The sequence below is a fragment of the Hyalangium ruber genome, assembly GCF_034259325.1.
GTDB classification, from domain to species: domain Bacteria; phylum Myxococcota; class Myxococcia; order Myxococcales; family Myxococcaceae; genus Hyalangium_A; species Hyalangium_A rubrum.
This window is the reverse complement of sequence record NZ_JAXIVS010000009.1, coordinates 1-57132: the sequence shown is the minus strand read 5'-3', so window position 1 is coordinate 57132 and position 57132 is coordinate 1. Positions and strand designations below refer to the sequence as shown.

48 protein-coding genes, 1 tRNA gene and 1 pseudogene (1 of these 50 only partly in view) are annotated in these 57132 nt (G+C 67.7%); 21 read left to right on the top strand and 29 right to left on the bottom strand.

The window, feature by feature from the left end; all coding sequences use genetic code 11:
* Window positions 1-362, top strand: the 3' portion of a protein-coding gene (locus tag SYV04_RS25095; protein WP_321548416.1) for a hypothetical protein. Its footprint begins 202 nt before the window's first position; 362 of the gene's 564 nt are visible here — the last part of the coding sequence; its start codon lies off the left edge, out of view; its stop codon occupies window positions 360-362.
* Window positions 363-370: 8 nt separating this feature from the next.
* On the opposite strand, the gene SYV04_RS25090 is transcribed toward SYV04_RS25095, so the two are convergent.
* Genes SYV04_RS25090 through SYV04_RS25075 form a run of 4 tightly spaced genes read right to left on the bottom strand, consistent with a single transcriptional unit; the run spans window position 371 to window position 4018 of the window.
* Entirely contained in the window at window positions 371-1975 is a 1605-nt protein-coding gene (locus SYV04_RS25090) for a sensor histidine kinase (RefSeq protein WP_321548415.1), read from the bottom strand.
* A 31-nt stretch (window positions 1976-2006) separates the two neighbouring features.
* Window positions 2007-2657: a hypothetical protein gene (locus tag SYV04_RS25085; protein WP_321548414.1), complete on the bottom strand. Its 651-nt coding sequence runs from the start codon at window positions 2655-2657 to the stop codon at window positions 2007-2009.
* Window positions 2658-2674: 17 nt separating this feature from the next.
* A complete protein-coding gene (locus SYV04_RS25080) occupies window positions 2675-3394 on the bottom strand; it encodes a hypothetical protein (RefSeq protein ID WP_321548413.1) in 720 nt (239 codons plus the stop codon).
* Window positions 3395-3409: 15 nt separating this feature from the next.
* Window positions 3410-4018, bottom strand: coding sequence for a hypothetical protein (locus SYV04_RS25075; protein ID WP_321548412.1), 609 nt, complete (start codon window positions 4016-4018; stop codon window positions 3410-3412).
* A gap of 252 nt (window positions 4019-4270) precedes the next feature.
* Here SYV04_RS25075 and SYV04_RS25070 point away from each other — a divergent pair, with 252 nt between their 5' ends.
* From SYV04_RS25070 to SYV04_RS25060, 3 genes are read left to right on the top strand one after another with little or no spacing between them, the layout of a single operon-like run.
* Entirely contained in the window at window positions 4271-5137 is an 867-nt protein-coding gene (locus tag SYV04_RS25070) for a DMT family transporter (RefSeq protein WP_321548411.1), read from the top strand.
* Between the two features lie 59 nt (window positions 5138-5196).
* Window positions 5197-5754, top strand: coding sequence for a hypothetical protein (locus SYV04_RS25065; protein ID WP_321548410.1), 558 nt, complete (start codon window positions 5197-5199; stop codon window positions 5752-5754).
* Window positions 5751-6335: a tRNA-uridine aminocarboxypropyltransferase gene (locus tag SYV04_RS25060; protein ID WP_321548409.1), complete on the top strand. Its 585-nt coding sequence runs from the start codon at window positions 5751-5753 to the stop codon at window positions 6333-6335. The genes SYV04_RS25065 and SYV04_RS25060 overlap by 4 nt, the downstream gene beginning before the upstream one ends.
* Before the next feature lie 33 nt (window positions 6336-6368).
* On the opposite strand, the gene SYV04_RS25055 is transcribed toward SYV04_RS25060, so the two are convergent.
* Genes SYV04_RS25055 through SYV04_RS25040 form a run of 4 tightly spaced genes read right to left on the bottom strand, consistent with a single transcriptional unit; the run spans window position 6369 to window position 10971 of the window.
* The gene (locus SYV04_RS25055; RefSeq protein WP_321548408.1) at window positions 6369-6749 is read right to left on the bottom strand and encodes a J domain-containing protein; all 381 of its coding nucleotides are present in this window, start codon (window positions 6747-6749) and stop codon (window positions 6369-6371) included.
* Complete coding sequence (locus SYV04_RS25050) at window positions 6746-8731, bottom strand: DUF6109 family natural product biosynthesis protein (protein ID WP_321548407.1); 1986 nt, start codon at window positions 8729-8731, stop codon at window positions 6746-6748. The genes SYV04_RS25055 and SYV04_RS25050 overlap by 4 nt, the downstream gene beginning before the upstream one ends.
* Before the next feature lie 3 nt (window positions 8732-8734).
* Window positions 8735-10408 (bottom strand): Hsp70 family protein, encoded by a 1674-nt coding sequence (locus SYV04_RS25045; RefSeq protein WP_321548406.1) that lies wholly within the window; start codon window positions 10406-10408, stop codon window positions 8735-8737.
* The gene (locus tag SYV04_RS25040) at window positions 10405-10971 is read right to left on the bottom strand and encodes a hypothetical protein (RefSeq protein WP_321548405.1); all 567 of its coding nucleotides are present in this window, start codon (window positions 10969-10971) and stop codon (window positions 10405-10407) included. The genes SYV04_RS25045 and SYV04_RS25040 overlap by 4 nt, the downstream gene beginning before the upstream one ends.
* Window positions 10972-11243: 272 nt before the next feature.
* Here SYV04_RS25040 and SYV04_RS25035 point away from each other — a divergent pair, with 272 nt between their 5' ends.
* Window positions 11244-12653 (top strand): pilus assembly protein, encoded by a 1410-nt coding sequence (locus tag SYV04_RS25035; RefSeq protein ID WP_321548404.1) that lies wholly within the window; start codon window positions 11244-11246, stop codon window positions 12651-12653.
* 49 nt (window positions 12654-12702) lie between these two features.
* Here SYV04_RS25035 and SYV04_RS25030 read toward each other — a convergent pair whose 3' ends face one another.
* Window positions 12703-14112: a protein-disulfide reductase DsbD family protein gene (locus SYV04_RS25030; RefSeq protein WP_321548403.1), complete on the bottom strand. Its 1410-nt coding sequence runs from the start codon at window positions 14110-14112 to the stop codon at window positions 12703-12705.
* Window positions 14113-14169: 57 nt separating this feature from the next.
* Complete coding sequence (locus SYV04_RS25025) at window positions 14170-15921, bottom strand: SPFH domain-containing protein (protein WP_321548402.1); 1752 nt, start codon at window positions 15919-15921, stop codon at window positions 14170-14172.
* Between the two features lie 341 nt (window positions 15922-16262).
* Between SYV04_RS25025 and SYV04_RS25020 the strand changes: the two genes are divergently transcribed.
* The 8 genes from SYV04_RS25020 (at window position 16263) to adhP (ending at window position 22862) form a co-directional block, all read left to right on the top strand.
* A complete protein-coding gene (locus tag SYV04_RS25020) occupies window positions 16263-17624 on the top strand; it encodes an IscS subfamily cysteine desulfurase (protein ID WP_321548401.1) in 1362 nt (453 codons plus the stop codon).
* 53 nt (window positions 17625-17677) lie between these two features.
* Window positions 17678-18085 (top strand): Fe-S cluster assembly scaffold IscU, encoded by a 408-nt coding sequence (iscU, locus tag SYV04_RS25015; protein WP_321548400.1) that lies wholly within the window; start codon window positions 17678-17680, stop codon window positions 18083-18085.
* Window positions 18086-18123: 38 nt separating this feature from the next.
* Window positions 18124-18531 (top strand): HesB/IscA family protein, encoded by a 408-nt coding sequence (locus SYV04_RS25010; RefSeq protein WP_321548399.1) that lies wholly within the window; start codon window positions 18124-18126, stop codon window positions 18529-18531.
* 192 nt (window positions 18532-18723) lie between these two features.
* Complete coding sequence (hscB, locus tag SYV04_RS25005; RefSeq protein WP_321548712.1) at window positions 18724-19254, top strand: Fe-S protein assembly co-chaperone HscB; 531 nt, start codon at window positions 18724-18726, stop codon at window positions 19252-19254.
* On the top strand, window positions 19251-21098 hold the full coding sequence (gene hscA / locus SYV04_RS25000; protein WP_321548398.1) for a Fe-S protein assembly chaperone HscA: 1848 nt from the start codon (window positions 19251-19253) through the stop codon (window positions 21096-21098). Before hscB ends, hscA begins: the two co-directional genes overlap by 4 nt.
* A 1-nt stretch (window position 21099) precedes the next feature.
* The gene (locus SYV04_RS24995) at window positions 21100-21477 is read left to right on the top strand and encodes a 2Fe-2S iron-sulfur cluster-binding protein (RefSeq protein WP_321548397.1); all 378 of its coding nucleotides are present in this window, start codon (window positions 21100-21102) and stop codon (window positions 21475-21477) included.
* A 76-nt stretch (window positions 21478-21553) separates the two neighbouring features.
* Window positions 21554-21637: transfer RNA gene (locus tag SYV04_RS24990), tRNA-Leu, on the top strand.
* Window positions 21638-21836: 199 nt separating this feature from the next.
* A complete protein-coding gene (gene adhP, locus SYV04_RS24985; protein WP_321548396.1) occupies window positions 21837-22862 on the top strand; it encodes an alcohol dehydrogenase AdhP in 1026 nt (341 codons plus the stop codon).
* 10 nt (window positions 22863-22872) lie between these two features.
* Here adhP and SYV04_RS24980 read toward each other — a convergent pair whose 3' ends face one another.
* From SYV04_RS24980 to SYV04_RS24965, 4 genes are all read right to left on the bottom strand, one after another.
* A complete protein-coding gene (locus SYV04_RS24980) occupies window positions 22873-23631 on the bottom strand; it encodes a hypothetical protein (RefSeq protein WP_321548395.1) in 759 nt (252 codons plus the stop codon).
* Between the two features lie 73 nt (window positions 23632-23704).
* Window positions 23705-24466, bottom strand: coding sequence for an SDR family oxidoreductase (locus SYV04_RS24975; RefSeq protein ID WP_321548394.1), 762 nt, complete (start codon window positions 24464-24466; stop codon window positions 23705-23707).
* Between the two features lie 38 nt (window positions 24467-24504).
* Entirely contained in the window at window positions 24505-25548 is a 1044-nt protein-coding gene (locus tag SYV04_RS24970) for a lysylphosphatidylglycerol synthase transmembrane domain-containing protein (protein WP_321548711.1), read from the bottom strand.
* 43 nt (window positions 25549-25591) lie between these two features.
* Window positions 25592-27043 (bottom strand): alkaline phosphatase family protein, encoded by a 1452-nt coding sequence (locus SYV04_RS24965; protein ID WP_321548393.1) that lies wholly within the window; start codon window positions 27041-27043, stop codon window positions 25592-25594.
* Between the two features lie 259 nt (window positions 27044-27302).
* Between SYV04_RS24965 and omp85 the strand changes: the two genes are divergently transcribed.
* The 3 genes from omp85 (at window position 27303) to SYV04_RS24950 (ending at window position 32497) form a co-directional block, all read left to right on the top strand.
* Window positions 27303-28475 carry an Omp85 family outer membrane protein gene (gene omp85, locus SYV04_RS24960; RefSeq protein WP_321548392.1) on the top strand — a complete coding sequence of 391 codons (1173 nt, stop codon included), beginning with the start codon at window positions 27303-27305 and terminating at the stop codon, window positions 28473-28475.
* Window positions 28476-28725: 250 nt separating this feature from the next.
* Window positions 28726-31191 (top strand): discoidin domain-containing protein, encoded by a 2466-nt coding sequence (locus tag SYV04_RS24955; protein WP_422723970.1) that lies wholly within the window; start codon window positions 28726-28728, stop codon window positions 31189-31191.
* Between the two features lie 88 nt (window positions 31192-31279).
* Complete coding sequence (locus SYV04_RS24950) at window positions 31280-32497, top strand: glycosyl hydrolase (RefSeq protein ID WP_321548390.1); 1218 nt, start codon at window positions 31280-31282, stop codon at window positions 32495-32497.
* A 3-nt stretch (window positions 32498-32500) separates the two neighbouring features.
* Here SYV04_RS24950 and SYV04_RS24945 read toward each other — a convergent pair whose 3' ends face one another.
* The 12 genes from SYV04_RS24945 to fni all read right to left on the bottom strand — a co-directional run bounded on the left by SYV04_RS24945 (window position 32501) and on the right by fni (window position 47534).
* Window positions 32501-34810: a glycoside hydrolase family 3 C-terminal domain-containing protein gene (locus SYV04_RS24945; protein ID WP_321548389.1), complete on the bottom strand. Its 2310-nt coding sequence runs from the start codon at window positions 34808-34810 to the stop codon at window positions 32501-32503.
* 34 nt (window positions 34811-34844) lie between these two features.
* Window positions 34845-36218, bottom strand: coding sequence for a GH1 family beta-glucosidase (locus SYV04_RS24940; RefSeq protein ID WP_321548388.1), 1374 nt, complete (start codon window positions 36216-36218; stop codon window positions 34845-34847).
* A 16-nt stretch (window positions 36219-36234) separates the two neighbouring features.
* Entirely contained in the window at window positions 36235-37308 is a 1074-nt protein-coding gene (locus SYV04_RS24935) for an ABC transporter ATP-binding protein (protein WP_321548387.1), read from the bottom strand.
* Window positions 37305-38276 carry an ABC transporter ATP-binding protein gene (locus SYV04_RS24930; protein ID WP_321548386.1) on the bottom strand — a complete coding sequence of 324 codons (972 nt, stop codon included), beginning with the start codon at window positions 38274-38276 and terminating at the stop codon, window positions 37305-37307. Before SYV04_RS24930 ends, SYV04_RS24935 begins: the two co-directional genes overlap by 4 nt.
* Complete coding sequence (locus SYV04_RS24925) at window positions 38266-39210, bottom strand: ABC transporter permease (protein ID WP_321548385.1); 945 nt, start codon at window positions 39208-39210, stop codon at window positions 38266-38268. The genes SYV04_RS24930 and SYV04_RS24925 overlap by 11 nt, the downstream gene beginning before the upstream one ends.
* Window positions 39211-39230: 20 nt before the next feature.
* Window positions 39231-40208: an ABC transporter permease gene (locus tag SYV04_RS24920; RefSeq protein ID WP_321548384.1), complete on the bottom strand. Its 978-nt coding sequence runs from the start codon at window positions 40206-40208 to the stop codon at window positions 39231-39233.
* Between the two features lie 32 nt (window positions 40209-40240).
* Window positions 40241-41941: an ABC transporter substrate-binding protein gene (locus SYV04_RS24915; protein ID WP_321548383.1), complete on the bottom strand. Its 1701-nt coding sequence runs from the start codon at window positions 41939-41941 to the stop codon at window positions 40241-40243.
* Between the two features lie 131 nt (window positions 41942-42072).
* On the bottom strand, window positions 42073-43152 hold the full coding sequence (locus SYV04_RS24910) for a mevalonate kinase family protein (protein ID WP_321548382.1): 1080 nt from the start codon (window positions 43150-43152) through the stop codon (window positions 42073-42075).
* Entirely contained in the window at window positions 43152-44138 is a 987-nt protein-coding gene (mvaD, locus tag SYV04_RS24905; protein WP_321548381.1) for a diphosphomevalonate decarboxylase, read from the bottom strand. Before mvaD ends, SYV04_RS24910 begins: the two co-directional genes overlap by 1 nt.
* 8 nt (window positions 44139-44146) lie before the next feature.
* A complete protein-coding gene (gene mvk / locus SYV04_RS24900) occupies window positions 44147-45079 on the bottom strand; it encodes a mevalonate kinase (protein WP_321548380.1) in 933 nt (310 codons plus the stop codon).
* A gap of 25 nt (window positions 45080-45104) precedes the next feature.
* Complete coding sequence (locus SYV04_RS24895; protein WP_321548379.1) at window positions 45105-46433, bottom strand: hydroxymethylglutaryl-CoA reductase, degradative; 1329 nt, start codon at window positions 46431-46433, stop codon at window positions 45105-45107.
* A gap of 42 nt (window positions 46434-46475) precedes the next feature.
* Window positions 46476-47534 carry a type 2 isopentenyl-diphosphate Delta-isomerase gene (fni, locus tag SYV04_RS24890; RefSeq protein ID WP_321548378.1) on the bottom strand — a complete coding sequence of 353 codons (1059 nt, stop codon included), beginning with the start codon at window positions 47532-47534 and terminating at the stop codon, window positions 46476-46478.
* A 166-nt stretch (window positions 47535-47700) separates the two neighbouring features.
* Here fni and SYV04_RS24885 point away from each other — a divergent pair, with 166 nt between their 5' ends.
* Both SYV04_RS24885 and SYV04_RS24880 read left to right on the top strand, forming a co-directional pair.
* Window positions 47701-48111: a hypothetical protein gene (locus tag SYV04_RS24885; RefSeq protein WP_321548377.1), complete on the top strand. Its 411-nt coding sequence runs from the start codon at window positions 47701-47703 to the stop codon at window positions 48109-48111.
* A gap of 80 nt (window positions 48112-48191) precedes the next feature.
* On the top strand, window positions 48192-49133 hold the full coding sequence (locus tag SYV04_RS24880) for a zinc metalloprotease HtpX (protein WP_321548376.1): 942 nt from the start codon (window positions 48192-48194) through the stop codon (window positions 49131-49133).
* A gap of 14 nt (window positions 49134-49147) precedes the next feature.
* On the opposite strand, the gene SYV04_RS24875 is transcribed toward SYV04_RS24880, so the two are convergent.
* Window positions 49148-50029: a 2-oxo acid dehydrogenase subunit E2 gene (locus SYV04_RS24875; RefSeq protein WP_321548375.1), complete on the bottom strand. Its 882-nt coding sequence runs from the start codon at window positions 50027-50029 to the stop codon at window positions 49148-49150.
* Between the two features lie 198 nt (window positions 50030-50227).
* Here SYV04_RS24875 and SYV04_RS24870 point away from each other — a divergent pair, with 198 nt between their 5' ends.
* Complete coding sequence (locus SYV04_RS24870) at window positions 50228-51349, top strand: coiled-coil domain-containing protein (RefSeq protein ID WP_321548710.1); 1122 nt, start codon at window positions 50228-50230, stop codon at window positions 51347-51349.
* 134 nt (window positions 51350-51483) lie between these two features.
* Window positions 51484-52617, top strand: a complete 1134-nt coding sequence (locus SYV04_RS24865; RefSeq protein WP_321548374.1) for a patatin-like phospholipase family protein — start codon at window positions 51484-51486, stop codon at window positions 52615-52617.
* A 400-nt stretch (window positions 52618-53017) separates the two neighbouring features.
* Here the strand turns inward: SYV04_RS24865 and SYV04_RS24860 are convergent, their stop codons facing one another.
* Window positions 53018-54904, bottom strand: coding sequence for a hypothetical protein (locus SYV04_RS24860; protein ID WP_321548373.1), 1887 nt, complete (start codon window positions 54902-54904; stop codon window positions 53018-53020).
* A gap of 838 nt (window positions 54905-55742) precedes the next feature.
* On the opposite strand from SYV04_RS24860, the gene SYV04_RS24855 reads away from it, so the two are divergent.
* Window positions 55743-56708, top strand: coding sequence for a hypothetical protein (locus tag SYV04_RS24855; RefSeq protein WP_321548372.1), 966 nt, complete (start codon window positions 55743-55745; stop codon window positions 56706-56708).
* A 1-nt stretch (window position 56709) separates the two neighbouring features.
* Here SYV04_RS24855 and SYV04_RS43785 read toward each other — a convergent pair.
* A pseudogene (locus SYV04_RS43785) lies at window positions 56710-56829 on the bottom strand (head morphogenesis protein); the annotation flags it as partial.
* Window positions 56830-57132 lie beyond the last annotated feature (303 nt).

Here is a 57132-nt window from a genome sequence, read left to right as displayed (position 1 = left end):
AGTCCCTCGTCTGGGAAAAAGCCGAAGTGGTCCTCCTGGGGGGTGGAGCCACGTTCTTCGCGCTGGATCTGGTCCGTGGCGTCGAACGTCTCCACCGGCAGGTGGATATGTACTTCGGCCACTTCGAACTCGATCCAGAGTGGAACTCTCTGTACGTGCTGGGCGGAGAGAACATCCAGAAGTTCGACCCAGGACTGAATTGGATGTGGACGAGCGAGCGCATCGCTGTCGATGGCATCGTCGCCACAGGCTTCTCGGGACAGCACCTGCACGTGTCGGCGGAGATGGATCCGCCAGGCGGTTGGATGCCTGTCACGCTCGATGTGCTCACCGGTCAACGGGTCACAGGCACCGCCCCCTGACTCCGATCTCAGCCTCCCGTCGCCGCGGCCATTACCGTCTGGCCCTTCGGGAGCTCCACGTCGAAGCGCGCCCCGCCCAGTTCCGAGCGCCCCGCGGTGATTCGCCCGCCATGCCGCTCCACGATGCCTCGCGCGATCGCTAGCCCCAACCCTGTCCCCGGCCTCCGTCCCTCGCGCTTTCGCCCCGTGACGAAGGGCTGGAACAGGCGCGGCAGCAACTCGGGTGGAATCCCTGGCCCTGTGTCCTCCACCACCACGCGCACCTGCTCACTCTCCCCCGTACACGTCACTCGCAGCTTCGGAGCCTGTGCCTCCCTCAACGCCAACAGCCCGTTCTCGAAGAGCACCACGAAGATCTGCGAGAGCTGGGCCTGATCCGCCTCCAACTCCAGGCCCTCCCCTTCTGTCTCCTCGAACGTCACCTCCGGTGCCAGCGCGCCCAGTCCCTGTTTCGCCGTGGAGTACGCCAGCGCCACCGTGGCCCGTAGATCCACCCGCCGCAGCTCCAGCGGTCTCGGGCGCCCGTAGCGGAGCAGCTCGTCCACGAAGTGGCCCGCTCGGTCGATCTGCTCTCGCATCGCCGCCAGCAGCTCCGGGTCGGTCCCCTTGCGCTCCAGGAGCTTCAGGTGCGCTCCGAGCACTCCCAGCGGATTGCGCACCTCGTGGGCCACCGCCGACGTGAACTGGCCCAGCTCCGCCAGCCGCGCCGCCTGGTCCGCCCGCGCCTCCTGCTTCACCAGCTCCTCGGCCAGCTCGCTTGCCGCCGCGCGTCCCTTCAACAGCCGTCGGCCCAGCCACTCCTGGAACCCCTGACGCACCGGCTCGAACGCCAGCGCCGCCAGTGCCAGCAGGAAGAACGCTCCCACCCGGTACTCCAGCAGGTACGGCTGCCCGCTGCCCGCCATCAGTGACAGCACCCCGAACAGGAACCCCGCCGACAGCACCGCCGCCAGCGCCGAGTACAACAGGCTGCGCTCCAACAACCGGCGATCGCTCTCCGCCTGAAGCCCGCCGATGACCTGCGAGAGCACCAGCAGCCCGCCCAGCACCAGGTACATGCCGAACGGCAGCGCGTACCCGCCCGAGAGCAGCAGCGCGTTCCCGATACCGCCCGAGTAGGTCAACACCCCGGCGATGCCCACACCTCTCAAGAGTGGCCGCCGCTCGGCCGGCGCCAGCCGGTACGCGCGCACCAGATGCACCAGCGGCACCGTCGCCGCCACCACCGCCAGCACCATCGCCGGCCAGAAGAGGGGGCCCCGGGTCATCCCGAGCGGTCCATAGAGGACGTTGGGCTCCACCACCCCGAGTCCCGTCAGCCCCAGCGCCACGAGGTAGGCGAACACCACCAGCCCATACGAGCGCTGCCCCGTCACGTTGTAGGCCGCGTGGAGGAAGCCCGCGGCGGTGAAGGTCCCTATCGACACGAGACGCTCTCCCAGCCACACCGTGCGAGGCAGGCACAACATGAGCAACGCACCGCTCCACATCGCCACCGTCAGGCAGTAGAGCGCCAAGCCCCGTGCGTCCCGGGCGCGCAGGGTGGCGGTGAAGCACAGCAGCAGTGCCACCGAGAGCACCGGCACGAGGCTATAGGCGAAGAGAGGCCCCATGGCCGGCCACTTTGGCAGAAACCTGAGCCGTTCAGCTCGCCGCCAGCAATCCCTCCGTCACCTCCTCCACGCTGGAGGCCACCGACTGGAGCAGCTCCACCAGCTCCGCGTCCGGCCGACCCGCGAACTTCAGCAGTTGCAGCCGTGAGCCCATCTCCTCCAGTTGCAGCACCACCCGCTCCAGGTCCGCCGCCGTGCGCTCGCGCATCGCGCCCAGCCGCTCCATGTTGCGCAGTCGCGCGTGGACGCTCTGTACCCGGGGGTCCTCCGGCAACAGTCCGCGTTGAGACAGCGCCTCCAGCTGCGCGCTCGCGGCGGTCCGGTTGAACTCGGGCGTGGCCAACAGCGCGTCCATCTCCGCCACACGCGCCTCCATCTTGCCTACCGCGTCCACCAATCCCCGCAGCCGCGCTACCTCGGGGCGGAGCACGTCCGCCGCGAGCCCCTCCACCTGCCCCAGCGCCGCCCTCAGCCGAGCCTGTGCCGCCTGGGCCGGCTGTGACGTGGGCGCATCCTTTATAGGGGACAGCAGAAACGGGGCGAACACCGGCCAGAAGAAGAGGCCCGCCACGAAGGTGACCACCCGTGCGCCCCGCCCCCGTCCTTCCGCGCGGAGCACCAGCGCCACCGCGATGACACCGCCCAACAACAGATAGAGGATGCAGGTCTCGACGACGCCCATGGAAAGCTCCTCCTCGGTTACAGGCGGGGACCGAGCGCCTCGCCCAGGCGGTAGAGCGCCACGGGCGCGATGACGGTGTAGACAGCGCCCCAGCACAGCACCAGCCGCCGCAGGAAGTTGCCCCGGCGCTGGTGGGTGATGGGCAGGTGCTCGGCCAGATCACAGAAGCCGCGATACACCGCCCGGATGCCCAGCAAGCCCACCGCGAAGGGCAGGCACATGCCCGCGAAGAGCGCCGTCCCCGGCGCGTCGAACACCCCCACCACCGTCCCCAGCAACCACGCCGTGTAGAACGGGAGCACGCCCAACAGCAGCACGGACATGGTCGCCTGTGCGCGCAGCGCCTGCGCCGTCACCAGCCGGAACGAGGCGTCCAGCCCCGACAGCTGCGTGTAGAAGTAGAAGGACGGCAGGCAGATGCAGAGCGCCCCGAGGAAGGCCGCGATGAAGGCCAGCGGCATCCACACCACCGGATGGCCCGTCTGGTACCAGCCCAGCGCATGGCTCGGCGCGAACAGCTCCGCGGCCAGCCCCAGCACCACCCCGTGGATGGTGAGCCCCAGCACCGAGAGCGCGAGGAACTTCTGGATGACCTCCGGCAGGCCCGCCTCATCCCGCAGCAGGCGGTGCAGGCGCATCTCTCCGCGCAGGATGAGGTCGAACATGCCCGGCACCGGGCTCGGCGGGGCCTCGGGAGTTGGCAGAACGGGAGAGTCGAGAGTCGGAGCAGCGTCCATGGCAGCCTCCAAGGGTCACGCGTCGAAGCGGAAGAGGGAGAACAGCGTCATCAACTCCGCGCCGATGACGCCCACCAGCGCCAGCCACAGCAGGGCGTAGGCGCGGCTGCGCTCGGGCTCCAGCGCCTTCATGGTCCGCAGGAACACGTCCACCATGCACACGCCCACCCCCGCGAAGACGGTGAGGTTCACCGCCAGCCGCACGAAGCCGTACGGCAGCGCCAGCCCGAAGAACCAGGTGATGGGAACGCTCGCCAGCAGCGCCAGCGAGCCGAAGCTCACCGTGGTGAGCGCCGCCAGCAGCGTCGTGGAGGCGTCCAGCTTCGAGCCCAACGCCGAGTTGAGGATGTAGAGCGCCGGCAGCGCGATGGTCCACGCCAACCCCGCCGCCACCGGCGCCTTGAGCAGTCCGCCCAACATGCCTCCCCAGCCCTCGTGCAGCCGCATCACCAGGCCGTACGCGGCGATGCCCAGCACCGCGTTCGCCAGGAGCACGGGGAAGATGAGCGGGCGCGGACCGGCGGTGAGCCGGCGGTCCCTCCAGCGGGTGGTGAACTCCTCGGGGCGTCTCAGCGCCACGCCGACATCGACGATGGCGGAGCGCAGGTCACGGGTCAGGTTCATCGGGTGTGTCCCTCCTCTGCCCCAACCCTGGAGCACCCTCCGTGCCATCGTTCTTCGCGCCTCTTCTCGCGGGGTTGGCACGGGCGCTGTCACCGGCGTTGACGGTCACTGACGACGCCCTTGGCGCCTGCCCGCCCTCCCACCGACAGAGAGGCGACACCCTGCCCCCAAGGGCATCCCCGTTCACATCTCCCCGCGCTGATCTACGCTGCGCGCCTCCGGGGCGGAGTGCCCCGGCCTTCAGGAGTTCACGTGCGGTACTTCGCCATGGTCGCGGCTGGAGCCACCCTTTGGGGCTGCTGGCCGCTCTTCCTTCGGCAAGCGGGACTCACGGGCGCGCAGAACGCCCTGCTCGCCCTGCTCATCATGTCTCTGCCCGCGCCCTTCCTGCTTCGGCGCGAGGCCCTGCGGGATCGCCGCGCCCTGATAGCACTCGTGGCCATGGGGGTGGCCGACGCCATCAACGTGGCCCTCTTCTTCGCGGCCGTGAGGCGGGGCCCCGTCGCCGTGGCCGTCCTCACCCACTACCTCGCGCCCCTGCTGGTGGCCCTGGCCGCGCCGTGGGTCATGCGGGAGCGGCGCTCGATGCGAGCCCTGCTCGGCACTCCCCTCACCCTGATCGGCCTGGGACTGCTCATCTGGAAGCCCGGAGAGGACTTCTCCGGGTGGACGGCGGCGCTCGGTGGCGCGAGCGCCATCTTCTTCGCCATCACCGTCTTCGGCGCCAAGGAGGCCGCGCGCGTCTGGTCTCCCCTGGGCGTCACCTCGGTTCACGCCGCCATCGCCGTCGCCACGCTGCTGCTCTTCTTCGGCCGCAGCGCTCTGCCGCCGCTCGAATTGCCCGTGCTCTGGGTCGTCGCCGGTGGCGTGCTGTCCGGCCTGATCGGCAACATCCTCTTCAACTCCGGCCTGCGACGAATCCCCACCGCCGCCGCCAGCGCGCTCACCTACCTGGAGCCACTCACCGCCTCCCTCGTCGGCTGGGTATTCTTCAGCGAGGCGCTCGGCTCATGGGGCCTGCTCGGAGGCGCCCTCGTGCTCGGCGTCGGTGTCTGGGTCGCCGCGGAATCTCGCGTCCCAGAAGATTCCCCTCTAGCCCCAATTTCCAGTACTTCTTGAATAACTCATGTATCATGATTAAATCGCTATTCAAGGAGCCCCTCTCTCCGCCCCGCCGTATGGAACCCTCTGTCGACAGCCGCGACTACCGCGTCATCTTCTTCTGCCCGGCCTCGCATGCGCGCGCGGAGCGCCTCGAGTCCCCGGTGCGTCGACTGCTCAGTCGCATCCAGGCGCCTCCCGCGGAGCTCACCCCGCTGGAGGAGGCAGGGCCCTTGAGCCAGGCGGGGTGGAAGATCTTCATGGTGCGCTCGCTCTCGGAGCGCTCGGCCGCGCACGCCCTGGCCGCGTACGTGAGCGAGGCCACCTGCTCGCTGGCGGCGGAGCTGAACGCCGAGGTGCTCGGGCTCTACGTGGATGTGACGGGGGACTCGGCGCGCATCTGCCGGTGCGGCCCAGAGGATGGGCCAGAGACGTTCGCCGGCCGCCGCCAGGTGGCGCTGAGCCGCACCGCCGAGTGGCTCGAGGTGACTCCGGGCAGCCTCGCGGCCCTCTTCCAGCTCGACACGCAAGAGGACTACGAGCCGGATGCGGATGATCGCTTCGTCGAGGAGAAGCTGCGCGAGGCCCGGACGTTGATGGAGCAGTACCGGCGCCAGAACAAGCTCGGCACATGAGGTCTCGCACCCCGGAGGACCTCGCCGGCCGCTGTCCGCGGTGCTACCTCCCCACGCGCTTGTGCTTGTGCGCGGAGGTGCCCCGCATCGACACGCGCACTGAGTTCCTCGTCATCCGCCATAACAAGGAGAAGGAGAAGTCCACCAACACGGCTCGCATGGCCGCGCTCGCCCTATCTCGCTGCCAGGTGCTCACGTATGGCGCTCCGGGCGAGCGGTTCGATGCCTCGGTGCTGGAGCAGCCCGACACCTGGCTGTTGTTCCCAGGTGCTCCGGCCCCGGCGCCGGATGCGTCACTGCCGAAGCGGCTGGTGGTGCTCGATGGGAACTGGGGGCAGGCCCGCCGCATGGTCCAGCGCGTGCCTGCCTTACGAAGGTTGCCAGGGCTCACACTGCCTCCACCAGCCCCCGACACACGCCGGCTGCGCCGCCCGCCCCACCCCGAGGGCATGTCGACGTTGGAGGCCATGGCCGGCGCGCTGGCATTCCTCGAGGGCGAGGAGAAAGCCCAGCAGCTCTACGCGCTGCACGAGCTGATGATCGACAGAGTCCTCGAAAGTCGAGGGCGGCTCGGCACGTAGGCACCACGGAAGCGAGCTGACAGCGCGAGCTTCTCAGTGCCGTGGCTCCGCGCCGCAGACTCGCAGCGCCTCCTCCCACCCCATCCGGGAGCACCGCTCCACGAACCGCGCCAGGACCTCCTGCCCGGCTCGCTCAGCCGACGCCACTTGGGCGGCCTTCACGAGCAATGCGTCGAAGCGCTCGCGCGCCTCGGAGGCCAGCTTCTTCACGTCCACGGGGCTGGCAAGGTACGCCGCCGCCAGCCCTCCCGGGCGAGTCAGCGCCTCATAAGCCCCACGCACCCGCTGGAACTCCTTTGGATCCTGGTGGGGTGGGTGCCGAGCCAACGCGGCGAAGTAGGCGCGCTTGACGAGCGACAGATCCAGCGTGGGCGTCATGCTCAATACGGCGAAAGGCTCGTCGGGCAGCGTCATCCTGGGCCTCCTTCTCCCTCACCCTTGGGAGCCTTCTTCCGAGTCGTGCGTCGGCGCGAGGAGGCGCGGGCCATAGGGTCCTTCGTGTCAGCCTTCTTCTTCCCGGAGGCCCCGCGCTTGCGCAACCGAACCTGATGCCCACGAGCCAGCTCCTGTGCCTGTTTCATCGCCCCGGAGAGCACGGAGGGAGCCTGCTCCTCCAGGGCCCGCAGGAAGGCCTCCAACACCTTGTGGCTGTACTTGCAGGGGGTGCCCATCTGCTCGGAGGCCACGGCCGCCTCCGCCAGCGCCTGCACGTTGTTCGCGCGTCGCTCCAGCCACAGAGCCAGGACACGCTTCGCGAGCGCCCCGTGCTCGAACACCTCCAGCGTGCGCAGCACCTCGAGATGCCCCGTGTCCCCGGGACGCGCCGCCAGATACCGCTCGACGGCCTCCCACATCTCGGTATCCGAAGCGGCCTGGCGCACCGCCTCCTCCAGGAACTCCGCCCGGTAGGACAGCACCCGGGGAGCAAAGCGGCGCCAGATGCGCAGGCCCTCTGGAGAGAGCCGCATGAGCGTATGAACCTCCTCCAGTGCCCCTTCCACATCCATCAACACGCGCGCCACGTCATCCAGGTCTCGCGCGCCGTGCAGCACCTGCTCCAGCCCCCGTCCCCCTTTCTTGGAGCGGCTGCGGTCCAGCAGGATGGAGATGGCCTCGCTCAACTCGCGTCGCAGCGCTTCGTCAGCCTCCTCCCAGCACGCCTCCACCCAGGACTCCACCAGGCTCACCGCGCAGGTGGAGGCCACACATTCGATCAGCTCCGCACGGTCCGAGGGCGACGCCCCCCTCAGCCAAGCCAACAGGGCGGACGCCTGCGTCGCGAGCAGCTGGCGCAAGCCCTCCTGGAGCCACTTGGGCGCGCTGTACGCCTCGGGCTCCTGCTGGCACCAGGACAGGAAGGCCCGCCCCCAGAGCGTCGCGTCCGGGCCAAGGGCCAGCAGCGTCTCATAGAGGCGAAGCGCTCGGGGAAGGGCCGCCTCCGAGAACCGAACCCCGGACACCGCCTGAACCACCCAGGGCCGGGCCTCCGGGAAGAGTGCCGCCGCCTGGGCCAGGGCACACCATGCCTCTGCCTCCTCCGTGTGACAGAGGCCTGCCTCGCGCAGGCGCGTGGTCACCACCCGTAGCGCCTGGAGCGTCGGAGTCTCCAGCGCCTGGACGGCCCCCCCCTCACGCACTGCCCGGGCCAGCAGCAAGGACGGCTCCCGCAGCACCGCTCCGCCCTTGCCCGCCGCCGCCCGAAGCCACAGCTCTCGCGCCGCCAGTTGCCCCGCCAGTTCCCACACCGCCGAAACCACATCGGCCGGCGCCTCCCGTGCCCAAGTCTCGGCACGGCCGGCGAAAACAGGGAAGGGCTCGAGCGCGCACAGGACGAGGAGCGCACCTTCCACCTCCGCCACGGAGCGGGGAGGCGGCGGGGAGGCGTGCTGACGCGAGGGCTCGACACCGAGGCGCGGATCCACGGGAGGCAAGCAAGCGAGGGCGGGCGCCAACGCCTCGGAGGAGGGAGCGCCCTGAGCGGAGAGCCAGGAGTCCACCGCCCCGGCCAGCACGGGCGCGTGCGCTCGCGCCACGCCAGAGAGAGGTTGCCACAGCCGCTGGGCACGGGCCCACTCCCGAGCCCGAGCCGCCGCCCACATCAACGGCCAGAACGTGGCCCGAGCCTCCCCTGCCTCCACGCCTCGCTCCACCAGGCCCGGTTCGGCTTCCGCCCGCGCGGCCAGGGTGCTGAGCGTGCCCCAGGCCCCCCGATGGTGCTGCTCGTGGACCCCCTTCCGAAAGAGGGCAGCACCGCGAGGGAGCACTTCTTCCCGCAGCGGCGTGGGCAACCGGAGCAACACCGGCAACGCGCTGTCCAGATCTCCCCGCCCCAGGTGCTTCCGGGCATCCTCCAACCACCTGCGGTGCTGAAGCTCTTCGCTCTTGGGCCTCGCCATGGCTCAGGGCTCCCGATGTTCGGCCTCGTACTCGAGGAAGAAGTCCAGCAGCGCCTCCTCGGCTCGCTCGCGAGAAGCGCCCTCCGCCGCCGTGTACTGGTCGAGCAGTCGCTCCAGTTCGACGCGTAGCGTGGGTGGCAGGCGCGCCGCCAAAGCCCGCGCCTTGCGTTCCACGGCGCTCTGGGCCGCCAGACTCTGGGTGGCCTTGCCCGCATCCGCTAGCGCGAGGGCGACTGTCTTGGCGTTCTTCGTGCCGGGCTGGCTGACCGAGACCTTCACCACCCCATTGAGATCGTAGGCGAACTCCATCCGGACCGGAGAGTTCTCCGGCCGAGGATCGAGCGGGAAGTCGAAGGCCCCTACCCGCGTGTTCTCCGAGGCCCGGTGCGATTCGCCCTGAAACACCTCGACCTCGATGAGCTTCTGCTCGGGCACCAGGGTGTAGAACTCCTCCACCTTCACGGCCGGAAGCACCGTGTTCCGGCGCAGGACGGGCGCGAAGGTGTCTGGCTCGGCGCGCAGCACATCGTCCTGGCCGAGCGCCCGCACCCCCAGGGTGTGAGAGGCCACGTCCACCAGGATGCGCTCCACGGGCTCACCCGAGAGCAGGCCCGCCTGGATGGCCGCGCCCAGCCCCACCGCCAGATCCGGATCCACCTCCTCGTGGATGTCCGCTCCGAACGCCTCCTCGAGGAGCTCGCGCACCTTGGGAATGCGCGTCGAGCCGCCTACCAGGCACACCCGCGAGAGGGACTGCCCCTCGAGCCGCGCGTCCGCCAGCGCCTGACGGGCCAGGGCCACGGTGGACTCGAGCAGCGGCTCGATGAGCTCCTCGAAGGTGCGCCTGCGCACTTCCATCTCGAGGTGAACGGGCTTGCCCTGGGCCTGGGTGAGGAACTCCTCGCGCACATGCACCGCGATATCCGACGAGAGGCGGATCTTCGTCTCCTCTGCCAGGCGGCGCAGACGCGCCATGGCCCGGAGGTCCTCGCGCGGATCTACGGCCTGGGTGCGCTTGAGCTCATCGAGGAAGAGCTGCATCAGCTTTTCATCGAAGTCGTCGCCGCCCAGGTGGGTGTTGCCCGTGGTGGCGCGCACCTCACGCACCCCGTGGAAGACCTCGAGCACCGAGACGTCGAACGTGCCGCCTCCCAGATCGTAGACGAGGAGGATCTCGGACTCCCCCCCGCTCACGGACTCCGGCTCGAGCAGCCGGTCATAGACAAGCGAAGCGCTGGTGGGCTCGTTGAGCAACCGCAGCACGTGGAGCCCCGCGCGCTCGCCGGCCTCCAGGGTCGCGCGACGCTGGGCGTCATCGAAATAGGCGGGCACGGTGATGACTACCTCCCGCACGGGGCCGCCCGTGGCCTTCTCCGCTCCGCGCTTGAGCGCCGAGAGGATGTCGGCGGAGACCTGCTCGGGAGTCAGCTCACGCCCAGTGAGGGCGTAGCGGTGCGCGGTTCCCATCTTGCGCTTCACCGAGCGAATGCACCGCTCGGGCAGTTGCAGTTCGAGGTTGCGCGCCTCGCGCCCCACCACGACACGCTCGTCCGTGTAGAGCACCACCGAAGGGACGATGGGGCTGCCGTCGATGGGGATCGCCACCGGGCGCCCGTCGACGAGATGGGCGATGACCGAGTTGGTGGTGCCCAGGTCAATGCCGAATGCATGGCTCATGGCAGCTTCCTCACGGTGATGGCCTCGCCCTCACGAACGAGGTATTCGCCTCGAAGGACGGCCGCGCGCACGACGCGGGCGATGGCGCCCTCGGGGAGACTGTCGTGGGGCTGAGTGCCCACGACACGGAACAGACGCCCGTCGGGCGGATGCCCCAGCGGGACCAGGCGCGTCAGCCCTGACTGCCCCAGGAACCGCTCGAGCCGAGCCGCCACCCCTGTCAGCCCCGGCGCGAGAGCCGGGTCCGCGACCTGGGCCGCCTCGTCGAGCAGATCCAGCGCATCCAACACCGCGTCCCAGCGAAGGCTGGAATCCGGCGCTCCCCCCGTCGCGGCGCTCTTCCAGGAAGAGAGCGAGTTCCTCACCTCGGCGAATCCGCCTTCCAGCTTCCGGTCCAGATCCTCGACCTGGAGCGTCAAACGGGCCTGCGCACGCGAAGACTTCTGGACGGCCTCCAGCAGCGTCATGGCCCAGGGGGGAGGAACCTCCGGAGGGAGTGCTTCCCCAGGAAGGCTGGGCGCCTGGGGGCGCGCCGCGAAGAGGCGGCGAAACCAGATGAACATGGCCCGTCCCTACCACACACGCCACGCGCATGTAACCTGGTAAGTAGGGTGCGGTTCATCCTACCTGACACTGAAGGTCCATGAAGAGCCTCCAAACTTTGCGGGGTGCAAAACTTGCGAGGCGCAGCCCGTTGCGCGCCCCGCCCTCCATCTCTGTGTTTTCGCTGACTTGGTAGCGCGTCGGAGATGGGGCGTCCCTTGCAGAGCGCACGGGCAAGCGAGGAGGGCCCGGGCCTCCTCGCCCTACCGCGCCGCATCCAAGGAGAAGCCCCATGAAGCGCTGGAGTCCCTTCACCCCTCGCCTCTGTCTCGGCCTCATGCTGATCGGTACCGCGGGCGCTGCCTCCGCGCAGACCGTAGCGCCCCCCAACATCCACTTCCTGATCGACACCTCCGGCTCGATGCGGGAGCTGCCCCAAGTCACCGGCGGCAACCACGTGGAGTTCTTCGACACCACCACGGGAGGATGCTTCAACCCACGGCTGGACGCGGACCAGGTCAGCCGCGGCTGGAACTCGCAGACGGCCTACCCCGTCCCGGACCTGGGCACGGGACTGGGCTCGGACACGGGCTTCCCCAACCTGTTCCAGGACAGCAAGTTCTACGGGTACATGTACTGGGGTGAGAGCACCGACCCCACCCCGCAGTGGACCTCGAAGGAGCAGGCCTGCGAGGCGCAGGTACCCAACTGGTCCAGCACCGGGGCCGCTGACTACACCCAGTGCCTCAGCTGCCTGCACATCAAGGGCTACTACAAGGTGCCGGGTGCCCAGGGGACCAATAGCGGCAACATGGCCAACCCCAACTTCATCTTCTGGGGCCGCTATCTCAACTTCAACCCACCCAAGTACGTCACCGTCAAGGCGGCGATCAAGAAGGCCATCAAGGACTTGAGCGGCATGCGCGCCGGGTTCAGCTACTTCGCCAACTCCACACTCGGCACGCAGATGGGGCAGTCGCAGAACCCGTCGTGCTTGCAGATCCGCGCCGACTCATCCGCCTTCGACAACAACCGCGCCAGCTACATCAACTCCATCAACGGGCTGTCCTTCACCACCGGGACGCCGCTGGGCCGCTCGCTGCTCAACGTAGGCTTCTACTTCACCTCGGGCGACGACGTGTACCGCGACAACTTTGGCTTCGGGACGGCCTACAGCTACCCGAGCGGGTTCCGCAACACCCTGCTCACCTCGCAGGGGCGCAGCTGGTGCTGGGGCTGCCAGCACTCCGCCATCATCCTCATCTCAGACGGCGAGCCCACCTCGGACAGCCTCCCGGCCACCATCGTCAGCCAGTTGCGCATCCTCAATGGCGGCCCCGTGTACTGCTCGGACTCGAAGCCCTGCGGGCCCTACAACATGCGCGACAAGGGCAACAGCCCCAGCAGCTACATCGATGACAACCCCAACTACTATCTGGACGATGTGGCCAAGCTGCTGGCCAACCAGGATCTGCAGCAAGCCACGCCCGCCGTGATTGGGGACTTCGATACCTCCGGCTCTCAGAGCCTGAGGATCCACACCATCGGCTACGGCATCCAGAGCAACCTGCTCGAGAACACAGCCCAGGTGGGCGGCGGCCTCTCCTTCACCGCCTCCGATGCCAGCAGCCTCGAGGCCGCGTTGACGGAGATCCTCAACGACGTGCAGACGCAAGCCGCGACCTGCACCCTCACGCCGTAACGAAACAGCACGCGGGACCGGCGCACATCCCTGACGGCGGTGTGCGCCCCTAGCGAACCTTCTTGAGCTCCACGGTGAACGGCTGCGGCTCCAGGAAGCCGGTGACGCGCGGATCCTTGAGCATCTCTCCAGTGGACGAGATGAAGGCCACCGTGGGCAGGCCCTCCACGCCGAAGCGCTCCATCACCACGTCGAGCGCATCCTCGCTGTTCGTCGCGTCGATCTTGATGTTCAGGAAGCGGCCCGACTCGCCAATGACCTCAGGCGACGGGTACGTCTCGCGGTCCAGCTCCTTGCAGGCCGCGCACCACTCCGCGAAGAAGTCGATCATCACCGGCCGGCCCTCGGCCCGAGCGCTGGCGAGCACCTTCTCGAACTCCTCGGCCGAGAACGTGGCCTGCTTCGCCGGCATGACGTGGTGCCACGTGAAGGTGGGCGCCTTGGGCGGCTCGGCCCAGCCGAGCTTCACCCAGAGCTGGCCCGTGGCGCCCGCGTCCAGCACGCCGCCGCGCACCACCAGCGCGAACACCACCAGCGCCACGCCCAGCGCCTTGAAGGCGAACTGTCGCGGGCCCTCCTTGAAGGACAGGTGGACCGCGCCCACGAGCACGCCCACCACGGCGAGCACCGAGGCGATGAGCGCTCCCGGCACGCTGCCCAGCTGCGAGGCCACGCCCTTCACCGTCTCACGCGCCCAGGGAAACGCGTCCTTCAGGTACGAGAAGGCCAGCGCCACCAGGATGATGCCCAGCACGCTCTTGACCCACTCCATCCACACGCCGCCTCGCGGCAGCCGCACGGTGAACACGCCAATGAGGAAGAACGGCACGCCGATGCCCAGCGCGTAGATGAAGAGCAGTCCCGCCCCCAGCCCCGTGTTCGCCGTCTTCGCCACGAAGGCCAGCAGGCCCGTGAGTACCGGCCCCGTGCAGGGCGCCGCCAGGAAGCCCGAGACGCTGCCCATGAGGAACGCGCCCGCCAGGCCCGCGCCGCCCACCGAGGTCAGCCGCTGCTGCATGCTGGCGGGCAGCGCCAGCTCGAACGCCCCGAACATCGAGGTGGCCAGCACCAGCAGGAACACCGCAAGCCCCGTCACCACCCCCGGGTGCCCCAACATCGCCCCGAACGCCTGCCCCGTCTTCGCCGCCAGCACCCCGAGCGCGCTGAAGACCACACCCATACCGACGATGTACGAAGAGGTGAGCATGAGCGCCTTGCCCCGCCCCTCCGCCTTCCGGGCTCCGAAGACGGAGACCGTGATGGGGATGAGCGGGTAGACGCACGGCGTCATCGCCGTGAGCAGGCCGCCGGCGAACACCACCGCGGCGCCCACGGCGAGGCTGCCAGACTCCAGGAACCGGGCCGCGTCCAAGCCGGCGCTAGGGCCGGTGGGTAGGAGCCAGGGAACGACCGCCACGGCAAGGCCGCACACCGCGGCGAGAATCCCGACCTTCTTCACGGCTTCTTCCTCCTGTTGCCACCCCGCTCCCTTTATATACGCCCGACCGGGCGCCGGTTACTGGGGCTGCTGAGCGGGGTTGGGGATCTTCAGGCCCGCAGAACGCGCGAGCCCCATCACCCCTTCCACAGCCGCTGCGATGTATCCGAACGGGTTGGCCCCATCCACCGCCGTGACGTGAACCTCGCCCATCTTCTGTTGGAAGGCGGCGGCCACCTGGGGCAACTGCTGCGCCAGCGTCATTTGGATGACCTCCGGGCTCAGCGTGTTCTCGATGGCGCGCATCTCCTTGGCGCGGCCCAGCTCCAGCTCCTGCGCCACGCGCTCCTTCTTCACCTCCAGCTCGGCGATGGCCAGCTCCGCCTCGGCGATGGCCCGGCGCGCCTGGGCCACCTGCACCTGGGCCTTGATGCGCTCCACCTCCTGCATCGTCGCCTCGAGCTGCGCCTCGTGCCGCGCCGAGGCCGCCTCCTGCTCGTGGCGGATGCGGTCCAGCTCGGCCTCCGCCCGGGCCCCCGCCATGGCGCGCTCGTGGGCGATCTGCGCCTCGGCCACCGCTCGCTCGTGGGCCAGGCGGGCGTCCGCCAGGCGCGCCTCTCCGGCGAGCTGCTCCAGCTTGCCCTTCTCCTCGGCCTCCAGTTTGCGCTGGCGCAGCTCCAGGTCCGCGTTGAGCTTGTTGAGCGCCAGCTCGCGCTCGGCCGCCGCCTGGGCCTGCTTGAGCGTGCGATCCTGCGCCAGCTTGGACTCCGCCACACGCGCCTCGGTGGCCAGTTGCTCCAGTCGGGCCGCCTCATCCGCCTGCTGCTTGCGCTGGCGGACCTCAGCCTCCGCGTTCAGCTTGGCCAGCGTCACCTCGCGCTCGGTGGCCGCCTCCCCCTGCTTCAGCGTGCGCTCCTGCGCCAGCCGTGCCCCGGAGACGCGCTCCTCACTGGCCAGTTCCTCCAGCCGCGCCTGCTCCTCCGTCTCCTGCCGCTTGTGGCGCACCTCCTCGTCGGCCGCCAGCTTCGTCAGGGCGATGGCACGCTCGGCCTCCGCCTCCTCGCGCCGCAGGAAGCGCTCCTTGGCCAGCTCCGCCTCACGAGCCTGCCGCTCCTGCTCCCGGCGGTAGCGCGCCTGCATGTTCTCGAAGACGGTGGAGGAGAGCACCCGCACGTCCTGGATCTCGATGGTGTCGAGGACGACGCCCCACCCCGAGTCCGTCTTGTCATCCAGCCGGCCTCGGCCCGACACCACCGGCGCGATTTCGCGCATCAGCTCCTCGGCGATGCCCTCCTTGCGCCGGGTGAGGCACTCCTCCACCGAGAGGTTGGCCACCAGCCGCCGCGCGGCGCCCACGAACATCTCCCGCAGCAGTTCCTGCAGCTTCTCGCTGGCCCGCTCGGGGAACGAGAAGTTCAGCATCCGGAACGCCACCAGCGGATCGACGATCCGGTACACCGCCAGGCCCGTCACCTGCACGCCGACCTTCTCGCTCGTCACCTGGTCGGCGGTGAACTGCAGCCGCTGCACGCTGGTGGGGACAATGGCCACCGCGTCGCCCGGCAGCTTGAAGCAGCTGGCGCCCTGGCCGGACACCTCGCGCACCCGCCCGCGTCGCATGTGGATCAGGAACTCGCTGGGCCGCGCGGTGATCAGGCCCCACTTCTTCATCTTCTCGGGGTCCTCCTCGGGCTTGCCCGCCCGCCAGCCCGCGTCGTAGCGCTGCCCGCTCGCCCCCCCGTCCACCTTCACCAGTTGCACGCGCGTGTCGGTGCCATTTCCCGCGGGGGTGGTGCCATTCATCCGGATCTGCTTCTCGTTGGCGCTCATGCGTTCGCCCTCCGGGAGAAACGCAGTGCAGAGAAGCGGCCAAGTCTCGCTTTACGTGTTTCCAGGCACTTACTGGAAACGGGCGCGCCATTCCGGAGCGAGCGCTCCGGAACGGGGCAGGCGGACTGCCCCAAGTCAGCGCGCCGCCGAGGGGGAAGGCCCCGCTTTGGCGCGGGATGGGGCTGTCCCCTCCTTATGTTCCCTTGACCGGAAGGCACCTGTTTTTATATTTGACCGTCCTGGTCCACATTGGTGGGTAGATGTACGACCTACTACGTGCGGCTTGGGCCCCCGGTGTCGGGAAAGCAATGCGCCGGGTCCTCCGGGAAGGTTCTGACGAGATGAAGCTGCCGATCTACATGGACAACCACGCCACCACCCCGCTGGACCCGCGGGTGCTGGAGGCGATGCTGCCGTACCTGCGCGAGGACTTCGGCAATGCCGCCTCGCGCAACCACGCCTTTGGCTGGAAGGCCGAGGCGGCGGTGGAGAAGGCCCGCAAGCAGGTGGCGGAGCTCATCGGCGCGTCCGACAAGGAGATCGTCTTCACCTCGGGTGCCACCGAGTCGGACAACCTCGCCATCAAGGGCGTCATCGAGTTCTACAAGGCCAAGGGTGACCACATCATCACCCTGAAGACCGAGCACAAGGCGGTGCTGGACACCTGCAAGCGCCTGGAGCGCGTGCGCCAGGAGCGGCTGGACGAGCTGAAGATGCTCCGCCTGTCGCAGCTGGCCGAGCGGGACGTGGCCCCCGAGGACGTGCCGGAGCTGGCCGCGAAGTACCGGATTGAAGAGGACGCCCAGTACCAGAAGTGGGCCGCGCTCCCCACGGGCGGCGCGCGCGTCACCTACCTGGACGTGGAGAAGGACGGCCAGGTGAGCCTGGAGAAGCTGGCCGCCGCCATGACCGACAAGACGGTGCTGGTGTCGGTGATGTTCGCCAACAACGAGATTGGCACCGTGCAGCCCATCGCGGAGATCGGCAAGCTGTGCCGCCAGCGCGGCGTGCTGTTCCACTGCGACGCGGTGCAGGGCCTGGGCAAGCTCCCGTTCAACGTGGACGAGATGAGTGTGGACCTGGTCTCCATCACCTCTCACAAGATGTACGGCCCCAAGGGCGTGGGCGCGCTGTACGTGCGCCGCAAGCCGCGCGTGCGCATCGCCCCGCTGATGGACGGCGGCGGACATGAGCGCGGCATGCGCTCGGGCACGCTGAACGTGGCGGCCATCGTTGGCTTCGGCAAGGCGGCCGAGCTGGCCCGCGAGGAGATGGCCGAGGAGTCAGCCCGCATCTTCCGCCTGCGCGAGAAGCTGCGCACCGGCCTGATGAACCAGCTGGACATGGTCATCGTGAACGGCTCCCTGGAGCACAGGCTGCCAGGCAACCTCAACGTCTCCTTCTCGTACGTCGAGGGAGAGGCGCTGATGATGGCCATCAAGGACGTGGCCGTCTCTTCCGGCTCCGCGTGTACCTCGGCCTCGCTCGAGCCCTCGTACGTCTTGCGAGCGTGCGGCGTCGAGGAGGACATGGCGCACAGCTCCATCCGCTTCGGCATCGGAAGGTTCAATACCGAGGAAGAGGTGGACTACGTCATCCGCCTCATGGTGGAGAAGGTCCGCAAGCTCCGGGACATGAGCCCGCTCTACGAAATGGCGAAGGAAGGCATCGACCTGAAGAGCATCGAGTGGACGGCGCACTAGCAGCCCGGTTGCCGGCACCCCAGGTCGGTTCAAAGATTTGGTAAGGAGTCCCCATGGCTTACAGCGACAAGGTCATTGAGCACTACGAGAACCCCCGCAATGTCGGGACGTTGGACAAAAACGACCCGAACGTGGGCACCGGCCTGGTGGGCGCGCCCGCCTGCGGCGACGTGATGCGGCTGCAGCTGCGCATCACCGACGAGGGCATCATCGAGGACGCCAAGTTCAAGACGTTCGGCTGCGGCTCGGCCATCGCCTCCAGCTCGCTCGTCACCGAGTGGGTGAAGGGCAAGACGGTCGACCAGGCGATGACCCTGTCGAACAAGGACGTGGCGCGCGAGCTGTCGCTGCCTCCGGTGAAGATCCACTGCTCGGTGCTGGCCGAGGACGCCATCAAGGCCGCCATCGAGGACTTCAAGAAGAAGCGCGAGGCGCGCTCGGTCAAGCCGACCGCGTCCTGAGTCGAAGCGTGGAAGCAGAGGCCAGGAGAGGTGCCGTGATGAGCGAGCAGACGACGAGCCCACAGACCCAGCTGCCCCAGGCGGCGTCTGCCCCCTTGCCTACCGGTAAGCCGGCGGGCAAGGGCGTTCTCCTGCACGATAGCGCCGTGAGCCGTCTGCGCGCCCTGCTGGAGCAGCGGCAGACGCCGGAGGCCGGGCTGCGCATCGCCGTGAAGGGCGGTGGGTGCTCGGGCCTGCAGTACGCCATGGAGTGGGCGGAGAAGCCGCGCGAGCGCGACAAGATCTTCGAGCGCGAGGGCGTGCGCGTCTTCGTCGACCCCAAGAGCTACCTGTACCTCATGGGCACCGAGCTGGTGTTCGAGGAGGGGCTGATGGCCTCGGGCTTCAAGCTCCAGAATCCGAACGTGAAGACCGCCTGCGGCTGCGGGGAGAGCTTCACCGTCTGAGGTGAGCAAGGCCCCCGAGAGCGCGTGGTACGTGAATTTCTGGGGGCTCGGCGGGTAGCCGAGCCCTTTTCATTTTTGCCCGAGGAGTCCACCGTGAAGTGTTGGAACTGTGAGAAGGAGACGGGCGGGCGCCCCTTCTGTCCCAGCTGTGGGAAGATCGCCGCGCGAGAGCCGGGGGCCACGCTGTTCGACGTGTTCGAGCTGCCGTCGACCTACGACATCGACATCCCCGGCATGGAGAAGCGCTTCCGCGACCTGTCGCTCAAGCTCCACCCGGACCGCTTCGCCCAGGCGGACGCCAAGGAGCGGCGCCTGTCGCTGGAGCAGACCACCTCCCTCAACGAGGCCTACAAGACGCTCAAGGATCCGTCGCGCCGGGCCTTCTACCTGCTGAAGCTGCACGGGGTGGATCTGGACCGCGAGGACGCGGGCGCGCAGAAGGACATGCCCGCCGAGTTCCTCGAAGAGGTGATCGAGCTGCGCGAGGAGCTGGAAGGGGCCATGGCGTCCCGAGACCTGACGCGGGCCCAGGCCATGGCGGTGGACGTGACGGCGCGCCAGCGCGAGGCGCTCACCGAGGCCGCCGAGGCCCTGCGCGCCCTGCAGGACACCTCGGATGACACCGCGCTGGTGAAAAAGGCATCGCACGCCCTGGGACGGGTGCGCTACTTCACGCGCTTCCTCGAGCAGGTAGAGGAGTTCGAGGAGGAGGTGGTCACGTGAGCAAGAACGGCTATCTGCAGATCCACGATCCGCTCAAGCCCAAGGGGTACGCGGTCGGCATCGATCTGGGCACGACGAACTCGCTGGTGGCCTCGGTCATCCAGGGCAAGCCCCAGTGCCTGGCGGCGGACGACGACGACGCCATGCTGCTGCCCTCGGTGGTGCATTACGCCCAGGACGGAGGCGTGGTGGTGGGCGCGCGCGCCCGGAAGCTGGCCTCGGAGCACCCCACCGACACCATCAGCTCCGTGAAGCGCTTCATGGGCCGCAGCCCGGAGGACGCCGAGACGAAGAAGCTGGGCCACTACAAGTTCTCGGAAGGGCCCGGCCGGGTGGTGCGCTTCGCGGTGTCGGGCGGCCAGCCCGTCACCCCCATCGAGGTGTCGGGAGAGATTCTGCGGGCGCTCAAGCGCCGCGCCGAGTCCCACTTCGCGGGCAAGGTGGAGCAGGCCGTCATCACCGTGCCGGCGTACTTCGACGACGCCCAGCGCCAGGCCACCAAGGACGCGGGCCGGCTGGCGGGGCTGGAGGTGCTGCGGCTGCTCAACGAGCCCACCGCCGCGGCGCTGGCCTACGGCCTGGACAAGGGCAGCCAGGGCACCTTCGCGGTGTATGACCTCGGAGGCGGCACCTTCGACGTCTCCATCCTCAAGCTGGTGGAGGGCATCTTCGAGGTGAAGTCCACCGGCGGCGACTCGGCGCTGGGCGGCGACGACTTCGACCGCGCCATCGCCCAGCGGGTGCTCCAGGCCATGGGCCAGAGCGTCCCCTCCCCTTCCCTGGTGGCCGAGGTGCTCGCCGCCTCCCGCCGGGCCAAGGAGGCCCTCACCGACGCGCCCGAGGTGGAGCTCACGGTGGGCGACCACCGCCAGGTCCTCCGGCGCGAGGACTTCGAGGGCTGGATCCAGCCGCTCGTGCAGAAGACGGGCCTCGTGTGCCGGCGCGCGCTCAAGGACGCGGGGGTGGCGGCTGCGGAGCTGGACGGAGTGATCCTCGTGGGCGGCGCCACGCGCGTGCCCGCCGTGCGCCGCTATGTGGCGGAGCTGTTCGGCCGGGAGCCCCTGGGCGACATTGATCCGGACCAGGTGGTGGCGCTGGGCGCGGCCGTGCAGGCGGACCTGCTCACCAACGTGAACCGCCAGGACGAGGTGCTGCTGCTGGACGTCATCCCCCTGTCCTTGGGCCTGGAGACGATGGGCGGAATCGTGGAGAAGCTGATTCAGCGCAACTCCACCATCCCCACCGCCGCGGCCCAGGTCTTCACCACCTTCAAGGACGGGCAGACGGGGTTGGACGTACACGTGCTCCAGGGCGAGCGCGAGCTGGTGGAGGACTGCCGCAGCCTGTCGCGCTTCCGGCTCTCCGGCATTCCGCCCATGCCCGCGGGCATGGGCCGGGTGGAGGTGCGCTTCCAGGTGGACGCCGACGGCATCCTCTCGGTCACCGCCAAGGAGCAGAGCACCGGCGTCGCCCAGACCATCACCGTCAAGCCGAGCCACGGCCTGACGGACGAGGAGATCGAGCAGATGCTGCTCGACTCCATCGACCACGCGGAGGACGACATCCAGGCCCGCCAGGTGCGCGAGCAGCGGGTGGAGGCCGAACGGGTGCTGATGGACGCCACGAAGCAGCTCGGGGAGCACGGCGCCCTGCTCCAGGACGGGGAGCGGGCAACCATCGAGGCGGCCATGGACAAGGTCCGCGAGCTGGCGAAGGGGCAGGACGCCCACGCCCTCAAGGAGGCCATCCACGCGCTGGATGAGGTGTCCCGACCCTTCGTGGAGCGGGTGATGAACCAGGCGATCCGCCAGGTGGTCGCCGGCCACTCGGTGGAGGAGTACTGACGTGCCGAAGGTCCACTTCAAGAGCCCGCTGGACGACGCCTCGGTGGAGGTGAAGCCGGGCACCACCCTGCTGGAGGCCGCCGAGCAGTGCGGCGCCCACGTGGGACATAGCTGTGGCGGGGTGTGCGGGTGCTCCACCTGCCATGTGTGGATTCGCAGGGGGCTGGATTCACTCTCCGAGCAGTCGGACGCGGAGATGGACCGCCTGGACATGGGCTTCGACGTGCGGCCCTACTCCCGGCTCAGCTGCCAGACAGAGGTAGGCCCGGAGGACATCCAGGTGGAGATCACCGAGGAGTCCCTGACGGCCTATATGGACGAAAACCCCGTCCTCCGGCGCCAGTTGGAGGCCGAGGGGAAATGGCCGCTGAAGAAGTGATGTTGTAGTGGTCGGTTGTGCTTGACGGGGGCGCGGCGGTTCCCTATATGTCCGCCCCCACAGCGGCACCCCACCTGCCCAGGTGGTGGAATTGGTAGACACACTAGATTCAGGGTCTAGCGCCTGCAAGGGCATGGAGGTTCGAGTCCTCTCCTGGGCACTGAAGAAGGGCCCCGGCCAAAAGCCGGGGCCCTTTTTCTTTTTCCGCCTCCCGCGTGCAGCTTCTGCGGTGTGCGCACGCGCGGTGCAGATTCTGCGGCCCCTGCTGGCGGTGTTCCCGGTCGCGCCCAGGGCCCACGTCCCTGGCGCGGTGATTGCTTTGGTGTCCCCCTGGAACCTGAACGAAGGGGGTCCCCGCCATGCAACGCACCATGAAGGCCGCGGTCGTCCGGAGCTTTGGCCAGCCGCTCTCGATTGAAGAGGTCCCCACCCCCACCCCGGGCCCGGGACAGGTCCTGGTGCGAATCATCGCCAGCGGCGTCTGCCACACCGACCTGCACGCGGCGCAGGGGGACTGGCCGGTCAAGCCGAAGCTCCCCTTCATCCCCGGGCACGAGGGCACGGGCTACGTGGCGGCCCTGGGCCCCGGCGTCACCTCGCTCAAGGAGGGGGACCGCGTCGGCATCCCCTGGCTCCACAGCGCCTGCGGGGCGTGCGAGCACTGCATCACCGGCTGGGAGACGCTCTGCGGCTCGCAGCAGAACACCGGCTACTCGGTCAACGGAGGCTTCGCCCAGTACGCGCTCGCGCAGGCCTCCCACGTGGGGCACATCCCCGACGCCGTGAGCTTCGCCGACGCCGCGCCCATCCTCTGTGCGGGCGTCACCACCTACAAGGGCCTGAAGGAGACCGAGGTCCGCCCCGGGCAGTGGGTCGTCATCTCCGGCATCGGCGGCCTGGGGCACATGGCGGTGCAGTACGCCAAGGCCATGGGCATGCGGGTGGCCGCCGTCGATATCGGCGAGGAGAAGCTCGCCCTGGCCCGCTCGCTCGGCGCGGAGATCGCCGTGGATGCGCGCCAGAACGCGGCCGGTGAGCTTCAACGACTCGTAGGCGGCGCCCATGGCGTGCTGGTGACGGCCGTGTCGCCCGAGGCCTTCCGCCAGTCCATCGGGATGCTACGCCCGCACGGCACCTGCGCTCTGGTGGGGCTGCCTCCGGGCGACTTCGCCACCCCCATCTTCGAGGTAGTCCTCAAGCGCCTCACCATCCGCGGCTCGATCGTGGGCACCCGCATGGACCTGCAGGAGTCCCTCGAGCTCGCGGCGGGAGGCCGGGTGAAGCCGACGGTCGAGAGCCAGCCGCTGGAGGCCATCAACGACGTGTTCCAGCGCATGCGCAAGGGCGCCATCAACGGCCGGATCGTCCTGTCGATCGGCGACTGAGGCCGGTCCCTCAGGACTTCCGGAAGTCCATGAGCACGGCGCTGAGGACGGTCAGGCTACCGATGATGAAGGGAACTGGCTCGGCGGGCCCGTGCCTGAGCGTCAACAGGCCCAACGCGAGCCAGATCAGGCCGACCAGGGTGAGCCAGGCCTTCCCCAAGGTTCGGAGGCCCCGTCCGCTCGGGTGACTGCCGAGCTCCATGAGCCAGGCGGGGATGACGGTGGTGAAGGCAATCAGGACGAGGGCCGACACCGATGGGGTTCCGGACGTATGGCTGTCGGGATACCCATCGGGGAGATAGGGATCGGGTTGGGGGTAGCGCCAGAAGTAGAGCAGCAGGAGCAGTTCCGCGAGGCCGATGAGCACGATGAGGGCCAGCCCCACCTTCCCCGTACCCGTGTCGAAGAGGCTGGGCAGGCTCTCCTTGCTCCGAGCCCCGGCCCTCCCCTCTTTCTGCTCCAACGCCTCGGGAGGCACCTCGAGGGCGTAGGGATAACCCAACGCCACCAGGGCCTCGATGGCGACGGCACGCACCGTGCGACCATCACTGCCGGTGAAAGTCCCCAGGTGATTGTCTTGAATGAGGGCCAGCAGCAGGTCCGCGTGCTGGCGCGGGGTGTGCTCCGAGGGCGGGGGCTGAGACAGCCCCGCGAGCAGCGCATCCACCTCGACGCGGGAGACACTGGCCCCCCGGACCGCCTGGAGCAACACGCTCAGCGGCGGCGGCCCTCCTTCCGGCAGAGAGGCGACGTTGGCTTCAGCCGACATGAGGCGGGTGCGTTGCAAGATGAGCCGGAGTCTAACGTCCCAGCCCGAGCGCGCACACCCACCCCACCGGAGCCTAGTGTCGCTTGACGTTGAAGGGCCCGAAGCCCTGATCCGCGGGCATGACCTCGACCACGTTGATGTTCACGTGGGCCGGGCGTGTCACGCTGAACAACACGATGTCCGCGATGTCCGCGGGCGAGAGGGGCTGCATGCCCTCGTACACCTTGCGCGCGCGCTCGGCGTCCCCCCGGAAGCGCACCAACGAGAAGTCGGTCTCCACCATGCCGGGCTGCACGTCCGTGACGCGCACGCGCGTGCCCACGAGGTCCGCCTTCAGGTTGTGCGAGAACTGATGCACGAAGGCCTTGGTCGCGCCGTAGACGTTGCCCCCCGGGTAGGGGAACGTCCCGGCCACCGAGCCCAGGTTCACCACGTGTCCCCGGTTGCGCTGCACCATGCCGGGCAGCAGCACACGCGCCACATAGACGAGCCCCTTGCAGTTGGTGTCGATCATCGCTTCCCAGTCATCGAGCGACGCCGACTGGGCGGGTTCGAGGCCGAGGCCGAGGCCCGCGTTGTTGACGAGGATGTCCACCTCGGCGAACGGGGCGGGCAACGCGCCGAGCGCGGCTTCGACTTCACTCCGCGAGCGAACATCCAGCTCGAGGACATGCGAGGGCGTACGAAGCTTCGCCGCCAGTGCCTCCAGCCGATCGCGGCGGCGCCCCGCCAGCACGAGCTGCGCTCCAGCCCCAGACAACGCGAGGGCGCACGCCTCGCCAATCCCCGCGCTGGCCCCGGTGATGAGGGCCGTCCATCCCTTGAGAGGTTCCATGGGGCGCGGACTCTAACAAGCTCCGCTGGGAAGCGGTGTCACGGCGACACCGGTTCCACCGACTCGTGCGCCACGTGCTGCGCCGCCTCGCGCGCCAGGTTGCCCCCCCGCCGCAGATCCTTCATGCGCAGCTTGCGCTGATGCACGGAGATGGCCCCCAGCGTCACCTGGCTGAGCACGGTGCCCAGGTGCGTGAGCGTGGAGAAGGCCGCCGCGTCCGCCTCCGAGGCGCCCAGGCTGCGCGCGGCCCAGCTGGTGACGAAGTAGTAGAGCCCCATCCCCGCGGGCACGCCCGGCAGCGCCTGTCCCAGAGCGATGGCGCCCAGGACGACCGCGCCGGCGAACAGCCCCCCGGAGATGCCCAGTCCCCGCAGGGCCAGCCCATAGGCCAGGGCGGGCGCCAGCACGGGCCCCACGGAGAAGAAGAGCGCCACGGCCATGCCCCGGAAGCTGCGGGCCGTGCCCAGCCCGTCACTCACGTGCTCGAGCAGGTTGCGCGCGCGCGGCAGCCGGTGCCGACGGTGGAGCGCCCGGGCAAGCGGCTGGGCGTAGTGGGCCAGCAGCACCACCAGGGCCACGAGGCCAATGCACAGCGACACCGCCACCTTCAGCGGGCGCTCGAAGTGGGACATCGTCTCCGCGAAGGGGCCCAGGAAGGACACGGCCACCAGCAGCATCAGCGCGGCGAACTCCAAGAGCTTGCACACCGCCACCGAGCCCAGGCATTGCAGGAAGGGCAGCCGCTGGGTGCGCGCCATCAAGAAGGAGCGAATGATGTCGCCCAGCTTCCCGGGCAGCGCGTTGTGCGTGAAGGCGCCGATGGCCACCAGGTGGTAGCGCTCCTTGAAGGGCACCGGCTTCTGGAGCGTGCATTGCCACTGGAGCGCCCGCAGCGGCAGCACGGCGGCCGACAGCAGCAGGAACGGGATGAACCACACCATGTGCCCGGGCAGCTCGCGGAAGAACTCTCCTAGCGGGAAGCGGGGCACGAGCAGCGGCCCCCGCTCCCCGAAGTTCCAGCGAAAGAAGGCCGTGGAGATCAGCCCTACCGAGAGCACGACGCCCACCACGCCCGCCAGCACCTTGAGGAGCGTCCGCCCCCCCTGTCGCGCCGGATTGCCTGCCTCAGGCACGGTAGGCCCCCGCCAGTCGCTGGTGCAGGCGCACACAGTGGCTCAGGCCCGAGAGGTCCACCGGAGCGTTGCTCGGCCAGCACACCGTGCTGCGCGTCTCCGTGAGGGTGAGCCCTCCGTGGGAGCCGAATTCCCAGGCGAAGCCCACCGTGGTTCCGGGCCGCACCGCCTCGCCAAAGAGGACCAGATCCCCCGCCGTGCGCAGGTGCGGCAGCTCGCGCAGGAAGTCGGCCACCGCGCGCTTGGAGAACTCACTGGCGAGCGGCGCGTGGACCACCTCATCCGGTCCGTACACCCCACCCTTCACCAGCGCCACCGCCCCGCCGCCCCGCCGCAGCGCCACGATTCCAATGTCCGAGTGCCGCGAGGCCCGCGCCACCACGTCCCGGTACTCCGAGAGCAGCTCCAGGGCCTCCAGCGGCTCGCGATCCCGGGTGAGGTAGACGTGCGCGAAATTGCCCGACTCGACGATGACGGGCGCGTCCGTGCCCCGAGGCGCCCGCACCGGCAGCGGCGAGCGGCCATCCAGCAGCCCACGCTCGACATCCGCCGACAGGGGCACGGGCGCCCCCCGCAGCAGCATCTCCTCCAGGTGGTGTCCCTGACGCTGCTCGAAGGGCAGGCTGTCCACGTGGCCATGGTCCGTAACGAAGACGATGTCGTACGGGTTGTCGACGACGCGGGCCATCGCATACAGCTCGGCCAGGTACGCATCCACCCGGTGCAGCTCGGCGATGGCCTGCTCCGAGAGCGGCCCTCGCCGGTGCGCCACCTCGTCGTAGTTGCCGAACACCAGGTAGATGGCCGGCACCCCGCGCACCATGTCCACCAGCGCCTTGGTGTGCGCGAAGCTCCAGCCCAGCCGCTGCAGCATCACCTTGCTGAGCAGGAAGGCGCGCTCGTGGCGCCAGTCTCCCAGCGCGCGCGCCCAGCGCCACACCTCGCCCACCGCCCGGCACGTGTCCCCCGCGAACGAGCGCAGGTACTGCCCCGGGTTCTCCGAGCGCGCCACGACGATGCCCTTCATCTCCGAGGACAACGAGCGCGCCATCACCTTCAAGCTCGCCAGCGTGCTCATGCACAGCCGGTTGTTGGCGCCCGCCTGGAACAGCGAGAAGTACGTGTGCCCGCCGTCCGCCAGCAGGCTCGTGTCGCTGCGCCGGCCCAGCCGCTGCTCGATGGCGTGCGCGTCCTTGGGCGTGTTCATCTGCACCTTCCGCCCCAGCTCACGGTCGAACCACGAGTAGGCCGGAAGGTTCGGGTGCTCGAGGCCATACAGCAGCCCTGCCTGGAAGAAGGGCGTGGAGGCGGGCGAGCCCCAGAAGGCATCCTCCAAGTGGTACGCCCCCGAGCGCACCAGTTGAGAGAAGAACGGCATCCGCCCGGTGCGGACGGCCTCCTCCAACAGGACCTTGGGAACCCCGTCAAGATGGACGACGAGCAACCTCCGCCCCTTGGCCGTCGATAGTGGCGGAACTTTCCGGCCGATGCGCCGTGCCAGCGCACATGCCCACGGCTGCAACTCTAAGGTGAGATCTCTGCTCACGTTGACGGCCCCCGGCTTTGGAGAGCCAAAATGGGCATGCAGGGGGACAGGAGCCGGAAACGCGAGCGAGCCCTCTCGCAGGGCAAGCGAGCAAGCCTCACCGACTCCTCCAGCTGGCTGGATGGCCTTGCCCCTCGGGGCGTCACGGAGACCTTGCATGCTCCTCCCCGTCCTCCTCCTCTCCGTGGTGAGCGCCGCGCCGGCCGTGCAGGCTCCGACGCCTCCCACGCAGAAGGGAGGCGTGGATGCCATCGCGCTGCCGCTGGCGTGCTTCAACTCGGACCTCGGCTTCACCTACGGCGCGGTGGGCGGCATGTACCTCTATGGGGACGGCCGCGCGCCCTACCAGCATTCCCTGGGCGCGCAGGTGCTCTTCAGCAGCCGCGGCCTGCAGAACCACTACGTGCGCTACGACGGCCCCCGGCTCCTGGGCTCGGTGCGCGTGGAGGCCCGCTTCGAATACAAGCGCGAGGCCCAGAGCCCCTTCTACGGCGCGGGCAACCGCTCGGCACCGGAGCTCCAGAGCACCCCGGAGGCGGAGTCAGACGAGGACAAGGACCGCTACAACTACAACCGGGGCTCACCGGGCGGGTGGGTGCGGCTGCGCGTCAATCCGTTCGGCGAGCAGCACCCGCTGCAGACCTACGTGGGCTATGCGCTGCGTTACACGAGCGTGTCGCCGTACGAGGCCTCCATGCTGGCGGAGATGAAGCCGCTGGGCATTGAAGGCGGCACCACGAGCCAGCTCCTCTTCGGCGCGCTGTGGGACACCCGGGACAACGAGTCGGATCCCACCACGGGCGGCGTGGAGGAGCTGAGCCTGCGCGGCTCCGGCTACAGCACCGGCAGCCGCTACCAGTACGCGGGCGTCACCCTGAGCGAGCGGCGCTACTTTCGGCTGGGCTCACGGGTGGTGCTGGCCCAGCGGCTGATGCTGGACATGCTCTTCGGCGAGGTGCCCTTCTTCGAGTGGAGCGCCACGGGGGGCATGAACACGACCGAGGGCGTGGGCGGAATGAGCAGCGTTCGCGGCGTCGAGCGCAGCCGCTTCGCCGGCAACGTCAAGGCGTTCTCCAACACCGAGGTGCGCGTCCACGCGGCGGAGCTGATGGCCTTCGGCCAGCCCATGCGGCTGGGGGCCCTGGCATTCCTCGACGTGGGGCGGGTGTGGCACCCGGGCGTCACGGACGGGGCCTGGCACGAGTGGCACCCGGGTGTGGGCCTGGGTGTGCGGGTGGCGCGGCGCGCGGCGGTGGTGCGCATGGACTACGCGCTCTCCACCGAGACGGGCGACCACCGCTTCTACGTGAACTTCGGCCAGATGTTCTGACGCAAACTCCCTTCCCAGCCGCGGCGCGTCAATCTCAGCCATTTTTGGCAGCGCTTTCAAAATTGTCTTTACTCTCCGAGTAATCGGCTCTACATATGATTTTAAAGGTGCCAGCGCTTCGATCCGCGTCTGGGCCTTTCTGACGCAACGCAAAGCACACCTAAAGCCACATCGAACGCAGGCGCTTCAGGAAGTCCTGGAGCCGGTCGGGATGCGTGTGTCTATCGGAGGAATTGCAATGATTCGAAAGATGGCATCCACGCTTTCCGCACTGGCTACCGCGGCAAGCGTATGCGCCGCCGCCTATCCGACTGTCGCCGCCGCCGTGCCGGTCTCCGAGGCGAACACGACAATCTTCGGGCCCAACGTCTACGTCTTCGACCCGACGATGCCGGTGGGCGACATCAACACCCTGGCCACCAACATCTTCAACACGATGGCGGCCAATGAGTTCGGCAGCCAGCGCCATGCGCTGCTCTTCAAGCCGGGCACGTACAACGTCAACTTCAACGTCGGCTTCTATACGCACGTCGCCGGCCTGGGCCAGAGCCCTGGCAACGTGACGATCAACGGCGGCGTGAACGTGAACGCCGACTGGGACAATGGCAACGCCACCCGCAACTTCTGGCGTGCCCTCGAGAACTTCACGGTCGTCCCGAGCACCGGCCAGACGCAGATCGCCGTCTCCCAGGCCGCGCCCCTGCGCCGCCTGCACATCAAGGGCGAGCTGCACCTGTTCGACTTCGACTCGAACTGGAACGCCGGCTGGGCCAGCGGCGGGTTCCTCGCCGACTCCAAGGTGGATGGGCTCGTCGTCCCCGCCTCGCAGCAGCAGTGGCTGTCGCGAAACAGCACGTGGGGCGGCTGGAACAACGCCGTGTGGAACATGGTCTTCGTGGGCTCGGCCAACGCGCCGGCGGACTCGTTCCCCGAGCCGCCCTACACGACGATCGACCGGACGCCCATCATCCGGGAGAAGCCCTACCTCTACATCAACAACACGGGCCAGTATCAGGTCTTCGTCCCGGCGCTCCAGACGAACACCCAGGGCATCAGCTGGGCCAATGGCACCACGCCGGGCACGTCCATCTCCATCGACCAGTTCTACATTGCCCGCCCGGAGACGGCCACCGCCGCGGCCATCAACACCGCGCTGGGCCAGGGCAAGCACGTGCTCTTCACCCCGGGCATCTTCCACCTGAATGACACGATCCGGGTCAACAACCCCAACACCGTGGTGCTCGGCATCGGCCTCGCCACGCTGATTCCGGACACCGGCAAGGTGGCCATCGCGGTCGCCGACGTGGCCGGCGTGAAGATCGCGGGACTGACCCTGGATGGCGGTCCGGTCAACTCGCCCACCATGCTTGAGGTCGGCCCCACGGGTAGCTCGGCGAACAACTCGGCCAACCCCATCTCGCTCCACGACATCACCGTCCGGACCGGCGGCGCCACCAACGGTCGGTATGACGTGGGCGTCAAGATCAACAGCAACTACGTCATCGGCGACCACTTCTGGCTGTGGCGCGCGGACCACGGTGCGGGCGCGGCGTGGACCTCCAACGTCTCCAAGAACGGCCTCGTCGTGAACGGCACCAACGTCACGATCTACGGCCTCTTCAACGAGCACCACAACGAGTACCAGACGGTGTGGAATGGCAACGGCGGCCGCGTCTACTTCTACCAGTCCGAGATCCCCTACGACGTCCCCAACCAGCCGGTGTGGATGAGCAAGAACGGCACGGTGAACGGCTGGGCCTCGTACAAGGTCGCCGACAACGTGACGACTCACGAGGCCTGGGGCCTGGGCATCTACTCCTACTTCCGCGATGCGGCGGTGAAGCTGCACAGCGCGATCGAGGCTCCCAACGTCTCGGGTGTGAAGTTCCACCACATGACGACCATCTGGCTGAACGGAACGGCTGGCAGCGAGATCACCCACGTCATCAACAACCTCGGTGGCAGGGTCTACGCGAACACTCCGGCCGAGGCCATGCGTCAGACCTATACCGAGTACGCGGGGACCGGCGCGGGCGACACCCAGGCGCCGAGCACCCCGGCGAACCTGACGGCGACCGCCCCCTCGAGCAGCCAGGTCAACCTGACCTGGACGGCCTCCACGGACAACGTGGGCGTCAGCGGCTATGACATCTCCCGCTTCGGCATCGTCATCGCCTCTTCGACGACGAACTCGTTCAGCGACACGGGGCTGTCGCCCTCCACGGTGTACAGCTACACGGTGCGGGCGAAGGACGCGGCCGGCAACGTCTCGGCCTTCAGCAACACCGCCAGCATCACCACGCCGCCGGCGGGCGGCACGGGCACGGCGCTGTCGCGGACCGGCTGGACGGCCACCTCGTCGCCGACGAGCGGCGAGCCCGCCTCGAACCTGCTGGACGGCAACATGGGCACGCGCTGGACCACGGGCGTCCCCATGGCCTCCGGCCAGACGCTGACGGTGGACATGCAGGCGGTGCGGAACTTCAACAAGATCGTGATGGACTCCACCGGCAGCGATCTGGACTACGCCCGCGGCTACCAGGTGTTCGTCTCGAATGACGGGACGAACTGGGGCAGCGCGATCGCCACCGGCACGGGCACGGGTCCGGTCATCACGGTGACCTTCACGACGAAGAGCGCCCGCTACATCCGGGTGACGCAGACCGGCTCCAACTCGTCCTGGTGGTCGATGCGAGAGTTCAACGTCTACTACTGACGCAGGAGTAGACGGCTGCGCCTGCCCTCGCCTCTGGGGGCAGGCGCAGTTTTTTTTTGGGGCGAGCCACTGAAGAGAGGGCTTTGAAATGAAAAGGCTTGGGATCTTCTTCCTGCTGTTGACCGCGTTCCACACCGCTCAAGCGCAGACCAAGAGCCCCAAGCGAGGCCTCGGCTACGGCTACCACTCGGCGCAGGACATGCTCGCCCTCTCCACGGGAATGAGCTGGTGGTACAACTGGTCTCCCACGCCCGAAGCAGGAGCCTCCGGGGTCTACCAGTCCGCGGGCGTTGCCTTCGTCCCCATGGTCTGGGGAGGCACGCCCAACGCCGACCAGGTGGCCGCCGCCATTCCCGCGGGCGCCCAATACCTGCTGGGCTTCAATGAGCCCAACTTCCGCAGCCAGGCCAACATGACGCCGAGCCGGGCCGCGTCCTTGTGGCCCATCCTGGAAGAGGTGGCGCGTCGCAAGAACCTGAAGCTGGTGTCGCCGGCGGTGAACTACTGCGGTGACTGCGTCTCGGAAGGAGGCGTGAGCTACTCGGATCCCGTCACCTATCTGGACGCGTTCTTCGCCGCCTGCACGAACTGCAAGGTCGATTACATCGCGGTCCACTGGTACGCCTGCGACCTGGGCGCGCTGCAGTGGTACATCGGGCGCTTCAAGAAATACAACAAGCCCATCTGGCTGACCGAGTTCGCTTGCGGAGACATGCCGCACGATCAGATCACCCTGGCCATCCAGAAGCAGTACATGACGGCCGCGGTCAACTACCTGGAGAGCGAGCCCGCCGTCTTCCGCTACGCCTGGTTCTCCGGCCGCAACAACGAGATTCCTCACATCAACCTGCTGGGAAACTCGGGGCAGCTCACGGAGCTGGGGCAGCTCTATGTCAGCCTGCCCTTCAATGGCTCGGGTGGCCGCCTTACGCCTGTCACGGCGCTCTCATCCTCCAGTGAGAACAACGGCACGCTGGCGGGCATGGCCGTTGACGGGAACATGAGCACGCGCTGGAGCAGCGCCTTCTCGGACCCGCAGTACCTGCTGCTGGATTTCGGCTCCAGCAAGAGCTTCTCGCGGGTGAAGATCTCCTGGGAGGCCGCCTACGGGAAGGACTACCAGGTCCAGACCTCCAATGACCTCTCCACCTGGACCCCCATCGCCTCGGTGGTCTCCGGGGATGGGGGCGTGGATGAGTTCACCGGGCTGTCCGGCTCGGGCCGCTACTTGAGGATCTACGGAACCCGCCGTGCCACCGGCTACGGCTACTCCATCTACGAGGTGGAGGTGTACGGCGGTCCGTAGTCCCTACTGAACCTGCGAGAGGATGTCGTTGAGCATCTGCTCGCTGAACTTGCCCTCGGAGAAGGCGATCAGCTTGTAGACCGGCATGTCGTGGACGAACACCAACGTCGACGCCTCGGCCTTCTTCCGGGCGCGCTCCTCCTGCGGCGTGCGCTTCACGGTGTCTGGCGTTCCGTACGACTCGCCCATGATGACCTTTGCCAGCCGCATGTAGAACGCCTGCCCCTTGGGGTGGTTCTTGAACTCCTTCACCGTGGAGTCGCGCGTCAGGGTGGGGACGTGTACCTCGGACGCCTCCACCTGGACCTGCTTGCTCAAGGGCAGGTTCCGGGATGAACCCCCGACCAGGATGTCGAACCGGCCCGGGTTGACGGTCCAGCGGTGGAGCGCGACGTTGTAGTAGGCGAAGTCACGCTGCTTCAGCGTGAAGCTCACCGTCTTCTCCTGGCCGGGCTCGAGCGCCACCTTGGCGAAGGCCTTGAGCTCCTTCTCCGGACGGCTGACCGCGGGCTTGTCCTCGCGGACGTAGAGCTGAACGACTTCCTTGCCCGCCACCTTCCCCGTGTTCTTGACCTTCAGTTGAACCGTCAGGCTCTCGGTGTCCTTGATGGACGACGCGCCGAGGGTCAGGTCCGAGTAGGCGAAGGTGGTGTAGCTCAGGCCAAAGCCAAACGGGAACAGCGGCGTGATGGCCTTCTTGTCGTAATACCGATAGCCAATGAAGACGCCCTCGCCGTAGTGGGCCTGCTGGTTCAGTCCGGGGAACTCCGTGGCGGTTGGCGTGTCTTCCAGCCGCATCGGGAAGGTCTCCGACAGCTTCGCCGAGGGATTCACCCTGCCGGTCAGGACATCGGCGATGGCCCCTCCGCCCGCTTGTCCCGTCAGCCATCCCTCCAGGATGGCCCTTACCCGGCCCATCCAAGGCATGGTGATTGCCGAGCCATTCATCAGCACTACCACCGTGTTGGGCTGGACCTGGGTCACCGCGTTGATGAGCCGGTTATGCCCCTCGGGCATCTCCAGGGAGGCGCGATCGAAGCCCTCGGACTCGTGGCTGTCCGGCAGCCCAGCAAAGACGATGGCCACGTCCGCGCTCACCGCCTGATGCCGTGCCTCTTCGATCAACGCGGAGGTGGTGACGCCCTCCGTGTCGTAGCCGCTCGCGTAACCGATGCGCTCGCTCCCGCCCAGGAGCGCCACCAGCTCGTCATACGCATTGGAGATGCGGGTCGGATTCACCTGCGAGCTTCCGGCGCCCTGGTAGCGGGGCTCCTTGGCGAACGCGCCAATCAGGGCGATCTTCTTCTTGCCTCCCACGTCGAGCGGCAGGAGGTTTCCCTCATTCTTCAGCAAGATGATGCTCTCGCCCGCCACCTGCCTCGCCAGGGCATGGTGCCGGTCGGCGTCGAAGGCAGCCCCGGTCCGGCGGTTCTCGACGGCCTTGAGGACCACGGCGACCAGCGAGGCCACCACCTCGTCCAGCCGAGAGACCGGCAGTTGGCCCGCGTTGACGGCCTCGATGATCTTCTTGCGGTTCACGTCGCCGCTGCCGGGCATCTCCAGGTTCAGCCCGGCCAGGACGCCCTTGGCGCGATCGTGGACGGCGCCCCAATCCGAAACCACGAACCCCTCGAAGCCCCACTCCTTCCGCAGAATGTCCTCCAGCAGGAGGCGATTCTCGGAGGCATAGACCCCGTTCACCTTGTTGTAGGCGCACATCACCGACCACGGCTGGGCCTGGGTGATCGCGATCTCGAACGCCGGCAGGTAGATCTCCCGCAGGGTTCGCTCATCCAGGTTCGAGCTGCTCACCATCCGCTCGTGCTCCTGGTTGTTCACAGCGAAGTGCTTCAGGGAGGTGCCGACGCCCTCGCTCTGGACCCCCTGGATGTAGGCCGCCGCCATGTGCCCGGCCAGGACAGGATCCTCGGAGAAGTACTCGAAGTTGCGCCCGCCCTGAGGGGAGCGCTTCATGTTGATACCCGGCCCCAGCAGGATTTGAACGTCACTGGCCTGGCTCTCCCGGGCCAGCGCGGCGCCGACCTGCTGGATGAGCTCCGGATCCCAGGACGAGGCCAGAGCGGAGGCCGTGGGAAAGCAGGTCGCGGGAACGCTCTCCGCGATGTTCTGCCCCAGCGCCTTGCGGAGCCCATGCGGGCCATCCGTCATGAAGATGGAAGGGATTCCCAGCCGATCGATCTTGTGGGTCGTCCACGCGCTACCGCCAGACAAGAGGAGGGCCTTCTCCTCCAACGTCATCTGGGACACCAGTTCCTGCGCTCTTGCCTTGAAGTGCTTGGATTGCTCGGACATGTCAGGGGTCCTCATCGAAAGACACGGGCGGGGTTCAGGGAACTTGAACCGCGTTCTCCGCGATGACGCTCCGGTACCAGAGCGCGCTGTCCTTGGGGATGCGCTGCTGGGTCTTGTAGTCCACCCAGACGATCCCGAAGCGTTGCGAGTAGCCGCGGTCCCACTCGAAGTTGTCCATGAGCGACCACACGAAATAGCCGGCCACCGGCACGCCCGCCTCCATCGCGCGCCAGGCCGCGACGAAGTGGTCGCGCAGGAAGACGAGCCGCTTTTCGTCCCGCACCCGCCCATCCGCGCCGGGCGGCGTCGAGTAGCTCGCGCCGTTCTCCGTCACGTAGATCTTGCGCGGCCGGTAGTCGAGGTGGACGCGCAGCAGGATGTCCCGGAGGCCGTCGGGGTAGACCTCCCAGCCCATCTCGGTCCAATCCTTCTCGGGCGCGACGAACACCTTGCGAGGCTCATTCTGAGCCTCCGGGACCTTGTCGCTCCGGAGGACGGCGCGGTTGTAGTAGTTGACGCCCAGGAAATCGCACTTCACCGCGATCGCCTCGAGGTCCCCGGGCTTGACCACGGTGAAGCCCTCGGGCGGCAGGTGCCCAGCCGCGATGTGGTCGGCGACCATGTCGGCCGGGTAGTGGTGGCCGAACAGGGGATCGAGGAACCAGCGGTTGAAGTAGCCGTCGAACCGCCGGGTCGCTTCGTGGTCCGCCGCGCTCGGCGAGGCGGGCTCGCAGGGCATCAGGTTCAGGGTGATGCCGACCTCGGCCCCGTGGCTCGCCGCGCGAATGACGGGGACAGCGAGCCCGTGGGACAAGAGCAGGTGATGGCTCGCGGCGAGCGCAGCGCGGTAGTCCTTCAAGCCCGGCGCGTGGCGCCCCTCGTAGTGGCTGAGCATGCTCGCGCACCAGGGCTCGTTGTGGGTGATCCACTTCTTCACCCGATCGCCCAGGGCGCGCGCGACGACACCCGCGTATTCGGCGAACGCCTCCGCGGTCGAGCGGCGCGTCCAGCCACCCTCATCCTGCAGCACCTGGGGCAGGTCCCAGTGGTACAGCGTCACGAAGGGCTCGATCCCCGCCTCGAGCAACGCATCCACCAGCCGGCCATAGAAGTCCAGGCCCGGCTGATTCACCCGCCCCCGCCCCGTGGGGAGGATGCGCGGCCACGCCACGGAGAAGCGGTAGTGCTTGAGTCCAAGGCTCTTCATCAGCGCGATGTCTTCGCGGAAGCGGTGGTAGTGATCACAGGCGACGTCGCCGCTCGTCCCGTCTTCCACCTTGCCGGGCGTCTTCGAGAACCGATCCCAGATCGACTCCCCTCGCCCGTCCTCGTTCGCCGCGCCTTCGATCTGGTAGGAGGAAGTGGCGACGCCCCAGGCGAACTCTTTGGGAAAGCGGATGCTTGTCATGGGTCAGCGAGCCTTCTCAAGACGCTACGCTTTCAGTGAGCGCACTCCTCGGTTCGGCGGTGCCCAACTCCTTTGGCGAGCCCACCTTCCCGATCGAAGCGCCCTGTCCGAACAGATGGCATCGCACCCAGCGATCCTGCGCGAGCTGGGTCGTCCCCGGCATCTCCTGGCGGCACACCGCCATAACGTTCGGGCACCGGTCGGCGAACGGACAGCCGGGCGGCGGATCGATCAGCTTGGGCGCACCTGACTTCGCCTTCAGCTCGCTCTTCATCGAGCCGTTGGGGTCCGGCACCGCGGAGAGCAGAAGCTGCGTGTAGGGGTGCGCGGGCTGCTGCATCAACTCCTCGCTCGGCGCGCCCTCCACGATGTGCCCCGCGTACATCACCATCGTCCGGTCCGCGAAGTAGCGCGCGCTGGCGATGTCATGCGTGATGTACAGATACGAGATGCCTCGCTCCTCCTTGAGGCGCTCCATCAGGTTCAACACGCCTACGCGAATCGACACGTCGAGCATGGAGATCGGCTCGTCGGCCAGAATCACCGAGGGCCCCGGTGCCAGCGCTCGCGCGATCGCCACGCGCTGCCGCTGTCCGCCCGACAGTTGATGCGGGTGCCGGGACGCGATCTCCGCCGCGGGCCGCAGGTCGACCGTCTCGAGCAGTTCGTTCACCCGATCCTTGAGCTCACCGGCGCCTTTCGCCTTTCCGTGGAGCAGGAGCGGCCGCTCCAGGTGGTTGCCAATCGTATGGACCGGGTTCAGCGACCCGAACGGGTCCTGGAAGATCATCTGCACCTGCGCCCGGTAGTCGAGCGAGGCCTGCCGAGGCTCTTCCTGGAGGATGTCCTTGCCCCGAAAGAAGATCTTCCCGGACGACGGGTCCATCAGCCGCACGAGCAGCCGAGCGATGGTGCTCTTGCCGCTGCCGGACTCGCCGACGAGCGCGACGACCTGACGGTGCCCCAGTGCGAAGGAGACCTCATGGAGGGCCCGAAGCTGCTTCGGCCTGAAGCCTCCCCCCACCTGGAAGTATTTGCCGAGGCCCTTCGCCTCGAGGATCGCCTGGCTGTCCCGATCGATGGTCGTCATGGTGCATCCAGGTGGCAGGCATCGATGTGGTTGGGCCCCAGCTCACGCAACACGGGCATGTCACCCCGGCAGCGGTCTACCGCGGAGGGGCAGCGCGGGTGGAAGCGGCACCCCGTGGGAAGCTTCCGCATGTCCGGGGGCGAGCCCGGGATGCCCACGAGCTTCCGGCGCGGCCCTCGAACCGAGGGGACCGAGCCCAGCAGCCCCTTCGTGTACGGGTGTCGGGGCGCGTGGAAGAGCTGCTGCGCGGGCGCCATCTCCATGAGCTTGCCCGCGTAGAGGACCGCGATGCGCGTGGAGAACTCGAGGATCAGCGAGAGGTCGTGCGTGATGAACAGGATCGAGAACCCGAGCTTGTCCTTGAGCTCGGCGACTTGGTGCAGAATTTCCTTCTGCACCACCACGTCGAGCGCCGTCGTCGGCTCATCCATGAGCATCAGCGGCGGCTCGAGCGCGAGCGCGATGGCGATCACCACGCGCTGCCGCATGCCGCCCGAGAGCTGGTGCGGGTAGCTCGTGAGCCGCGAGCTGTCGATCCCCACGAGCTTCAGCAGATAGACGGCCCTGTCGATGGCATCCGAGCGCTTCACCTTCTGGTGCGCCTCGATGGCATCCACGATCTGCTCACCGATCGTGAGAATGGGGTTGAGCGAGTTCATCGCGCTCTGGAAGACGAGCGACACCTTGCGCCAGCGCAGCTCCCGCAGCCGCGCCTCGTTCATCGCCAGGATGTCCTCGCCCTCGAAAAGCACCTGCCCGCCTGTGATGACCGCGGGCGGACGGAGGATGCGCAGGATGGCCTGCGCCACGGTCGACTTGCCGCTACCGGACTCCCCAGCGAGCCCGAGCACCTCGCCTCGCCCGATGTCGAACGAGACACCGTCCACCGCGCACACGGGCCCCGTGGGCGTCAGGTACTCGACCCGGAGATCCCGCACCGAGAGCAACGTCGAGGGCTTAGTTTCCACTGGGCCTCACCACGGGCGTCGAGAGCCCCTCTTCCAGGTCGTGGCGCTTGCGCAGCTTCGCCCAGGTCCGCTCCGATCGCAGGCGGGGGTTGGTGATCTCATCGATGGCGAAGTTGACGAGCACGAGCGCGAACCCGATGAGCGCGACGCACAGGCCCGTGGGGACGACGGTCCACCACGCCCCCGTCAGCAGGGCCGCGTCGTTCGCGGCCCAGTATAGGTTCGTGCCCCAGGTGACGACGCTGAGGTCTCCGATGCCCAGGAACTCGAGCCCCACCTGCGCGCCGATCGCGTAGACCGTCGCCGAGATGAAGCCGCTCATCAGCAGCGACGTCATGTTGGGGAGGATCTCCCGGAAGATGATCCGGAAGCGCCCCTCGCCGCTCACGATCGCGGCCAGGACGAAGTCCTTCTCTCGCAACGAGAGGATCTGCGAGCGGAGCATGCGGGCATTCCACGCCCAGCCCGTGATGACCAGCACGAGCCCGATGGTGACGGGGCCCGGCTTCAGGTACGCCGCGATCACCACGGCCAGGGGCAACCCGGGCATGATCAGGAACACGTTGGTGATGAACGACAGGACGCTGTCGATCCACCCGCCGAAGAACCCGGCGGCCATCCCGACGAGCGCGCCAATCGCCATGACGGCGAAGCCGGTGAGGAACCCCACCAGGAGCGAGGTGCGCGCCCCCGCGACCACCTGGGCGAACACGTCCTGCCCCTGCCCCGTGGTGCCCAGCAGATACTCGGACGAGGGCGGCTGGTGCGGCGGGCCCACGAAGTCGGACGGGTCACGCCGCAAGAGCACCGGTCCGAGCAGCCCGAGCAGCACGAAGAAGAGGATCAGCGCCGCCCCGACCGAGGCCTTGCGATTCTCGAGGAGCTGCCAGATGAACCCCGAGCGGTCCTTGCTTGCCTGGTTCGTGGATGCCATTCCACGCTCCTTCCAACCCGTCAGTTGGTCCGTGCCCGGGGATCGAGCCAGACGTAAAGGATGTCCACGAGCAGGTTCGCCCCCAGCACGGCCAGCGTGATGGTCAGGAAGATGCCCTGCATGAGGGGGTAGTCCTGGTTTCGCACCGCCTGGATGAGCAGGTAGCCCTGCCCCGGGTACGAGAAGACGATCTCGGTCAGCAGCGAGCCCGAGAGGACGAATCCCAGCGCCATGCCGAAGCCCGTGACGTTCGGCAGCAGCGCGTTGCGAGCGGCGTAGTGGAACATGATCCGCTTCTGGGACAGGCCCTTGGCGTTCGCCATGGTGATGTAGTCCTCGGCGAGCACGCCCACCATGGCGCTGCGCATGCTGAGCATCCAACCTCCGAGCGTGGCGATGACGATCGCCGACGCCGGGAGCACCATGTGCTGCACCACGCTGAAGATGAACTCGCCACTGAAGGCGGGCGCCAGCGTGTCGCTGTAGGCATGCCGGACGGGGAAGGCGCCGAGGATGAAGCCGAACCCGTAGAGCAGCACCATCGCGAGCCAGAAATAGGGAAACGCGCCCAGGAAGACCAGCACCGGGGGCATCACCGAGTCCAGCCAGCCGCCGCGCTTCCACGTGGCGATCACCCCGAGCCCCGTGCCGAGCACGAAGCTGATGATGACCGCCACGCCCGAGAGCAGCAGCGTCCAGCCCAGCCCGGTGGCGATCACATCCGTCACCTTCGCGGGGAAGTACGAGACGGACAGGCCGAGATCACCCTGGAACAGGTGGCCCACGTAAGTGAAGTACTGCTCGTGGAGCGGCGCGTCGGTGAAGCCGAACGCCTCGCGCAGGGCCGCGATGGCCTCGGGCTGAAGCTCTCCCCGGAACCGCGCGAACATGGTCGAGGCGGGATCGCCCGGCATGAGGCGCGGAATCAGGAAGTTGAGCGTGAGCGAGGCCCAGGCGGCAACCGCGTACAGGCCCAGATTTCTCAGGAGGTGTCGCACGGGGTTGCCTGGGCCTTTCTACAGCGCGCTCATCACTTGGGTTTCACTTCCACCAGGACGAACAGGTTCTCGGGCGGGCTGTTGGGCGTCAGCTTCGAGTAGGGGTTGTCCTTGTTCGGGAAGTTCGTGAAACGGCGCGTGCTGAACTCACCCCAGGACGGGCCCGGGAAGAGCGGAATGGCCGGCGCGTTCTGCACGAAGAGCATCTGCATCTGCCCGGCGAGCTTCTTCTGCTCCTCGAGGTTGCTGGTGCCCTCGAACGCGCGCAGCAGCGCGTCGGCGTCCTTGTTCGCGAAGCGGTGCCAGTTGCGGGCCGACACCTCTCCCACGGGCCGGAGCGTCTCGCTGCTCATCAGGTCGCGGTAGAAGTGGTACGGCGTCGGCTCATCCGACGTCCACCCCATGCTCATGTCGAACTCGCCCTTCTGGAGCCGCTCGAAGTAGGGGCTGAAGTCGTAGGTCTTCAGGGTGGCGTCCACGCCGATGGCCTTGAGGTTCTGCGCGATGATCTGCACCGCGCGCACCCAGTCCGACCAGCCCGTGACGACGTTGATCTCGAAGCGCAGGGGCTTCTTGTCCGGCCCGACGCGCACGCCGTCCTCGCCCTTCTTGTAGCCGGCCTCGTCGAGCAGCGCGTTCGCCTTGGCCACATCCAGCTTCGTCCAGTCGCCCGCCTGCACGGCCTCGGGGTTGCGCCACTGGTTGTGCGCGTCACTGAGCGCCGTCGCATCCGAGGGCCGCGTATAGCCATACATCGCCACGCGGACGATCTGGTCGCGGTCGATGCCCATGCTGATCGCCTTGCGTACGCGGGGATCATCGAAGGGCTTCTTGGTGGTGTTCACATAGAGCGTCGTCGTGTTGCCCACGAGCGGGAACCAGTAGTGGTTGTTCTCCTTGTCCTTGCTGACGAAGACGCGCTCGATGTCCGGCACGAAGCTGCCCGCCCAGTCCAGCTCGCCGGTGAGCAGCGCGAGGTTCGCCTGATCATTGCCCGGGTACGCCGGGAAGCGCAGGCTCTCGACGGCGGGCTTGCCCTGCTGCCAGTAGTGCGGGTTGCGCCCCAGCTCGAAGATCTGGTTCTGGAAGACCTTCACCTCGGTGAACGGGCCCGTCGCCACGGGCGTCTCGTTCTTGTAGGTGACAGGGTCCTCGACGCCCTTCCACTTGTGCTCCGGAACGATGGGCTGATGGACGATGTAGACGAGGCCCGGAACGTAGGGGCGCGACAGGGTGAACTCGACCGTCGCGTCATCCTTGGCGGAAACTCCCTCGACGAATCCCCACACCGCCGCGAAGTCCAGCGCCTTGTGCTTCTTGAGGAGCTCGAAGGTGAACGCCACATCCTTCGCCGTGAAGGGCTGGCCATCCGACCACTTCACGCCGGGGCGCAGGGACAAGGTGAGCGTCTTGTTGTCCGCGCTCCACTCGTGCTTGGCGGCCAGCCACGGCACGAACTCGCCCTTGAGCGTGTTGAAGATCATCAGCGGCTCGTAGACGCCGGCGCGGGTGGGCCAGCGCGCGGTGCCCGGGGCGATCAACGGATTGAAGTTCCGGATCCAGGAGGCCTGCTGCTCCTGCGTGACCGTGAGCGCGGTGCTCTTCACAGCGGCTGCGGCGGTCGGCGCCGCCGCGGGAGCAGGCTGCGCGCTCTCCTGAGAGCTCTTCGAGCAGTGAACCAGGCCCCCAAGCGACAGCAGGGACATGCACATCATCAGCAGACGGCGTGACATGATTGAGCACCCTCCGTGAAGAGTGCTCCATATACGCTATTCAACCAGGCGCGAGGAGCTTCATTGAAAGCGCTACCAAACGACGCACGGCGTCACATCAACGCAATGTGTCATCACGACGCAAAGCGTTATCAAGCGTGCGCGTCGAGCCAGGCGCGAAGCCTCGGGTCCGCCTGGCCCTCGCCGCGCAGCCCTGGTTCTACCTCGAGCGTCATCGCGTGGAAGCCTCGGGCCTCCAGGCCCTTCATCAACTCGGCGCGGGCCTCCACGCTCGGGGCGAAGAGGATGCACCCATCCCCTCCTCCGGCGCCGGACTGCTTCCCCGCGCAACCATAGGCCGAGGCGATGGCCAGGATCCGCCGCATCGCCTCCGTCTCGGTCGGCCCCAGCTCCTGCAACAGCGCCTGCTGCGCCGTCACCGCCTCCGAGAAGGCGCGGAAGTCTCCACCGCCCAGCCCTGCTTCGATGTCATGGCCCAGCGCGTCCGAGCGCGCCACGAAGGCCTGACGGGCCGCCTCGTCCCGGCGCGACTCCACCTGAGCGATGAGCACCTTCGTGGAGGCGCTCTCTCCCGTGAAAGCGTATGCCAACGCCACCTTCGGCGCGGGCAGCCGCCACACGTCCACCGGTGGAGCCTCCATCAGCGCCGCCCGGAAGCCTCCCGCGCTGGAGGCCGCCATCAGCACCGAGACGTCGTAACGCCGGTAGCGCAGCACTCCACCCGCGAAGCTCGCCGCCACGTCCCCGCCGCTGCCCTTCCCGCCCTGTCCCAGCGTGTGCGCCACCAGCGCCAGCTTCAGCGCGTCGAAGCGATCCTCCAGGATAAAGCGCGTGGCGTCCGCCGCCAGCACCGTCGCGCACGCGCTGCCGCCCATGCCCAGCTTGAGGCCTCCGGGCCCCACCGCCGACGGCGCCACTGCCAGTTCGAAGCCCACGCTCTGCCGGCCATGCGCCCGCAGCGCCTCGTCCAACGTCCGCGCCACGAAGGCGAAGCCGGGCGGTACCTCCCGCTCCCAGCGCACGCCCTTGGGCGTCGTCGTCCCCGCCAGCGCACCCTCCTCCAGACACACGTGGACTCGTGCGTCCGCCCGCTGCCGCACGAGGGCCGTCGTCCGAGGCGCCACCGCCGCCACCCGCGCCACCCCGCCCCACAGCACGGCGTATTCCCCGGAGAGGAACAGCTTCCCAGGCGCGGAGAAGGCCCGTTCCATCAGAACAGGTGCTCGCTCTTCAGCGTCGCGTCTCCGCCCGGCACGCAGCGCACCACGTCCACCGCCCCGCACGCCCGCGCCAGCGCCTCAGCCGCCACTTCGTGCGCCGCGTCCGTCAGCAGCACCGGGTTCGGCCCCGCGTCCAGCGTGAACCACACCGGGATGCCCTTCTTGCGCTGCTCCCGCAGGTGCTGGATCAGCCCCAGCGTGTTCGGGTGCATGTAACAAAGCGGAGGATTCGCCGCGAACGCCGTGGCGTGCATGCGCCAGGCGTTGCGCTCCGAGAGTTCCCCGAGCGCCTCCAGATCCTTGCGCTGGATGATCTCCACCGCCCGGGGCACCTCCACCTCCGCGTCCCTCGCCCACGCCTCGTAGTAGGGGCTGGTGTCCACCGTGTGCTTCATCCCGTCCCGCGACTTCACTTCCTTCTCGTCGCGGTTGAGGATCGCCACCACCATGCGCAGCTCCGGCCAGTGCTTCTCATCGAAGCGCTGCACCGCGTAGCTGTCCGCGCCGTCCGCGCGCTCGCCCCGGCGCCACTCGCAGAAGCCGCCCTGCACGCTTCGGCACGCCGAGCCGCTGCCCCGCCGCGCCAGCACGCTGGCCGCCTTCGGGTCCGCCGGCAGCCCCGCCGCCGCCCGCGCCGCCACCGCCAGCGCCGCGAAGCCCGCCGCACTGCTGGCCAACCCCGCCGAGGCCGGGAAGTCGCCGCGCGACACCATGCGCGCCGGGCCCAGCTTGCCGCCGGCCTCCGCGCGCACCGTCTCCAGCGCGCGCAGCACCCGCTCGCGCTCGCTGCCCTTGGCGGTATGGCCGTTGAGCTCCACCTGGTCCGAGCTCACGCCGAACTCCACCGTCGTGGTGACCGACAGCGGCGACAGCGTCAGGGACAGACTGGATTGATGAGGAAGGATGAGCGCCTCGTCCCGCTTCCCCCAGTACTTCACCAGGGCGATGTTGGGATGCGCCAGGGCAGTCGCTTTCATTCAAGCCCTCACAGCGCTCGCGGTCCCGCGAGCTGGCTGCTGAAGCACCGCACCCCGAGCTGCAGCAGCTTCGCCACCGCCTGCTCGGGTTCTAGAAACAGGCCGATGACGGCTCCTCCGTCTCCTCCGGCCCCCGTCAGCTTCGCGCCCAGTGCTCCCAGGCCGCGCAGCCGATACACCATGTCCTCCAACGGCGGCGAGGACAGCCCCAGCGCCGACAGCAGGCCCTGGTTGACGTTCATCGCGTCTCCCAGCGCCTCCAGGTCCCCCGCCTCCACCGCCTTGGCGCCCTCCGTGGCCACCGTGCCGATCTGCTGGAACAGGCGCGTGTAGCGCGCCGACCAGCGGGCCTGGCGCTCCCGCAGCGCACCCACCGTCTTCTTCGTCGGGCTGCGCTCGCCCACCAGCGCCACCAGCACCTTCAGCGGCCGAGGGCTCTTCACCGCCCGCGCCCGCCCCGCCGACTGCCCCGGTGCGCGCTTGTAGAGGATCAGCCGCTCCTCGGCGCTCGTGGTGTGGTCCACCCCAGACGGCGTGCCGTGGAACTCCTGCTCCATCTCCAGTGCCAGCCGCGCCACCTCGGCCGGAACGTCCTTGCGCCCCGCCGCCTTCAGCAGCACTCGCACGCACGCAACCGAGAGCGCCGCCGAGCTGCCCAGCCCCATCGACAGCGGCAGCTCGGACTCCAGCGACACCTTCACCCCAGGGCTGCCGCACTGCCGCGCCGCCCGCTGAAAGGCGCCCGTGAGCAACGCCCGCTGGGCACGGCTCAGCGTGTCCGGCAGCGCCAGCTGGCTCTTCTTCGCCTTGGAGCCCCGCGCCGTCACGCCGTAGGAGAGTGGCCCCGCGAGCGCCGGGTGCCCGTACACCACGCTGTGTTCGCCGAGCAGGATGACCTTGCCAGCACCGAAGCCCACCAGCGGGGCCGTCTGTGAGTCCATAAGAGGTTCTTGGGCGGAGTGAGGCCTAGCCCGTGGTCCCCGTGGCAGCGGCGGCCTCGGCGGGCGACAGCGCGGCGATGAGCTCCCGCGCCTTCTCCACCTTCACGTGTCCCGCCTTCACCAGCTCGTTGGCGATCTTCTCCACCCAGTCCCCGCGCGCCCCCGCCGTCACCGCCACGCACCGCGCGTGCAGCGCCATGTGCCCCTTCTGGATGCCCACGCTGCCCAGCGCCCGGAGCGCCGCGAAGTTCTGCGCCAGCCCCACCGCCGCGAACACCATCGACATCTCGCGCACCGAGTTCACCCGCATCACCTTCAACGCCGCCTGCACCCCGGGGTGGACCTTGATCGGCCCGCCCACCGTGCCCAGCGCCAGCGGCAGCTCGATGCGGCCCACCAGGTGCCCCTCCTCCAGGAACCAGTTCGACAGCGGCCGATACTGGCCCTCGCGGCACGCGAAGGCATGCGCCCCCGCCTCGATCGCCCGCCAGTCCTGCCCCGTGGCGATGGCCACCGAGTCGATGCCGTTCATCACGCCCTTGTTGTGCGTGGCCGCCCGGTACGGGTCCGCCTGCGCGAACCGGCTCGCCTGGGCGATTCCCTCGGCGATCTCCTCGCCCGCCATCTCGAAGTCCGCCAGCATCGGCACCGGAATGCGGCACATGGCCCGCGACAGCCGCCGGTCCGCCAGGTTCGAGAGGATGCGCAGGTACACCTTGCCGCCCGTCACCTGCTCGATGAGCGGCGCCACTCCCTCGGCCATGGTGTTGATGAGGTTGGCCCCCATCGCCTCCTGGCAGTCGATGACCAGGTGGACGATGAGCAGCGGCTCGCCGCGCGGGCCCTCGGGGGCCGGCAGCACGCGAACCTCGACCTCTTTCGCCCCACCGCCCCGGCTCACCATGGACGGGTGGAAGCTGTTGGCCAGCGCCAGGATCTGATCCTTCACGTCGAGGATCTTCTGCGAGGCCTCGGTCGCATCACCGAAGCGCGTCAGCTGCACCTGGCCGATCATCATCGACGGGTCGGCCTCGGCGATGAAGCCGCCCGACTCGCGGACGATCTTCGCGGCGAACGACACCGCGGCCACCACCGAGGGCTCCTCGACGGCCATGGGCACGATGTAGTCGCGCCCGTTCACCATCATGTTCAGCCCCAGCCCCAGCGGCAGCGAGAACGTGCCCACCGCGTTCTCGATCATCTGGTTGGCCAGGGTGGGCTGCAGCGCCCCTACCCCGTGCAGCATGTTCAGTTCCTCAGGGGCGAGACGGAACATCCGTCCCAGCTGCGCGAGACGCTCCTCCATCGGCAGCTTGTGGAACCCTGAGAGCCTGGACGTCACGGTGTCAGACATGTCTTTACCTTTTGAACCAATCAACACGGAGCGTGCGCCCCTCTACAGTGCAGCCAGCCAGTCCTTCAACTCCCCCATCATCACCACTGGCTTCCGTCTCAGTTCAGCACAGCTTCGACTCCCCGTAAGAACGAAGGCCTGCTTCAGCCCGGCGAGGATGAGCTGAAGGGCCTTCTCCGCGCCCTCGAGCCCCCCTGCCTGCTGCGCCCGGAACAACGGCAGGGCCATGCCCCCCAGGTCCGCGCCCAGCGCGAGCACCTTGGCCACCTCCAAACCCGTCCGGACGCCGCCGGATGCCACCAGCTTTACTTCCGACCCCACGGCCCGCCGCACGGTCACCGTCGCAGCGGCGGTGGGGATGCCCCAGCTGGAGTACTCGCTGCCCAGCTCCGCGAGCTGTCCCGAGGCGCGAAGCTGCTCCACCCGCACCCACGAGGTGCCGCCCAGCCCGGACACGTCCAGGTTGCGCACCCCCAGTTCCTTGAGCCGGCGCGCCACCTCCGGGCCGATGCCGCAGCCCGTCTCCTTCACCATCAAGCGCTCGCCGAAGGCGCGCACCAGGCCCTCCACCACCGCGTAGCCACCCCGGAAGTCGCGATCGCCCTCGGGCTGGGTGAGCTCCTGGCCGGCGTTGAGGTGCAGCGCCATGGCATCCGCGCCGATCGCCTCCGCCAGCCTGCGCACCCCGTCCACGCCCATCTGCGCCGCCTGGTAGAGGCCGATGTTGCCCAGCAGCGCCATCGTGGGGGCCACGTCCCGCACCTGGAACGTGGAGGCGCGCTCGGGGGCCTCGCCCATGGCGCGCTGGCTGCCCACGCCGAAGGCCAGTCCATGCCGCTCGGCCAATGTCGCCAAGTCGCGATTTACCTGAGCAGCCCGCTCCGTGCCGCCCGTCATGCCGGTAATCAGCAGCGGCGCGCGCAGGCGCTTTCCCAGGAAATCCGTGGAGAGATCCACATCCTCCACCGCCATCTCCGGCATGGCGCAATGCACCAGCTTCACGCACTCCAGGAGCGTACTGTTCTGCCCTGGCTCAACATCTCCCGTGGCGCAGAGATCGAGATGAGCGTCCTTGCGCTTCGCTGTCGTCTCTTCGCCCATGGTGCGCGAGCCCTTCGTCCAGGAAGGCGGGTGTGTGGCTAAGTGCCTGAATGGTCGGGGGATTTTGTAGCAAGTGGAGAGCCCTGGACGCAAGCCAAAGGGGGGTGAGCGGTCCTAGGAACACGCCGAATGGACGGCATGGGGGGGCGAGCGGTAAGGAGCCCCTGTGAGCCCAACGTCTCCCAAGGTGGTCGTCTTCCTACACAGTGGGGACTACGACCGCGTCCACCAGGGCCTGTCCATCGCGGCGGCGGCGGTGGCCTCCGGTCGCCGGGCCGAGGTGTACCTCTTCTGGTGGGCCTTGGAGCGGTTTCTCCAGGATCGCCTGGATGAACCGGATTTCCAGCCTCCGCGCGAGGACGTGGCGGACCGCTTCGAGACGCGCCGGATGCCCACCCTGCGCGCCCTGCTGGAGCACCTGCGCGAGTCGGGGCTCTGCACGGTGCAGGGCTGCACGGGCTCGCTCGCGGCGCTTGGCAGCGAGGCGGAAGCAGACAAGGGGACGATCGACGGCTGGGTCGGCTGGACGGCCATCCTCCAGCGGACGGCGGGCGTCGTCGATCGCTTCTACCTCTGAGCGCCGCCCGCTTGGATTGACGCCCCCCCGTGCCTGTTTACGTTCTGTTGGACAGCACAAGGAGGAGGCACAAGAGCACCATGTCCTACTACAGCAACACCTATGACACGTCGCCCCGGAGGAGCACGCCCTTGCGCGGTGGCGGCTGGCACCGGCTGGGCAACGCGCTCAAGACGACCGTGTTGCTGGCGGGCCTCACGGCGCTCGTCCTGCTCATCGGACAGCGGCTCGGCGGCGCGCGCGGGCTCGCCTTCGCGGGCTTCTTCGTGGTGGTGATGAACTTCGCCTCGTACTGGTTCAGCGACAAGATCGCCCTGGCCATGCACGGGGCGCAGCCGCTGGCGCGCCACCAGGCGCCCTGGCTGCACGACATGGTCGAGCGGCTGGCGGCGCGCGCCGGCATGCCCACGCCCCGGCTCTACCTGCTGCCCACGGCCACGCCCAACGCGTTCGCCACGGGCCGCAGCCCCAAGCACGCGGCGGTGGCCGTTACCACGGGCCTGATGGAGCTCCTCGATCGGCGCGAGCTGGAGGGTGTGCTGGCCCACGAGCTGGCGCACGTGCGCAACCGCGACACGCTCATCGGCACGGTGGCCGCCACGCTGGCGGGCGTCATCAGCTACGCGGCGCAGATGCTCTTCTGGTTCGGCGGCTCGATGCTCAGCCGCGGTGACGACGAGGAGGGCGGTGGCCTCGGCGGCGCGCTCTCGCAGCTGGGCCTGCTGCTGGTGGCGCCCATCGCCGCCACGCTGCTGCAGCTGGCGGTGAGTCGCTCGCGCGAGTACGGCGCGGACGCCACGGGCGCCGAGCTGTGCGGCGATCCGGACGCGCTGGCCAATGCCCTGCTGAAGCTGGAGCGCGGCGCGGAGATGATGCCGTACGACCGGGCGCCGGCCACCTCGCACCTCTTCATCGTCAACCCGCTGTCGGGTGGCGGGGTGATGAAGCTGTTCTCCACGCACCCGCCGATCCCCGAGCGGGTGCGGCGCCTGCGTGAGATGGGCGGCGGCCGGGCCTGGTAGCCGGGCCGGGCGCCCTACCCCGCGGCCTTGATCGGCGGGCTCTCCGCCGACGAGGCCTCGGGGAGCGACTCCAGCGGGTCGAACATCTCGAACGGGTTCTCCAGCAGCTCGCGCAGGGTGGTGGAGAGCACACCCGCGTGGAACCCGTCGATGAAGCGGTGATCGAACGAGGCGTTCACGTTCATCACCTTGCCCACGACAATCTTGCCGTCCTCCACCACCGGGGCCTCCTTCACCGCGCCGGGCGACAGGAAGATGGGCACGCGCGTGTAGGGCACCAGCGGCACGTACGCGGTGTCCAGGCCCAGCGAGCCCACGTTGGTGATGATGACGGAGCCGAACGCGTCCTTCGGCATGCCGAACCGGCTCATGTCCAGGTTCAGCGTGTACATGAGGAAGCCCAGCAGCCAGGTGAAGGTGTTCAGGAGCAGGTAGGGGATCTTCTGGATCGTCCCCTTGCCCTTCTCCAGCGCCGCGTCTCGGCGCTCGCGTACCCGGCGGATCGCCTCCTCCATCTCCTGGGCGATGCCGTGCAGGCTCTTGATGTCCGCGTCGTCGATCTTCGCCGTGGTGAGGTCCACCTTCCCGCCGTCGGTCTGCACCACCAGCGCGGAGATGGTCACCCGCTTGCGCAGGTAGATCCGGTTGAAGCGCATGATGGCGTTGGCGTCCGGGCAGCGGCGCAGCGCCTCGCCCATGGCCTTGACCATCAGGTGCGTCACCGTGAGCCGCACACCGGTGCGCTGCCGGAAGGCCTCGATGTAGGCCAGGGCCTTGTCCATGCGCACCGTCAGCGTGCCGTAGACGGTCGGATCGTACGTCGTCTTCCAGCTGCCGATGGCCAGCTTGCGAAAACTCGAGAGGTCCGTCTTGGGGGTGAGCTCCAGGTGTGCCATGTCGCCAGGCCCTTGTCGCGGAGGGGAAGTCCCCAGCATCGCCCGTTTTGCGGGAGCACCGGAAGCCCCTGGCCACCCGGCGGGTCAGGTGGCCTGCCCGCCCTCCACCCGACCAGCACCTGCGCGCGGCTATTGACGTGCCAATGGCGGACGTTAGGCTGCGGCGCTTTTTGCAGACCCGTGGAGGTCGTTCTCGTGCTGGTTGCTGCCCTTATCTTCGTATCCATCGGCTTTGCCATCACGCTTGGCATGCTGTTCTTCGGCCCGAACCGGGCCGCCGTCCCCGCCGCCCCCTCTGTGAAGGGAGAGTTGCCGGAGGACGCGTCCAAGGCGCGCGCCCGCGCCGAGTCGGAGCTGCAGCGCAAGCAGAAGGAGCTCGACGAGCAGCGCTCCCAGGTCCAGGACCTGAAGGAGCAGCTGAAGCAGACCAAGCGCAAGCTGTACGAGCAGAAGGAGGGCGAGAAGGGCGATCGCGAGCTGACCAAGGCGCGCGCCGAGGTGGAGCGCCAGGCCTCCCTGCAGCTCGAGGTGGTGCGCGGCGATCTGTCCAACGCGCTGGCCGAGCTCGAGCGGCTGCGTGGTGAGCAGGGCGGCAGCAAGTCCCGGCGCGCGGTGGCTCCGGCTGGGGCTCCGGCGGCGACGTCCACCGCGGCTCCCGTGGCGACGGCCGCGGCTCCGGCCACCGGGCAGCTGACGGCGCCTCCCCAGGAGGGTGAGCGGGTGGTGACGGCGGCGGTGCAGGTGACGCCGGCCGCCGAGGCCGCTCCCGCCGCCGCGCAGCCCGCGCCGGCCGTGGAGAAGACTCGGGGCGAGCGTCGCTACCGCGACCTGAACGACGCCGACCGGGAGAAGATGGAGCGGCTGGAGCAGAGCGCCAAGAAGGAGCGCGACCGGGCGGTAGAGCTGGAGCGCGAGCTGCGCCGGGTGAAGGGCGGCAAGGAGACGCAGCAGCGCGTCTACAACGCCACCAAGAGCGAGCTGGACCTGGTGAAGGACAAGTACAAGGCGCTGGAGAAGCGGATGAACCGCACGCTCCTGGAGCGCGACCTGCTTCGCCGGGCCATCAAGGACCTGGAGAAGAAGACGGGCATGGTGGCCGAGCGCACGGAGCTGACGCCGGACGAGGTGGCCGCCAGCGACCAGAAGACCGAGGAGGTGGCGCGGGAGCGCGCCGCCGCCGAGGCCCAGCGTGCCGCGCAGGAGGCCCAGGCCGCGAAGGCCGCCGAGGCCGCCGCCCCCAGCGAGGCTCCCGCCACGGGCGACGCCTCGAGCCCCGCCGCTTCGGCTGAGGGCGATAAGAGCTCCTCGCCGAGCGCCTGAGCCAGCGCTGACGGTGGGTTCACCGGGCCCCTCTTCCCATCGGGATGAGGGGCCTTCGCGTTTCTGAGGAGAGTGTTGTCTGCCGTGCCAAGCCCGCCCAGGGTGTCTGGTGGGCGGAGGCGCCATCGAGCACGATGTCCGAGAAGCTCTCGATGGGGGGACATGGAATGCCGTACCGAATCCTGGCAATGGATGGAGCCTCCGTCTCAGGCGGCAATGGCTACGTCGCGGTGGGCATGCTGCGGGCGCTCCGGCGGATGCTGGATTCTCGCTCGGAGCACCGGGCATTGTTGGGCCAGGTCGACTTGTTCGTGGGCTCGTCGGCGGGTGCTGTCAACGCGGCGCTCTTCGCCCGCGAGGAGCACCCAGACGCTGCCCTGGGCAGGATCATCGATTTCTGGGGCGAGCTCCTCGCCATGAACAAGGACGGCCTGTCTATTCGGCGCTCCCTGCTCACACTGGCCGGCATCAGCGCGCTGGTCGACTCGGCCTCCGTTCGGGATTTCCTCTCCAACCACTTCGGAAACAGGAGACTCGGGGACCTTCGCAAGAAGGTGGTGATCCCAACCTTCCAGTTGGATGGAAAGCGCAACGGGCTCCGGACCTGGAAAGCGAAGGTCTTTCACAACACCGGGAGCACCGATGATCCCGACCTGAACGAGCGAGTGGTCGACGTGTTGATGCGGAGCAGCTCGCCTCCCGTCGTCTACCCCATCTACCAAGGCATCAAGGAGCGAGGGAGCGGGTACGTGGATGGAGGGCTGTACGCCAACAACCCGTCCATGGTGGGTCTGGCGCAGGCGCTTCATCAGGTGCTCCAGAGCCCGAGCACGCAGCAGACGGAGGCACCTCATGAGTCCGGGCCGGCTGACATGAGAGGTCTTCTGTTGCTGTCATTGGGAAACGGCTTTACGTCGACGTACGTCTCACCGAGCTTCCGAGACGGTCTCGCCAACTGGGGCTTCGCCCGGTGGCTGCTGGACCTCCGCAATCCCCTGCTCCTGGTGAAGATGATGCTCGAGTCGGGAGGGGATGCCGTGGACTACCAGTGCCGCACGATTCTCCGGAAGGAGTACCTCCGACTGAATCCAGTCGTGGAGAAGCGCCTCGTGGCCTACAACCGATGGCAGGTAGAATTGGCCCTCGAGAAGGTGTTGGAAATGCAGTCCACCCAAGAGTCGCTGGAGTCCACGCTGCAGTGGCTCATGAGCTCGGGCTGGCTGGGGGACTCTGCTTCCCAAAGCCAGTTCGAGCCAGAAGCAGCCTAACCACACAGCAAGTCAATCTGCCGGCCAAGGCTGCACCGGCAGAAGGCCAGCATGCTGGCCCTCTCAAGGTCGAGACGGCGGGAATCGAACCCGCGTCAAGCCGGAAGCAAAACCCCAAGCAGGTCGCGCTGTTACCAGCTAACGCCTTGATCTCACCCTGGATCGTTCCCCCGCTCCATCCCGTCTCGTCCCGTCTCGTCCCGTTCAACTCCCCGCTGGAGGGTCACACTGGGGGCACATGCAGTGCCCTACATGCCTCACCGGCTGCGCATCAAGGCGGGCTTGTGGGGCTCGTGGAACTGCGCAAGCGTCAAATCTCGCCTGTGGGCTCCGTGGGAACTCCTCTCGTCGAGGGTGACCTGCTGGACCAGAGGAATGCGAGCGTCATACGAGAAGCCCCTCAACTGTCTCCGCGTTGTGCTATCGCCATCTGCAATTCAGGATCGCGGACAGCGGTGAAAAGCGAAGAACTGTCAAGGCTGCTGCGATTTGCATCCAGTGCATTGGCAAGCTCGCTGACGCCCTCGGCGACAAAGTAGGCTTCGTGAGACTTGAATGGGCCAGCCGCATCTACTGCACGGAGGATTGCTGCCTCGGTGCCGGACGAAAGCAGTCCATCGCGAGCCAAAAATGCGGCGCTATCCAACGTGAACTTCAAAGCTCGTTCACCGCGCGCAGCGTCGAAGAGCATCACTAAGAGCGGTTCAAGAGTGCGCCGAATTTCTGGATGCTCCTGTGTGCTCTTCCGCAGTCCGAATGCAACTTGGCCGCAGAGTTCCGGCTCTCCGCTCAGAAGCTTCTTTAGGCGCTCGCGAAGGCGCGCATCATCGAAGCTTGGCGCTATTCCAGGATCGGACGAGCGAAGGAATGCAAAGTAAATCACAAATCGAGCGAAGACCTCGTCGGACTCCCAGTCGCGTCCGTACTGAAGCACGTCTATCACGTGCTCAACTTCCACTTCGGTAAGGTCATAAACCCGATCAAGTGTATGCCTCGCAGCGTCCGTCAATCCGTTGGCGCTGGCACTGTCGATGTATTCGAGCCAAATGCGTTTGATCGCAAGCCGTAGTTCCTCCTGGAGCAGAGGCTGCTTGTTTTTGTGGCAATCGCGCCAATGCATCAGTGCCATTAGCGCATGGCCTGCGAGCCTTCGGACTCCTAGGTTTGCATCAGCAGAAAGGCTGCGCGCGATCTCTAGAAATTTGGCAAGTTCTCCAACGGGAGCGGCGGAGACAATCCTATACAAAAGAAAAGCGGCAGTGCCCCGAACCGTTGTGATGGCATCCTTGTGTATTGGCTTCTCAGCCGATGGATCTGGATCTGTGTAAAGCTCATGCAGAATCCATACAGCATCATCATGCCGATTCTGATCAATCAACTTGGTTCCGTGATGCCCGAGTGCCTCCCGTGCCTGAACGCTTAAAAAGCCGAGAGATCCTTTTGACTCCCGAAGCGCTCGCACCAACTCAAACGTGCCTTCACGATTGTCGCCCAGACGCGCGCGAAACCATAGGTCGATCAATGCAGTATGGTCGGTCGGAAACGGAGTTCGACCAGCAAAGTAGTCTCGGACAGCGCGTGCGTAGACGGCGGAAACCTCGTCTCCAATAGGAACGTTGAGCACAAGATCTGAGTGGTGGAGTCGGTCCAGATCCTTGCGCAGAGACAACTCACGGGCAATCTCGTTGGCGTTCAGTTCAATTCCAGACGGAACAGCAGCCAAGATCCTCTCAGTTGCTGGCAACGCAAGCTGTGCATCCTTGTCTTCAAGAACTTCCAGGATGCCTGCGGCACCGCCAGCCATGTCTATCCAGTGCGCCCCGCCGCTTGCGTAAGCTCCGATGCCTTCCAACTCGGGAGCACGACGGAAGCGAAACCCATCGACGTTGAAGTCTACCGCGTGTGGGTTGCTTCTAAGGATCTTGGCTACGGCATCAGCCACCTTTGGCGCCAACATACCTCTGATATCCCTTGGGGGGGTGTCTAGATTCCAGGGAGTCTGCACCATGTACCCAGAGATCCCACGCTTTGAGAATTCAATCTTCAGTGCGTCCCAGAGGATAGATCTCCACCGCTCCTGTTCCACGGATGCAGGCGCATCTACGAGCCGGACGATTTCGACGGCAATAGTGGCTGATCCATCTACGAGGGCGAGCAGGTAGTCGCAATTCTTATTCCCTACTGGCACATGTTCGGCGGCAATCCGATACTCGACGCCACGCGTAGTCTGCAGATAAGAGCACACCTGCTCAATCGCGTCCTTTTCGTAGGAATGGCGGTTCGACATTTTGCGGCTCCGATGAGTCCAAGACGCTTGAGTATAGATGGGATGAGAGTTGCAGACCACCGACCCCTACGCCACGCTTCCTTGGGAGGCCCACTGCGCCGAGGTGGCGGAATTCTAGTTACAACGCCACGAGAGTGGCCAACTCGTCCGGCTGCCCCTCGCGGCCTCGGACGAGAAAGCCCCGAAACACCTGATAGCGCTCGGGGCCTTACTGCCTGGATGCGATGGGAATCGAACCCGCAACAAGGCGGAAGCAAAACCCCAAGCAGGTCGCGCTGTTACCGGCTAACGCCTTGATCTCACAGTGGCTCGTTCCTCCGCTCCGTCCCGTCTCGTCCCGTCTCGTCCCGTTCAATTCCCCGATGGAGGGGCCCACTGGGGGCACATGCGGCCCAACAGGGGCAATCTGATTGGAGGCAAGCGGCCTGAGTTCCCCGGTCTCCCAGGGCTCACGAGAACCCCGTGGGAGGCGGACAGGAGCGTGTGCCCTGGAAAGGTGTGGCAGGGGAGGAGCGGGTGGAGGAGCGCGGGTGGGCGTACCGGCGGAGGCAGCCGGAGGGGACGGTGCTGTACGAGGCGGTGAAGGACACCCTGGCCACGCTGCTGGCGGAGGCAAGCGAGGTGGGGCGCGGCCAGACGACGGGCGCGTCCTTCTCCTGGCGCGAAGGCGCGGACGGAGGCGTCCCTCTCCCGGTGCTTGGGCGGTGCTCTCGGGCTCGCGCGGCTTCGCAGTCTCGGGCATGCGTCGTCCTCCGCAGAGGCAAAGCCGCCGACTTCGCGCGGAGGGGACACGTCACGTCGCCTGTGGTAACGTGGCGACTCACGGAGGCCCGGTCCTGTGCAGTTCGACGAGGCGCTGAAACTGGTCGTGGATAAGGTCCCGACTGAGTACCCGAAGCACATGCTCCACTACTTCGCTGCGAACGCGGCGCGCGGCGTGGTGCTGCCGTTCACCGTAGGCCTCTGCAGAACGCTCGCCGAGATCGACTCAGCGACTCCGGGATACGCCGCCGAGATGGTCGACCGACTTGCAGGGATCGCGGGCACTGGGGAGGAACAGTACGAGGCGGTCCTCCAGATCCTCGCCGAGGTCTACGTCACGCAGGGCGTCGTTGCTGCCGCCTCACGAGAGGGGTTAGCGCCGCAAGTTGTCCATGAACCAGGCCCGGCCGGGAAGAAGAACCCGGAATGCGAAGCCCTCATCGCGGGCAGGTGGTGCGCGATCGAGGTGAAGACGCCCAAGCTCATCGCGCATGCGCGGCAGCGCTCGTCGAACCCCTTGCAGGTCACGGCACGCGTTCCTCGAGAGACGACGAAGGACTTCCAACTCACGCCCCCTCGGGACAACCCGGTGAAGGACTTCCTGGTGTCAGCGGAGGCGAAGTTCACGGTTTACAAGGCGCATCGTGCGGACGCGCTTCGGCTGCTCTTCATCGTCTGGGACGACTTCTGCAACGAACCCATCTCGGCCCTGCTGAGCCCGGTGTCGGGCCTCCTCACGAACCAGTCGTTCCATCGCACCGCAGACGGCACGGCTGTCGCCTATCCCCATGTCGATGGGATCGCGGTGGTTCGCCACCAGCACCAGTTCCTCCGGGCCACGCGGGAGAAGCCCTTGGCCGATGGGGTAGTGGACGCGATGCGCTTTCACCACGACGGGTTCCCCCCAAAAGCGTTCATCGAGATGCCTGGTGGTCGCCCCGTGCCTCGCGACGTCCTCGACGCTCTCAACCTGGCACCGCTCCACGCGTGTCTCGGCGCCGAGTACATCCCCGGCGAGATCATCATGTGGTCCGGTGGGTAGTTCAAACAACCGCGAGCGTCGTGGTTCGACAGAGCCCGTGGTACGGCGGGAAGCCGATGCCGACCTTGTTCAGCGCGAAGTCGCTGGTGAGTACGCGGAACTCGCCGCAGTCATCACGGGTGCTCCCTCAAGCAGGGGCGGAGCCGGGGCTGGAGGAGGAGAGCCCCGCCTTTGCCGCGACGGTGGAGGAGCCGAGGAAGGAGCGCACACCCCGTTTGGACTGGGCCGGGCTGCTCAAGCAGGACGTTCGCCCTGGATGTGTTCGCGTGCTTGAGGTGTGGAGGCAGGCTTAAGAGGCACCCCTTTCAAGGTGTAGGTAGCGGTCGCCTCCATGCAGAGTAGAGGAGAGAGCGAACCGTGGAGGAGGAGCGAGGTGTTCCGGATGCACCGAGCTGTAGAGCCGGGGCTGCTGGGGACAGGTCAT

What these genes read in the sequence shown, in the direction of transcription:
- SYV04_RS25090 (WP_321548415.1), bottom strand. Translation starts at nt 1,975, where the DNA reads ATGGGGCCTCTCTTCGCCTATAGCCTCGTGCCGGTGCTCTCGGTGGCA.
- SYV04_RS25085 (WP_321548414.1), bottom strand. Translation starts at nt 2,657, where the DNA reads ATGGGCGTCGTCGAGACCTGCATCCTCTATCTGTTGTTGGGCGGTGTC.
- SYV04_RS25080 (WP_321548413.1), bottom strand. Translation starts at nt 3,394, where the DNA reads ATGGACGCTGCTCCGACTCTCGACTCTCCCGTTCTGCCAACTCCCGAG.
- SYV04_RS25075 (WP_321548412.1), bottom strand. Translation starts at nt 4,018, where the DNA reads ATGAACCTGACCCGTGACCTGCGCTCCGCCATCGTCGATGTCGGCGTG.
- SYV04_RS25065 (WP_321548410.1), top strand. Translation starts at nt 5,197, where the DNA reads ATGGAACCCTCTGTCGACAGCCGCGACTACCGCGTCATCTTCTTCTGC.
- SYV04_RS25060 (WP_321548409.1), top strand. Translation starts at nt 5,751, where the DNA reads ATGAGGTCTCGCACCCCGGAGGACCTCGCCGGCCGCTGTCCGCGGTGC.
- SYV04_RS25055 (WP_321548408.1), bottom strand. Translation starts at nt 6,749, where the DNA reads ATGACGCTGCCCGACGAGCCTTTCGCCGTATTGAGCATGACGCCCACG.
- SYV04_RS25050 (WP_321548407.1), bottom strand. Translation starts at nt 8,731, where the DNA reads ATGGCGAGGCCCAAGAGCGAAGAGCTTCAGCACCGCAGGTGGTTGGAG.
- SYV04_RS25045 (WP_321548406.1), bottom strand. Translation starts at nt 10,408, where the DNA reads ATGAGCCATGCATTCGGCATTGACCTGGGCACCACCAACTCGGTCATC.
- SYV04_RS25040 (WP_321548405.1), bottom strand. Translation starts at nt 10,971, where the DNA reads ATGTTCATCTGGTTTCGCCGCCTCTTCGCGGCGCGCCCCCAGGCGCCC.
- SYV04_RS25035 (WP_321548404.1), top strand. Translation starts at nt 11,244, where the DNA reads ATGAAGCGCTGGAGTCCCTTCACCCCTCGCCTCTGTCTCGGCCTCATG.
- SYV04_RS25025 (WP_321548402.1), bottom strand. Translation starts at nt 15,921, where the DNA reads ATGAGCGCCAACGAGAAGCAGATCCGGATGAATGGCACCACCCCCGCG.
- SYV04_RS25020 (WP_321548401.1), top strand. Translation starts at nt 16,263, where the DNA reads ATGAAGCTGCCGATCTACATGGACAACCACGCCACCACCCCGCTGGAC.
- iscU (WP_321548400.1), top strand. Translation starts at nt 17,678, where the DNA reads ATGGCTTACAGCGACAAGGTCATTGAGCACTACGAGAACCCCCGCAAT.
- SYV04_RS25010 (WP_321548399.1), top strand. Translation starts at nt 18,124, where the DNA reads ATGAGCGAGCAGACGACGAGCCCACAGACCCAGCTGCCCCAGGCGGCG.
- adhP (WP_321548396.1), top strand. Translation starts at nt 21,837, where the DNA reads ATGCAACGCACCATGAAGGCCGCGGTCGTCCGGAGCTTTGGCCAGCCG.
- SYV04_RS24980 (WP_321548395.1), bottom strand. Translation starts at nt 23,631, where the DNA reads ATGTCGGCTGAAGCCAACGTCGCCTCTCTGCCGGAAGGAGGGCCGCCG.
- SYV04_RS24975 (WP_321548394.1), bottom strand. Translation starts at nt 24,466, where the DNA reads ATGGAACCTCTCAAGGGATGGACGGCCCTCATCACCGGGGCCAGCGCG.
- omp85 (WP_321548392.1), top strand. Translation starts at nt 27,303, where the DNA reads ATGCTCCTCCCCGTCCTCCTCCTCTCCGTGGTGAGCGCCGCGCCGGCC.
- SYV04_RS24955 (WP_422723970.1), top strand. Translation starts at nt 28,726, where the DNA reads ATGGCATCCACGCTTTCCGCACTGGCTACCGCGGCAAGCGTATGCGCC.
- SYV04_RS24950 (WP_321548390.1), top strand. Translation starts at nt 31,280, where the DNA reads ATGAAAAGGCTTGGGATCTTCTTCCTGCTGTTGACCGCGTTCCACACC.
- SYV04_RS24945 (WP_321548389.1), bottom strand. Translation starts at nt 34,810, where the DNA reads ATGTCCGAGCAATCCAAGCACTTCAAGGCAAGAGCGCAGGAACTGGTG.
- SYV04_RS24940 (WP_321548388.1), bottom strand. Translation starts at nt 36,218, where the DNA reads ATGACAAGCATCCGCTTTCCCAAAGAGTTCGCCTGGGGCGTCGCCACT.
- SYV04_RS24935 (WP_321548387.1), bottom strand. Translation starts at nt 37,308, where the DNA reads ATGACGACCATCGATCGGGACAGCCAGGCGATCCTCGAGGCGAAGGGC.
- SYV04_RS24925 (WP_321548385.1), bottom strand. Translation starts at nt 39,210, where the DNA reads ATGGCATCCACGAACCAGGCAAGCAAGGACCGCTCGGGGTTCATCTGG.
- SYV04_RS24915 (WP_321548383.1), bottom strand. Translation starts at nt 41,941, where the DNA reads ATGTCACGCCGTCTGCTGATGATGTGCATGTCCCTGCTGTCGCTTGGG.
- SYV04_RS24910 (WP_321548382.1), bottom strand. Translation starts at nt 43,152, where the DNA reads ATGGAACGGGCCTTCTCCGCGCCTGGGAAGCTGTTCCTCTCCGGGGAA.
- mvaD (WP_321548381.1), bottom strand. Translation starts at nt 44,138, where the DNA reads ATGAAAGCGACTGCCCTGGCGCATCCCAACATCGCCCTGGTGAAGTAC.
- mvk (WP_321548380.1), bottom strand. Translation starts at nt 45,079, where the DNA reads ATGGACTCACAGACGGCCCCGCTGGTGGGCTTCGGTGCTGGCAAGGTC.
- SYV04_RS24895 (WP_321548379.1), bottom strand. Translation starts at nt 46,433, where the DNA reads ATGTCTGACACCGTGACGTCCAGGCTCTCAGGGTTCCACAAGCTGCCG.
- fni (WP_321548378.1), bottom strand. Translation starts at nt 47,534, where the DNA reads ATGGGCGAAGAGACGACAGCGAAGCGCAAGGACGCTCATCTCGATCTC.
- SYV04_RS24880 (WP_321548376.1), top strand. Translation starts at nt 48,192, where the DNA reads ATGTCCTACTACAGCAACACCTATGACACGTCGCCCCGGAGGAGCACG.
- SYV04_RS24875 (WP_321548375.1), bottom strand. Translation starts at nt 50,029, where the DNA reads ATGGCACACCTGGAGCTCACCCCCAAGACGGACCTCTCGAGTTTTCGC.
- SYV04_RS24865 (WP_321548374.1), top strand. Translation starts at nt 51,484, where the DNA reads ATGTCCGAGAAGCTCTCGATGGGGGGACATGGAATGCCGTACCGAATC.
- SYV04_RS24860 (WP_321548373.1), bottom strand. Translation starts at nt 54,904, where the DNA reads ATGTCGAACCGCCATTCCTACGAAAAGGACGCGATTGAGCAGGTGTGC.